General features: G+C 57.9%; 49 protein-coding genes (1 of these 49 running past the window's edge). 7 read left to right on the plus strand and 42 right to left on the minus strand.

The features are described 5' to 3' along the window. Positions 1 to 182: 182 nt before the first annotated feature. The 3 genes from LIO98_RS11620 to LIO98_RS11630 are packed head-to-tail and all read right to left on the minus strand — an operon-like array spanning position 183 to position 2,562. Positions 183 to 767, minus strand: coding sequence for an isoprenylcysteine carboxylmethyltransferase family protein (locus LIO98_RS11620; RefSeq protein WP_291957230.1), 585 nt, complete (start codon positions 765 to 767; stop codon positions 183 to 185). After that, on the minus strand, positions 754 to 1,827 hold the full coding sequence (locus LIO98_RS11625) for a lysylphosphatidylglycerol synthase transmembrane domain-containing protein (RefSeq protein ID WP_291957232.1): 1,074 nt from the start codon (positions 1,825 to 1,827) through the stop codon (positions 754 to 756). The genes LIO98_RS11620 and LIO98_RS11625 overlap by 14 nt, the downstream gene beginning before the upstream one ends. Positions 1,828 to 1,875: 48 nt before the next feature. After that, positions 1,876 to 2,562 carry a response regulator transcription factor gene (locus tag LIO98_RS11630; RefSeq protein ID WP_291957235.1) on the minus strand — a complete coding sequence of 229 codons (687 nt, stop codon included), beginning with the start codon at positions 2,560 to 2,562 and terminating at the stop codon, positions 1,876 to 1,878. A gap of 169 nt (positions 2,563 to 2,731) precedes the next feature. On the opposite strand from LIO98_RS11630, the gene LIO98_RS11635 reads away from it, so the two are divergent. The 3 genes from LIO98_RS11635 (at position 2,732) to LIO98_RS11645 (ending at position 4,634) form a co-directional block, all read left to right on the plus strand. Next, positions 2,732 to 3,409, plus strand: coding sequence for an ATP-binding protein (locus LIO98_RS11635; RefSeq protein ID WP_291957238.1), 678 nt, complete (start codon positions 2,732 to 2,734; stop codon positions 3,407 to 3,409). Positions 3,410 to 3,547: 138 nt separating this feature from the next. After that, positions 3,548 to 4,078: a DUF6036 family nucleotidyltransferase gene (locus tag LIO98_RS11640; protein ID WP_291957240.1), complete on the plus strand. Its 531-nt coding sequence runs from the start codon at positions 3,548 to 3,550 to the stop codon at positions 4,076 to 4,078. Positions 4,079 to 4,094: 16 nt separating this feature from the next. Beyond that, complete coding sequence (locus LIO98_RS11645; RefSeq protein WP_291957242.1) at positions 4,095 to 4,634, plus strand: hypothetical protein; 540 nt, start codon at positions 4,095 to 4,097, stop codon at positions 4,632 to 4,634. A gap of 88 nt (positions 4,635 to 4,722) precedes the next feature. On the opposite strand, the gene LIO98_RS11650 is transcribed toward LIO98_RS11645, so the two are convergent. From LIO98_RS11650 to thrC, 9 genes are all read right to left on the minus strand, one after another. Further along, positions 4,723 to 5,454, minus strand: coding sequence for a pseudouridine synthase (locus LIO98_RS11650; RefSeq protein ID WP_291957245.1), 732 nt, complete (start codon positions 5,452 to 5,454; stop codon positions 4,723 to 4,725). Beyond that, the gene (scpB, locus tag LIO98_RS11655) at positions 5,447 to 6,067 is read right to left on the minus strand and encodes an SMC-Scp complex subunit ScpB (RefSeq protein WP_291957247.1); all 621 of its coding nucleotides are present in this window, start codon (positions 6,065 to 6,067) and stop codon (positions 5,447 to 5,449) included. Before scpB ends, LIO98_RS11650 begins: the two co-directional genes overlap by 8 nt. Beyond that, a complete protein-coding gene (locus tag LIO98_RS11660) occupies positions 6,054 to 6,842 on the minus strand; it encodes a ScpA family protein (protein WP_291957250.1) in 789 nt (262 codons plus the stop codon). The genes scpB and LIO98_RS11660 overlap by 14 nt, the downstream gene beginning before the upstream one ends. Before the next feature lie 9 nt (positions 6,843 to 6,851). Continuing rightward, positions 6,852 to 7,847: a tryptophan--tRNA ligase gene (gene trpS / locus LIO98_RS11665; RefSeq protein ID WP_291957253.1), complete on the minus strand. Its 996-nt coding sequence runs from the start codon at positions 7,845 to 7,847 to the stop codon at positions 6,852 to 6,854. 68 nt (positions 7,848 to 7,915) lie between these two features. Then, on the minus strand, positions 7,916 to 8,701 hold the full coding sequence (locus LIO98_RS11670; RefSeq protein WP_291957256.1) for a Nif3-like dinuclear metal center hexameric protein: 786 nt from the start codon (positions 8,699 to 8,701) through the stop codon (positions 7,916 to 7,918). A 414-nt stretch (positions 8,702 to 9,115) separates the two neighbouring features. Beyond that, complete coding sequence (locus LIO98_RS11675) at positions 9,116 to 10,120, minus strand: aspartate-semialdehyde dehydrogenase (RefSeq protein WP_291957259.1); 1,005 nt, start codon at positions 10,118 to 10,120, stop codon at positions 9,116 to 9,118. Beyond that, on the minus strand, positions 10,120 to 11,352 hold the full coding sequence (locus LIO98_RS11680; RefSeq protein ID WP_291957261.1) for an aspartate kinase: 1,233 nt from the start codon (positions 11,350 to 11,352) through the stop codon (positions 10,120 to 10,122). The genes LIO98_RS11675 and LIO98_RS11680 overlap by 1 nt, the downstream gene beginning before the upstream one ends. Next, positions 11,352 to 12,380 carry a homoserine kinase gene (thrB, locus tag LIO98_RS11685; protein WP_168950657.1) on the minus strand — a complete coding sequence of 343 codons (1,029 nt, stop codon included), beginning with the start codon at positions 12,378 to 12,380 and terminating at the stop codon, positions 11,352 to 11,354. The genes LIO98_RS11680 and thrB overlap by 1 nt, the downstream gene beginning before the upstream one ends. Next, positions 12,377 to 13,417 carry a threonine synthase gene (gene thrC / locus LIO98_RS11690; protein ID WP_291957267.1) on the minus strand — a complete coding sequence of 347 codons (1,041 nt, stop codon included), beginning with the start codon at positions 13,415 to 13,417 and terminating at the stop codon, positions 12,377 to 12,379. Before thrC ends, thrB begins: the two co-directional genes overlap by 4 nt. Before the next feature lie 426 nt (positions 13,418 to 13,843). Here thrC and greA point away from each other — a divergent pair, with 426 nt between their 5' ends. After that, positions 13,844 to 14,332, plus strand: coding sequence for a transcription elongation factor GreA (gene greA / locus LIO98_RS11695; RefSeq protein ID WP_291957268.1), 489 nt, complete (start codon positions 13,844 to 13,846; stop codon positions 14,330 to 14,332). Positions 14,333 to 14,416: 84 nt separating this feature from the next. Here the strand turns inward: greA and LIO98_RS11700 are convergent, their stop codons facing one another. The 21 genes from LIO98_RS11700 to LIO98_RS11800 all read right to left on the minus strand — a co-directional run bounded on the left by LIO98_RS11700 (position 14,417) and on the right by LIO98_RS11800 (position 40,444). Then, positions 14,417 to 15,355, minus strand: a complete 939-nt coding sequence (locus tag LIO98_RS11700) for a D-alanine--D-alanine ligase (protein ID WP_291957271.1) — start codon at positions 15,353 to 15,355, stop codon at positions 14,417 to 14,419. 30 nt (positions 15,356 to 15,385) lie between these two features. Continuing rightward, a complete protein-coding gene (locus tag LIO98_RS11705; RefSeq protein ID WP_291957274.1) occupies positions 15,386 to 17,128 on the minus strand; it encodes a hypothetical protein in 1,743 nt (580 codons plus the stop codon). Continuing rightward, positions 17,113 to 17,658: an LPS export ABC transporter periplasmic protein LptC gene (gene lptC, locus LIO98_RS11710; protein ID WP_291957277.1), complete on the minus strand. Its 546-nt coding sequence runs from the start codon at positions 17,656 to 17,658 to the stop codon at positions 17,113 to 17,115. The genes LIO98_RS11705 and lptC overlap by 16 nt, the downstream gene beginning before the upstream one ends. A gap of 14 nt (positions 17,659 to 17,672) precedes the next feature. Continuing rightward, positions 17,673 to 18,830, minus strand: coding sequence for a hypothetical protein (locus LIO98_RS11715; protein WP_291957280.1), 1,158 nt, complete (start codon positions 18,828 to 18,830; stop codon positions 17,673 to 17,675). Then, a complete protein-coding gene (locus LIO98_RS11720) occupies positions 18,830 to 20,449 on the minus strand; it encodes a CTP synthase (RefSeq protein WP_291957282.1) in 1,620 nt (539 codons plus the stop codon). Before LIO98_RS11720 ends, LIO98_RS11715 begins: the two co-directional genes overlap by 1 nt. 54 nt (positions 20,450 to 20,503) lie before the next feature. Beyond that, positions 20,504 to 21,913 (minus strand): LysM peptidoglycan-binding domain-containing M23 family metallopeptidase, encoded by a 1,410-nt coding sequence (locus LIO98_RS11725; protein ID WP_291957285.1) that lies wholly within the window; start codon positions 21,911 to 21,913, stop codon positions 20,504 to 20,506. A gap of 43 nt (positions 21,914 to 21,956) precedes the next feature. Continuing rightward, positions 21,957 to 23,201 (minus strand): transcription termination factor Rho, encoded by a 1,245-nt coding sequence (rho, locus tag LIO98_RS11730; RefSeq protein ID WP_291957369.1) that lies wholly within the window; start codon positions 23,199 to 23,201, stop codon positions 21,957 to 21,959. A gap of 749 nt (positions 23,202 to 23,950) precedes the next feature. Next, complete coding sequence (locus LIO98_RS11735; protein ID WP_291957287.1) at positions 23,951 to 24,415, minus strand: hypothetical protein; 465 nt, start codon at positions 24,413 to 24,415, stop codon at positions 23,951 to 23,953. A 110-nt stretch (positions 24,416 to 24,525) separates the two neighbouring features. Beyond that, on the minus strand, positions 24,526 to 25,383 hold the full coding sequence (locus tag LIO98_RS11740) for a DUF4392 domain-containing protein (protein ID WP_291957288.1): 858 nt from the start codon (positions 25,381 to 25,383) through the stop codon (positions 24,526 to 24,528). Positions 25,384 to 25,483: 100 nt separating this feature from the next. Next, positions 25,484 to 26,446, minus strand: coding sequence for a 6-phosphofructokinase (gene pfkA, locus LIO98_RS11745; RefSeq protein WP_291957290.1), 963 nt, complete (start codon positions 26,444 to 26,446; stop codon positions 25,484 to 25,486). Between the two features lie 80 nt (positions 26,447 to 26,526). Continuing rightward, complete coding sequence (locus LIO98_RS11750; RefSeq protein WP_291957292.1) at positions 26,527 to 27,156, minus strand: phosphoribosyltransferase family protein; 630 nt, start codon at positions 27,154 to 27,156, stop codon at positions 26,527 to 26,529. A 129-nt stretch (positions 27,157 to 27,285) separates the two neighbouring features. Then, positions 27,286 to 28,488, minus strand: a complete 1,203-nt coding sequence (gene metK / locus LIO98_RS11755; RefSeq protein ID WP_291957295.1) for a methionine adenosyltransferase — start codon at positions 28,486 to 28,488, stop codon at positions 27,286 to 27,288. 21 nt (positions 28,489 to 28,509) lie between these two features. After that, positions 28,510 to 29,925, minus strand: coding sequence for an MATE family efflux transporter (locus tag LIO98_RS11760; protein WP_291957297.1), 1,416 nt, complete (start codon positions 29,923 to 29,925; stop codon positions 28,510 to 28,512). Between the two features lie 3 nt (positions 29,926 to 29,928). Beyond that, positions 29,929 to 30,996 (minus strand): trigger factor, encoded by a 1,068-nt coding sequence (locus tag LIO98_RS11765; RefSeq protein WP_291957300.1) that lies wholly within the window; start codon positions 30,994 to 30,996, stop codon positions 29,929 to 29,931. After that, the gene (locus tag LIO98_RS11770) at positions 30,983 to 31,465 is read right to left on the minus strand and encodes a hypothetical protein (protein WP_291957302.1); all 483 of its coding nucleotides are present in this window, start codon (positions 31,463 to 31,465) and stop codon (positions 30,983 to 30,985) included. Before LIO98_RS11770 ends, LIO98_RS11765 begins: the two co-directional genes overlap by 14 nt. 10 nt (positions 31,466 to 31,475) lie before the next feature. Beyond that, positions 31,476 to 32,993, minus strand: a complete 1,518-nt coding sequence (locus LIO98_RS11775) for an AAA family ATPase (protein WP_291957304.1) — start codon at positions 32,991 to 32,993, stop codon at positions 31,476 to 31,478. 25 nt (positions 32,994 to 33,018) lie between these two features. After that, complete coding sequence (locus LIO98_RS11780) at positions 33,019 to 34,959, minus strand: leucine-rich repeat domain-containing protein (RefSeq protein WP_291957307.1); 1,941 nt, start codon at positions 34,957 to 34,959, stop codon at positions 33,019 to 33,021. Beyond that, positions 34,956 to 36,587, minus strand: a complete 1,632-nt coding sequence (locus LIO98_RS11785) for a VWA-like domain-containing protein (RefSeq protein WP_291957310.1) — start codon at positions 36,585 to 36,587, stop codon at positions 34,956 to 34,958. Before LIO98_RS11785 ends, LIO98_RS11780 begins: the two co-directional genes overlap by 4 nt. Positions 36,588 to 36,623: 36 nt before the next feature. Then, entirely contained in the window at positions 36,624 to 39,056 is a 2,433-nt protein-coding gene (locus LIO98_RS11790; RefSeq protein WP_291957313.1) for a molybdopterin cofactor-binding domain-containing protein, read from the minus strand. Between the two features lie 5 nt (positions 39,057 to 39,061). Beyond that, positions 39,062 to 39,544, minus strand: a complete 483-nt coding sequence (locus LIO98_RS11795) for a (2Fe-2S)-binding protein (RefSeq protein ID WP_291957316.1) — start codon at positions 39,542 to 39,544, stop codon at positions 39,062 to 39,064. An 18-nt stretch (positions 39,545 to 39,562) separates the two neighbouring features. Then, positions 39,563 to 40,444: a xanthine dehydrogenase family protein subunit M gene (locus LIO98_RS11800; protein WP_291957319.1), complete on the minus strand. Its 882-nt coding sequence runs from the start codon at positions 40,442 to 40,444 to the stop codon at positions 39,563 to 39,565. 159 nt (positions 40,445 to 40,603) lie between these two features. Between LIO98_RS11800 and LIO98_RS11805 the strand changes: the two genes are divergently transcribed. Continuing rightward, a complete protein-coding gene (locus LIO98_RS11805; RefSeq protein WP_291957322.1) occupies positions 40,604 to 41,308 on the plus strand; it encodes a Crp/Fnr family transcriptional regulator in 705 nt (234 codons plus the stop codon). Positions 41,309 to 41,364: 56 nt separating this feature from the next. Here the strand turns inward: LIO98_RS11805 and rlmB are convergent, their stop codons facing one another. The 9 genes from rlmB to LIO98_RS11850 form a co-directional block, all read right to left on the minus strand. Beyond that, positions 41,365 to 42,183, minus strand: a complete 819-nt coding sequence (gene rlmB / locus LIO98_RS11810; RefSeq protein WP_291957325.1) for a 23S rRNA (guanosine(2251)-2'-O)-methyltransferase RlmB — start codon at positions 42,181 to 42,183, stop codon at positions 41,365 to 41,367. Continuing rightward, positions 42,170 to 45,001 (minus strand): excinuclease ABC subunit UvrA, encoded by a 2,832-nt coding sequence (uvrA, locus tag LIO98_RS11815; RefSeq protein WP_291957328.1) that lies wholly within the window; start codon positions 44,999 to 45,001, stop codon positions 42,170 to 42,172. The genes rlmB and uvrA overlap by 14 nt, the downstream gene beginning before the upstream one ends. Next, positions 44,925 to 46,982, minus strand: a complete 2,058-nt coding sequence (uvrB, locus tag LIO98_RS11820) for an excinuclease ABC subunit UvrB (protein ID WP_291957331.1) — start codon at positions 46,980 to 46,982, stop codon at positions 44,925 to 44,927. Before uvrB ends, uvrA begins: the two co-directional genes overlap by 77 nt. 231 nt (positions 46,983 to 47,213) lie before the next feature. Then, positions 47,214 to 49,205: an ATP-dependent zinc metalloprotease FtsH gene (gene ftsH, locus LIO98_RS11825; protein ID WP_291957334.1), complete on the minus strand. Its 1,992-nt coding sequence runs from the start codon at positions 49,203 to 49,205 to the stop codon at positions 47,214 to 47,216. Between the two features lie 72 nt (positions 49,206 to 49,277). Then, positions 49,278 to 49,814 carry a hypoxanthine phosphoribosyltransferase gene (gene hpt, locus LIO98_RS11830; protein ID WP_291957336.1) on the minus strand — a complete coding sequence of 179 codons (537 nt, stop codon included), beginning with the start codon at positions 49,812 to 49,814 and terminating at the stop codon, positions 49,278 to 49,280. A 69-nt stretch (positions 49,815 to 49,883) separates the two neighbouring features. Further along, a complete protein-coding gene (gene tilS / locus LIO98_RS11835) occupies positions 49,884 to 50,915 on the minus strand; it encodes a tRNA lysidine(34) synthetase TilS (protein WP_291957339.1) in 1,032 nt (343 codons plus the stop codon). After that, complete coding sequence (nth, locus tag LIO98_RS11840; RefSeq protein WP_291957341.1) at positions 50,905 to 51,600, minus strand: endonuclease III; 696 nt, start codon at positions 51,598 to 51,600, stop codon at positions 50,905 to 50,907. Before nth ends, tilS begins: the two co-directional genes overlap by 11 nt. After that, on the minus strand, positions 51,597 to 54,146 hold the full coding sequence (locus LIO98_RS11845; RefSeq protein WP_291957343.1) for an ATP-binding protein: 2,550 nt from the start codon (positions 54,144 to 54,146) through the stop codon (positions 51,597 to 51,599). The genes nth and LIO98_RS11845 overlap by 4 nt, the downstream gene beginning before the upstream one ends. A 282-nt stretch (positions 54,147 to 54,428) precedes the next feature. Next, the gene (locus tag LIO98_RS11850) at positions 54,429 to 54,632 is read right to left on the minus strand and encodes a cold-shock protein (protein WP_291957345.1); all 204 of its coding nucleotides are present in this window, start codon (positions 54,630 to 54,632) and stop codon (positions 54,429 to 54,431) included. Positions 54,633 to 54,979: 347 nt separating this feature from the next. Here LIO98_RS11850 and clpB point away from each other — a divergent pair, with 347 nt between their 5' ends. Further along, complete coding sequence (gene clpB / locus LIO98_RS11855) at positions 54,980 to 57,604, plus strand: ATP-dependent chaperone ClpB (protein ID WP_291957348.1); 2,625 nt, start codon at positions 54,980 to 54,982, stop codon at positions 57,602 to 57,604. A gap of 48 nt (positions 57,605 to 57,652) precedes the next feature. Further along, positions 57,653 to 57,671, plus strand: the beginning of a protein-coding gene (locus tag LIO98_RS11860) for a hypothetical protein (RefSeq protein ID WP_291957351.1). 323 nt of this gene lie beyond the right edge of the window; only the first 19 of its 342 coding nucleotides appear in the window; the start codon lies at positions 57,653 to 57,655; its stop codon lies off the right edge, out of view.

A 57,671-nucleotide genomic window follows, 5' to 3' on the forward strand; every position in this document is an offset into this window, starting at 1 on the left:
AGCTTTGGTGGTCTCGGTTACTTCTGCAAACTTGCGATTACTTTTGCTATTCACCTTTTTTGGCGGTATGGCGGAGCTCCCAAAAAACTGAATATGCCCGCCGGCCCGCCTCCGGCAAAGCGTCGGCGGTCTTCGGGCAATAAAAAATCCGCATGCGGTAATAACATGATACGGAAATTCTCTTAGAGGAAAAAGAGCCTCGCTACGATCACCAGCGTGATCACGATGTTCACACGGATGGAGTATATCTCCTCTTCGCGCGCCCTTTTGGCGTCAAAGGGCTTTTCATTGCGCGAGGCGGCGGGAAATCCCCTTCTCGGCCACGGAAGGAGCGCCGGGACGGTCTTTTTATAGGCGATATATTCGGAGCCGAATTTATCCTCAAGAAATTCCTCCTCCGCCGGTATCACTACCAGAGAATAAAGCAGCAGAAATGCGACGACAAAGGCTCCGACCCAGCCCCAGCTTACCATGAGAGACCATCCGAGCCCCATTACGGCGTTTCCTGCATAGAGGGGGTTTCTGACCCAGCTGTAAGGCCCCCAGGTGATCAAGACGGGAGCGCCTATCACCTCCGTACGGTATTTTGGGATAAAACCTGCCGCCCAGAAACGCAGCATCTGCCCAGCGATCACAAGCAGCAGTCCGACGGTGAACCGTACGGCGTTAAACTCTCCCGAAAATATCAGTATCCCGGCGGCGAAGAGTCCCCAGAAAAGTCCCCTTCCTTTAAATGCAAGCGAGCTTATCTTTTTATTTATCTTCATCTTCCGACTCCTCTGTATTTTCTATCGCCTCATGTTCCGCGATTAGGACTTTATTTGCCCCGCACCAGCCCAGCATCCGTACCACGATAAAGGTCCCAAGCGCGACGCCGGTATATTCAGAGAGCAGACGCCAGGTGACGACCATGACACCGGCCACGCTCCAGGGGACAAAGAGCCCGAATACCGCGACGGCTCCGCCCTCGGCCGCCCCGCTCGCGCCGGGCGTCGGCACAAAATAGAGCATGAAGAGCAGCAGGGATTCCGCGAGCAGGCATTGGATGTAATTTACATTGAAACCGGCCGCCTTGATGAGGCAGGGCATAATGGACATATATACGATCAAATGCACTACGGCGAGGATGATGGAGAGCATAAGCCACCACTTACCGGTGGAGGTAAAGAGCTTGATGTTCGTGTTATAGGCGTCGATCTCCCGGCTCACCCAGCGCACCGCGTGAAGCAGGTATTTGGATTTCAGGATACCGACACGCTTGATCCAGACAAGGATGGCGTTGACCCAATGCTTTATCCACTGGGGACGGATCACACTGACTACGAGCAGGAAAGCGCAGAAGGCGATGAAGATCACGACGTAGCAGACATACCAGCGCATGTATACATATTTCCGAAGCATTTCCGGGTCGGCCAGAAGGGAAAAGGGAACCACCAGGGCGAGCAGGAAGAGTATCTGCAGGGTGCGTACCAGCGTTATCGCCACTGATTTCCCGACGGAAACGCCGTCTTTATAGAGCAGGTATATCTGAAACGGGCCGCCGCCGCTCTGCATCGGCGTGATGGCGCAGCCGAAGTAGTTTATCCAGACCACGGAAATCGTGGACATAAAGGAAAGTTTTTCACCAGCGGCACGCGCGAGGGTCATAAATTTACAGGCGTCAAACGTCCAGCCAAGGACGACAAGCCCCGCGGCACAGAGCAAAAGCTTCGGGTCCGCGTTTTTAAGCATTGCGAATGTCGAGGCGTCTATACTCCAGAACAATACTCCCGTTATTGACAATATGACTATTATTACAAATATTGAGAAACTTTTTTGGACGGTCAAAATCTGCCCTCCCCGGTAAACAACAGCATCTATACTACCATATGCGAACTATTTTAACATAGGCTGCACCGCGGGAAGCGAGAAAAATTCTTCCGCTATCTGCGGCAGCCCCTCCCTCCAGGCAAGCGCGGCCGCCTTGGTACGGTCTGTCAGGTCAAGTTTTTTCAGCATGTGGCTGACGTGATTCTTCACGGTCTTCTCCGAAAGTATCATCCTCTGGGCGATCTCTCTGTTCGTCAGGCCGTGGGAGAGCCAGTAAAGCACCTCGCGCTCACGCGGCGTTATCTCGCCCAGCGGGTCGCCGTAAAATTCGTCATCATCCTGCGGCAGGGCCGCGGAGAGAATATCTTTGCTTATATAGCGTTCGCCGCGCGCCACGGCGCGAAGCGCCTCCATGAACTCCGCAAGATCGGTACCCTCCGGCATGATACCCACGCTGGAACTCTCGCTCGCAAGGGAGAATAGTTCGGCGGTGGTATCCTTCACGATAAAGAGGATGTGCATGTCCTTCAGACGGCGTTTCACCTCGCGCAGTATCTGTACGACTCCAGGATCAGGACGCAGCTGATGGATGACCATCACGTCCGGTTTGGCGGCGAGTATGCTGCGAATGGCGTCGGCATCGGTCTCGTCTCTCGTCTCTATCTCGAAATCGGCTTCCTGTCCAAGCACAAAGCGAAGCGCGTCGGTAAAGAGTGAGTTTGTATCAGCGAGAATTATCCTACTTTTTTTCATGCCGCCATCCTTTCCGCTCATTATGAGACAATCTGTGATAGGATTATAAATTATATATATTATACCAGCCTAAAAGGAGGCATTTTCCCTGAAACAGGATTTTGAGGAACTCTATCCCTTATCAAAGAAGTTGTCACGCTTCACAGGAGAAGCCATAAGGGATTATAACATGATACGCCCGGATGACAGCATCTTGATCGGACTTTCAGGGGGAAAAGACAGCCTTTTACTGGCGCTGGCGCTGGCAATATTGAAAAAACGCAGCCCCGTGCGCTTTTCGCTGCGCGCCTGCCTCATAGACCAGTCAAACGGAGCGATGAAGCCGGAGCGGCTAACCGAATATATGGCGGCCCTCGCCATACCGCTGATGATCGTAAAACATCCCACATATCAGATCATGAAAGAGCGCGAAGAGCGTTCTCCCTGCAGCCTCTGCGCGAATATGAGGCGCGGCATCCTCGCGAATCAGGCGAAGGAGCTCGCCTGCGGCGTCATCGCTCTCGGCCACCACAAGGACGACGCGGCGGAGACGGTGCTGATGAACCTCTTTTACGGCGGGCGCTTCAAATGTTTCCATCCGCACCTCTATATGAGCCGCACGCGTATACGCGTCATCCGCCCCCTAGTTTACATTGAAGAACGGCAGATAAGACTGGAGGCGGAACGTCTCTCGCTGCCGGTGATCAGCTCCTGCTGCCCCTACGGCGACAAATCCAAGCGCAAGAGCACGAAGGAGATCGTCGCCGCGCTCGAAAAAGAGGTGCCGGAACTTAAGAGCAATATCGTACACGCGCTGAGGCACCTCAAAGAAAACGAGAGCTGGCCAGCGGGGATGCTTAACGAATAAATCTTCCGCCGCGGCCTTACACCTATCGGTTAGCAGCGGCTCTGTTCCGTTCATACTGAAAGGTTATCCCATTGACACAGGATATATAAGAGTTAAAATAATATTATTATTTTAACTCTTATATGAGATAAAAGGTGTATGCCGATGCCGGAGATAAAAGATGATATCCTAAAGAGACTCGATGATTTGGATGAATTGCTCAGTTTAAACGATACACACAATGATGATCTGCTCATGGCTATTATCGTGGGCGGCGCGGCGATGTTGGTAATGGGATATATAGACAGGGCTACAAAAGACATAGATTTTATTGAAGTATCACGCGAGGCAGAAAAATTTTTGCCGGATTTTGACATCAACACAAACGCGGCAGCATATCTCTCCTCCTTTCCCGACGATTATGAAGAACGGCTTAAACCGCTGCCAGTCGGCGGAAGAAAAATAAGGTATTACGCGGCATCGCTGGAAGATATAGTTATCTCTAAAATCAATTCGTACCGAGATAAAGATATGGAGGATATAAGGAATCAAGGTGTTATAAAGGCTCTTAACTGGGATCTGCTTGATAAACTTGCCGGAGAAAAGATGGCGTATGCGCTTAATGATACTCAGAGAGCGATTTTCAAATCGATGTACGATGCCTATCTTACAGAAAAACACTCTAAATGAAGGGAGGCGGAGGATAATGAGGGAGCCGTCATTCAAATGGTTTCTGAAAAAATATGTAAAGGCGCTTTCGCGCTCCGGAAGTACGGGAGTAAAGACTCTTGTACGCGAAGCCATGTCGGATAACCAGCGGCTGCGCGAGCCGTTATATTTATATGCCCACCTCTCGGGCTGGGTGCCGGCGCTTCTCTCCGCCATCTCGAACGACGAGGCGCTGTATCGTGAGTATTCGCGGATATATGAGTTTTACGGAGACGAGGCAGAAAAACTTATCTCCGACTTGGAGTCGGGGCGCGGTCCCATGAGCAGAGAATATTTTAAGGTTTTTTCGTCATACGCCGCCGAACGCAGCACACGTGAGAGGGAAAATCACATGAAGTCCCTGATAAGGGAACGGGTCTTATCTCTTAAACAGGAAAAAGGCCTCTCCAACTACCGGATATTCAAAGCATTGGGACTCAACCCGGGAAATGTAAATTCGTACCTGAAAAACAACGACGTTAACAAGATCGGGCTGAATACGGCGAGAAAAATATACTCATTCGTCAGTGAATACTGAAAAAGAGCTCCGGCACTGAACGAAATCAGCAGGCTGAGACCGTTGCGCCGGCTTTGCCCTCCGATATCATCCCGTGCCGCTTCTTTTACTAAACTATCTTGCCCTCTTTGATATATTGCCACAGAGCGTCCCTCTCTACGGAGATGAATTCCCCCGCGGCAAGCTCCTTCAAAACGAGATTGCCGATCTTGCGGCGAAAGAGGCGGCGGACGTCGTTGTCGAGCGCCCTAGCCATCAGGCGTATCTCACGCTTGATCCCTTCGCCCAGCACCACCTCGAACCAGCATTGGAGCGGCGTGCGTGCCAGACGGCGCACAGATATCGGTTTAAGGAAATGTTCCTCGGCCTGCACTCCCCTGCTCCAGCGGATGAGACGTTCCTCATCCAACGGTTTGCGCAGCTCGACCTCGTAGGTCTTTGTAAAGCCGTTACGCGGGTGGATCAGCTCCTGTGAGAATATACCGTCGTTTGTAAGGATGATGAGTCCCTCGCTGTCACGGTCGAGCCGTCCTACGGGAAAGAGCCGGAAGCGGTCCAGCTCCGGCGGCAGGATGTCGATCACGGTGCGCTCACGCGAGTCTTCGACAGCGCAGAGCACTCCTTTGGGCTTATGAAAGATAAGATATCGCTGCTCCACAGGCGCGACAGCCGCGCCATCGAGCTCCACGCGGTCCCCGGGGGCTACCTGCCGCCCCGGCTCGTTTACGGTGACGCCGTTTATCTTTACCCGTCCCGCGGTTATATATTCTTCAACCTTACGGCGCGCCCCCGCGCCGCACATCGCCAGATATCTGTTTAAGCGTACGCTTTCGTCACTCATCACTCTGCTCCATCTCTCCCTCTTCCGCCGGAGTCTCCCCTATGGCGGGAAGTTCCTCGTCGTCTTCGTAGTCCTCGCGCAGCTCCTCAAGCGTCGGCAGAGTGCTGATGCTCGAAAGGCCGAATATTTCTAGGAATTTATTGGTTGTGCGGTATCGCCGCAGGGATTTTCTCTTGTTCTCGCGGCGCAGCCTGTCGATGAGGCCGTTTTTCAGCAGCGTCTCGACGACGCGGTCGCAGCGCACGGAACGTATCTCCTCAATCTCCGCCATCGTGATAGGCTGATTGTAGGCGATCACCGAAAGGGTCTCGAGCGCCGCGCGGGAGAGCCGGATACGCTGCATTGAGAGGTAGGCCGAGAAGCTCTCCACCGTGTCGGCGAGGTCGGGGGCGGTCGCCATCTGCCAGCCTCCAGCGAGGTTCAGCAGCGTCAGCCCCCGGCCCTTCGCGTAACTGTTCTTTATCGCGGCGACGGCGCGCTCCACACGCTCCAAAGAGACGCCCAGGTGATCGGCCATCGTCGCCGCCGAGACGGGCTGGGGCGAGACGAAGAGCAGCGCCTCTATCTGCCGTTCAAGAAACCCCATATTTTCGTTTTCTTCAGTCAGCGGCAATCTCAACACCTCCAAGTGTCTCAGTCTGGATTATATGCACCATACCGAGACGCGACATCTCCAGCAGCGCCAGCAGGGTGACGATCAGCGTTTTAGGGTTGCGGTCGGCGAGCAGCTCCCGCAGAGACAGCCTGCGCCCGCGCACGATCCGCAGCAGCTCGTCCATGCGCTCCTCTATCTGCCGCTCCTCGGGGACCGCGTCTGGTATCTCATCCCAAAGCATTGTATCTTCGTCGTACTCGGCGGCGCGTGTCCGCTCCTCGTAGAGGGCCAGTATCTCCCACCATTTCGAGGCGAGCGTCTCAAGGTCGCCGATATCGTAATAGTAGTTATCCTCTTCGTCCGTCACGCGCAGGAAACAGCGCTCGCGCCGCTCCTTCGCGGCGGCCAGCCAGCGCGCCGCGGCGCGGAATGGCCGGTATCTGCGGATGATCGCCTCCAGCTCCTCCTCCGTCTCGATATAATCACCGAGGAGGGAGTCGTCTGGCTCTTCCGGTTCCTGCCCGGGAAATAGCGAGTGTACCTTACGCAGCAGCAGGCGGCTCGCAAAGGAGAAAAATTCCGCCATTTCGTTGAGGGTGGCCCCTTTAGCCTGCACAAGAAAGTTTATATACTGTGTGACCAGCTCCGTTAGATTGAGCTTCAGCGCGTCCATCTCGCGCGACTCCACAAGATGGCAGAGCAGATCCAACGGACCGGAAAAGCTGCCCAGACGGACCTCAAATCCCGCCGCTTTGTTTTCTCCGTTATTTTCTAAAGTCTTTTCCTCTTCCACCGGATTTCCTTAATGTATGAGGTTCATCGCCGAGTAGACGTCTTCCATCGTACCCTCGGCAACCCTGCGCGCGCGCGCCGCCCCCGCCTCAAGTATCTGTTTGAGGTCGTCGGGGCGCTTCGCGAGCTCAGCGCGGCGCTTCTGGATGGGGTCCATCATCTCCGCGAGATGCACCATCAGCTTCTTTTTGCAGTCGACGCAGCCGATGCCGGCGCTCAGGCAGCCCTCGTGGAGCTCCGCGAGCTCCTGCGCGTCCCTGTTGAAGAACTTATGCACGTCCCAGATGGGGCATTTTTCCGGCGTCCCTTTGTCGGTCCGGCATTCGCGCGCCGGGTCGGTCGTCATCGTGCGCACCTTGCCCCAGATCGTCTCCATATCCTCGGCGATCTGCAGTGAATTACCATAGGACTTGCTCATCTTGCGGCCGTCGGTGCCGGGCATCTTCGCGGCGGGGGTCAGCAGCGTCTCCGGCTCGGGGAAGACCTCGCCGTAGAAGCTGTTGAAGCGGCGCGCGACCTCGCGCGTCAATTCAAGATGAGCGCTCTGATCCTCGCCCACCGGCACACCCCACGACTTGTAGAGCAGGATGTCCCCCGCCATCAGCACTGGATAGCCCAGGAAGGCGTAGGTCGAAAGATCTTTGTTCTGAAGGTTGAGGATCTGTTCCTTATATGTCGGGCAGCGCTGAAGCCATCCAAGCGGCGTGATCATCGAAAGCGCGAGGTGGATCTCCGCGTGCTGCTTGACGTGCGACTGGATGAAGATCGAAGACTTTTCAGGGTCGACGCCGACCGCGAGCCAATCGAGCAGGATCTCATAGCAATTTTCCTTTACCTTGCTGGGATCGGCATAATCGGACATCATCGCGTGCCAGTCGACAATGCCCCAGAAGCAGTTATATTCGTTCTGCAGCTTTACCCAGTTGATGAGCGCCCCCGCCATATGGCCGTAATGGAGCCGCCCGGTTGGCCTCATGCCGCTGAAGATCCTCTTTCTGTCATCCATCTCACAAAACATCCTTTCTATTTACATACGTTACATACAACTTCCGGCCGTTGCCGGATTATTTCCCGCTATACGCGCCCGTGGGTAAAGGGGGCGTTCTTCTCCTCTATCAACCGGACGGGAAGTCCCGTCTCGCATTCGATGACGGTCCGCAGCGCCGGCAAAGAGGCCCGTTCCATCTCGCCGTGGTCGGTACTCACGAGAGAGAGCCCAGCGTCGAGCGCCTCCTGGCGGTGGTGGTAGGCGATATCGGAGGTGATGAAGCAGTCCGCTCCCAGTGAGAGCGCCGCGGGCCAGAATTCCTGACAGGCGCCGCCGCCAAGCGCGATCCTTCTCAGCAGCCGTTCCCCGTCGCCGTAAACGGTAAAATTGGCGAGATGCCACCGTTCACTCAATATATCGGAAAGTTCGCCGAGCCTTATGGGAGAGGCAGGATCTCCAACTGCTCCCATTCCCCAAGCTCCCGACTCCGATGGTGACAGCGGCGCGATATTCTTGAGCCCCAGCAGCGAGGCGAGAGCAAAATTCACGCCCTCGGGTGACGAGTCCCAGTTGGTATGCGCCGCGTATATCGCGACACCGCCGCGAATCGCGGAGAATACCGTCCGTCCGACGTAGCTGTCGTTCACCACCGATTTCAGCGGGTGAAATATAAGCGGATGGTGCGTCACGAGCAGGCCGCAGCCCAGCGCGGAGGCGGCGGAGACCGTATCCGCGGTCGCGTCAAGCGAGAGGGCGATACCGGTCATCTCCGCGCCGGGGTCGCCCACGGCAAGGCCCGGATTATCCCACGGTTCCGCCCAGCTCTTCGGTATTCTTTTTTCTATTCTGGTTATTATCTCAGAAAGTTTCATTTCAGCACCCCGTTTCGTTACATCGAATAATTGTATAACAGCCGAGGGGTAACGTCAAAGCAAAATGCACCGGGCAGGGCCGACGTATCAAAGAGAGTTGGACGCGCGTATAAACGCCGATTTCCTGCTGGCGGGAAAGAGAGATAAATTGTGATTTAGCTTCCGTCCTTATAGCCTCCCTGGCCGCCTCTGAGAGGGAGCCAAAAACCTTTGATAAACTGCTATTTACATCCCACGAAGAAAACCGCTGTTTATCTTCTCTGTCCATTATTGTACGTTTGACCCCATGCCGGTATCCGCCAAACCTCTCACCGTTCTTTGTCAGCAATGTTCTTTTTTAAAGTAAAAGTTCGGAGAAAAAAACTCCTCTCCGAACTCTCTGTTTGCTATGACTGAATTCTGCGGCGTGTAATTTTAAGCCAACTTCTCCGCGATCTGCACCGCGTTGAGCGCCGCGCCCTTTCTCAGGTTGTCTCCGACGACCCACATCGCGAGCGCGTTGTCGAGGCCGGTGTCGCGTCTGATGCGGCCGACGCAGACGTCGTCTTTGCCCGCCGTATCGACTAGCAGCGGGTATTCAGCATTTTTCGGATCGTCGCGCACGACGACGCCGGGGGCTCTGCTCAGTATATCGCGCGCCTCGGCGGGGCTGAGAGGACGCTCAAACTGCGCCGTTACGCTTTCGCCGTGGCAGCGGAAGATGGGAACGCGCACAGTGATGCCGCTGACGCGCAGATCGGGGATGTGCATGATCTTGCGCGATTCGTTGACCATCTTCCACTCCTCCTCGGAGATGCCTTCGTCGTCGAACGCCCCGATATGCGGCAGGAGGTTGAAGGCGATGCTGTGCGGATAGACGTCGTCCTTATATTCCTCGCCTTTGATCGCCGCCTTCGCGCCGTCGCGCAGCGACTCGATCGCCGCTTTGCCGGTACCGGCGACCGACTGATAGGTGCTGATGTTGATGTATTTAAGCCCCGCCGCCTGGTGGAGCGGATAGAGGACGACGACCGCCTGTATCGTCGAACAGTTAGGGTTAGCGATGATCCCCTTGTTCTTCGCCATTGAGACGTCGGCGGCGTTTATCTCGGGAACGATGAGCGGCACTTCGGGGTCCATGCGCCAGGCGGAGCTGTTGTCAATGACGACCGCGCCGCTCGCCGCGGCGACGGGGGCCCACTGCTTGGAGGTCTTGCCTCCCGCCGAAAAGAGCGCGATGTCTACGCCCTTGAACGAATCTTCGCCGACCGCCTGCACCGTTATCTCCTCACCGTTGAAGACGACCTTTTTGCCAGCAGAGCGCGGCGAGGCGAGCGGGACAAGCTCGGAGACGGGGAATTTACGCTGTTCCAGCGTGTAGAGCATTTCGCGCCCGACGAGCCCCGTCGCGCCGAGCACCGCCACTCTCTTGCCGCTCATTAGAAGGCCACCTCGTCGATGAAGTGGTCGTGCAGTTCGCGTACCGCGTCGTCCGCGCGTGAACTGCCGACGACGCAGGTGATGGCCAACGCCGTGGAGGCGATCATCTCAATATTTATTCCCGCCTCGGCGAGGATGTTAAACATCTTCGAGGGAATCTCGGGGTGGTTCGCAATGCCCGCGCCGACGATGGAGACACGCGCGATCTCCGTATCAAAGGAGACGCCCTGCGCGTCTATCTCGCGGCAGAGTTCGCGGCAGACCTGGCTCGCAACCTCGAGGCTCGTCTTTTTGACGAGGAAGCCGATATCGTTGACGCCGCCGCGCATGTAGTTCTGGATGATCATCTCCGCGCCAACACCCTTTTCCGCGAGGTTCGCGAAGAGACGCGCCGCGATGCCGGGGATGTCGGGCACCCCGAGAAGCACCACCTTCGCTACCTTCATATCCTGTATGACTACCTTTATAATAAGTCCCTCTGTTACCGGATTGCTCATTACCCATGTACCCTCCTCTTCCACAAAGCTTGAACCGACATAAAGCGGTATTTCATAGCGCGCCGCCATCTCGACGCTGCGTGCCTGGAGCACCTTCGCACCCTGCACCGCCATCTCCATGCACTCGTCAAAGCCCAGCTGCGACAGCTTCTTGGGATTCTTCACGATGCGGGGATCGCCAGTCATGATCCCGGTGACGTCCTTGAGCAGCTGGCAGGAGTCCGCGCCGAGCGAAGCCGCGAGCGCGACCGCCGAAAGGTCGGAGCCTCCGCGCCCGAGCGTGATGACGTCGCCGTTGTCGGTGATCGCCTGAAAGCCGGTGATGACGGCGACGGAGCCCTCGTTGATCGTCTTTTCGATGGCGTCGGGCTCTATACGGTAGATACGCCCCTCCATCGGGAAGCCCTTAGCCCTGATGCCGGCCTGGAGGGCGGTAAACGACTGCGCGGGGATTCCGTACTGTTTCAGCGCGAGCGCCAGCAGCGCCACGCTCTGCTGTTCGCCGGTGGCGAGCAGCTGGTCCATCTCGCGGCCGTCTTTTTCCGTCGCGACGTCGCTCGCGAGCGCCAACAGCTCATCAGTCATGTTTCCCATCGCCGAGACGACGACGGCGACGCGGAAACCCTTATCGCGGATCTTTTTTACGATCTGCGCGACATGCCTCATCCTCTCGGAATCGGCGACCGACGAACCGCCGAATTTAAGCACTGTGAGCGGTAATTTTTCCCATTCCATTATCTGCACCCCCCGGCTTTGTCCGCGGTACCCGGTTCACATGAGCAAACGTCGGTATTTCCTTTAGGGGACAAACCTGCGGCGGCTGCCAGAGCCTCCGCAAGCTCCATGCTGACGTCGACGCGCGCGCCCTGGGCGCTTCCGTCAAGGACGAAGAACTGCGAACGCACGCCGTATTCGGTGAAGGTGCGGCACATCGCCTCCGCGACGCGCTGGGTCGTTCCCTTGACGAGCGCGATGACGCTGGGGCCGGAACCGCTGATCGCAACGCTGAGGCATTCGGGCAGCGCCTCGACGCGCGAGAAGATAACCTCGCCGCCCGAGAAAAGTTTACTGCGGTAGGGCTGATGGAGCTTGTCGTCCATCCCCCATTTAAGATAGTCCCACTTGCCGGTGGCCCAGGCCGCCGTGAGCAGCGCCGCGCGCCCGACGTTGAAGACCGCGTCTCCGAAGGGGACCTCTTTGGGCAGCGCCTTGCGCGCATCCGAGGTTTTGACGCGTTCGTCGGGAACTGCGACGACGCATAACACCTCCGGCGGCAGCGCCGGCAGGTTGACGTAGCGCAGATCCTGTCCGTCCCAGCAGCTCACGACCATGCCGCCAAGATAGCAGGGGGCGACGTTGTCGGGATGGCCCTCGACGACGGTCATCGCGCGCAGCAGCTCGTCCTCGTCGGCCTCGTAGCCGGTGAGGTATTTGGCGATGAGCACGCCCGCGACGACGGCGCCCGCCGAACTTCCTAAGCCGCGGCAGAGCGGGATGATGTTGTGACACCAGAGCGAGAAGCCCGGCCCCTTCACCTTCCAGCGTTCGCATGTATCCTCATAGGCTTTGACGACGAGGTTCGCCTTCGGCGAAGACAGCTCACGGCTGCCCTCGCCATGCGCCTCGACCTCGTATTCACCCGCGGGGCGCAGCTCTATGACCTTAAATATATTGTAGAGGGAGACCGCCATCCCGATCGCGTCGAAGCCGGAACCGAGGTTCGCGCTGGTGGCGGGCACCCGTAATGTTATGAGAGGGTTCACCTCTTCATCACCTCCAGAAGTTCTTCAAGGCTGTCGCCTATCTCTATCGGACGTCCAACCTGCGACATCGCGGTGTCTGGATCTTTGAGGCCGTTGCCGGTGAGAATCATCACCACGGTGATGCCCTGCGGCAGCCGCCCCTCCTTCTTGAGCTTCACAAGCCCCGCGAGCGGGGCGCAGGAGGCCGGCTCGGCGAATACGCCCCCCTTTGAAGAGAGCAGCAACTGGGCGGCAAGTATCTCTTCGTCGGTAACGGAGTTGAATTCGCCCGCCGACTGCGTGACAGCCTCCTTCGCGAGGTGGGCGCTGACGGGGTTGCCGATACGGATCGCCGTCGCCACCGTCTCGGGATTCGGGCAGGGTTCGCCCGTCACGAGCGGCGCCGCCCCCGCCGCCTGGAAGCCCATCATGCGCGGCAGTTTATCTATCTTTCCCAATTCCTGATACTGTCGGTAACCGGCCCAGTAGGCGCTGATATTTCCCGCGTTGCCGACGGGGATCGCGTGCCAGTCGGGGGCCCTGCCGAGCGATTCGCAGATCTCCCAGGCTCCGCTTCGCTGACCCCAGAGACGATAGGGGTTCACAGAGTTGACGATCGCGTAGCCCTCCTTTTCGGCGGCCTCGCGCGCCATCTCCAGCGCGTGGTCAAAGTTGCCGTTGACGGCGATAACCGTGGCCCCGTACATTAGGGCCTGCGCGAGCTTTCCGAGCGCGACCTTTCCCGCCGGAAGCAGGACGAAGCATGGCACGTTCGCGGCGGCGGCATAGGCCGCGGCGGAGGCGGAGGTGTTTCCCGTGGAGGCGCATACAAGGGCCTTCGCGCCGCCCTCAAGGGCCTTCGCAACGGCCATGACCATACCTCGGTCTTTGAATGAACCGGAGGGGTTGCAGCCCTCAAGTTTTGCCCAAAGCTCTATACCAAGCAGTTTGCTGATATTGTCAAGACGAACAAGCGGCGTCGAACCTTCGCCCAGCGTCAGCTTCGGCGTCTTTTCAGTCACCGGCAGCAGCTCCGAATATCTTTCAATTACTCCCATGATGTTTCCTCCTTTTATGCACTTCGCGCAAGTATAAAAATTGCCGCCTCCGTACCGGCAGTACAGGAGGCGGCATAATAAACGGCGTCGCGGTTCCACTCCATTCGGCCGCGCAAGGACGGCCCTCGTCTGCGCTGTACAGGGCGCACCCTGACGCCTTATCGGCACTGACACCACTTCGGCATCCGCTCAGGGGTGGTCTTCGAATCCATACCGGCAAAGATCTTTCAGCAATTCGATCTTCTCTCTGTGGAGGTGATGAACTTTACTATCCCCATCATCGCATCGTGATTATTAAGTTCGTTGGTGGAATTTATACTACTCATTAAGCAAATTGTCAAGCATATTTTTATGTTTGATATTTTTCCCGCTTTCTGTTAGAATTTACAAGAATTTAGAGACACTTCTTATTTAGGTGGGATATCAATGGCTAAAGCGGCAGACGATAAAGTGGTAATGACTCGGGACGGCTATGAAAAGCTGAAAGCGGAACTCGTTTCCCTCCGCGGTGACGGACGTGCGGAGATAGCCGCAAAACTCGAAGAGGCGCGCACTTTCGGCGATCTCAGCGAAAACGCGGAATACCACGCGGCAAAGGAAGAGCAGGAAAAGCTTGAGAACCGCGTGCTCCAGCTGGAGTACCAGCTCAGCAAGGCGCAGATAGTGGAGACCGCGGATATCGACACCAGCATCGTCAGCCTAGGCACTACGGTGACGCTCGCGGACCTCGATCTCAAAAAGACCTTCGTATATACGCTAGTGGGCACAGAAGAGGCGGACATTAAGGATAACCGCATCTCCGCGGCAAGCCCCGTCGGCAAGGCCGTGATGGGCAAACGCGCCGACGATGAGGTGATGGTTAGGACCCCCCGCGGCATCCGCCATCTCAAGGTCGTCAAGATTCAGCTGAAGTAGCGTTCCGAAAGAGAAAGACCAAGAGCCTGCGCGATAATTTCACGCAGGCTCTTTTCTCGTTTCAGGAATATTTTCTGATTCTCCTTATCCCCGGTCGATAGCGAATGAAAATCGGCTCACTTCGTCAAGAAACTCGCCGAAAGACAGGCCGTAGGCCTTCGCCGACTTCGGCACAAGGCTCGTCGCGGTCATTCCAGGCGCGGTATTGACCTCAAGAACGTAGAGGTCACCCTCCGGCGTGACGCGGAAATCAACACGGCTGTACGAACGGCAGCCAAGCGACCTGTGCGCTATCACGGCGAGGGCCGCCAACCTGTCGTTGGTCTCCGCCGAAAGGTCGGAGGGGCAGATATACTCCGTACAACCGGAAGTATATTTATTTTTGTAGTCATAGAAGCCGCTCCTCGGTTTGATGTGTATCGCAGGCAGCGCGAATATCCCTCCGCCGAGACTCTCCATCACCGGCACCGTAGCCTCTTCACCCTCGATGAACTCCTCGACGAGCGCCTTCGGCTCCGACTGCCAGGCAAGTTCCAGCGCCGCGCCGTATCCGGCGATATCGGAGAGGATGGTTACGCCGACGGTGCTTCCGCCGCCGTTCGGCTTCACGATTATCTTACCGTATCTGCGAAGATATTCCTCCGCCTGTCCGCGCCCCTCTTCCCCGCGCGTGGCGATGAAGCCGCTGGGTACCTGCAGGCCGGCGTTGGCAAAGATGAGCTTCGCGGCCGTCTTGTCCATCGAGAGCATACATGCCTCCGGACCGGAACCGGTATATGGGATGCCGAAGGCCTCCAGGACCGCCTGTATCCTTCCGTCCTCGCCCCAGCCGCCGTGGAGGGCGATAAAGACGCCGTCAGCCTTATAGCCGGGCCAGTTTTTGACAAATTCGCTTATGGAGGTGATATCGCAGAGTTCGGCCTCGTAACCGAAATCCGCAAGCGCTTTGGCGACAGCCGCCCCCGAGTTCAGCGAAACCTCGCGCTCCGGGCTCACGCCGCCGCACAATACGACTGCTTTCATGATCGTTGCTGCTTCCTCTCACTGTAAATTTTAAAAATCTTCCTTTACGCTCTCGTTGCTGTCCGAACCAAACTCAAGCTTATATTCCGGATAGGCGTTGATATAGAAGGTTAGGCCAAACTCTGTCTTATTTTTCTCATCTGATTTATTGTCGCGGTACCATATCTGCCACGTTATACAGTGCTTATCGTAGGTGAGGGTGTAACGAACAGACGATATCTTGTCGGCCTGCAGGTCATAGTTGCCGCTGACGGCAAAATTCCACTTTTCCCACGAGGCGCCCAGCGGCAGAGGAAAGGAAATGCTCTGGCTGAATGACTCGCTGTCAGAATAATTGTCCCACAGCATCGGGCTTCCTCCGTCCGCCCAGCGGCGGTAGTAGGTGCTCGCGAGGCTGAAGTCGCCGATCTTATAGCTGAAACCGAACCAGGCGTTGGTGACATCCTGCGTCCTGTCCTTATCATAATAGTCGTAGCGCGTATATCTCGCGCCGTAGAAAGGTTTGAATATCCACAGGGACCACTTCGGCTGCCCCTGGTATTCCGCTCCGTAGGCAAGGCGATCCGTCCACTCGCCGTCTTTGGAGAAGTTGTCGCTGTATTTTCCCAAAATGCCGAAGATACGGAACTGCCCGCCGGAGACCCCGTCTTTGAACCAGGGGGTATGCAGATAAAATTCAGGCTTGCGCCAGACGTCGTAGTCGACTGAGACGTCCGGTTCTATCTCGTTACCGACAAGGTCGCGCTCGGCCCACCAAAGTCTCGCTAGCCAGCCGTTTTTCTCATACAGCAGCCCCCACGCCGGACGCCAGAGGGTATCGTCCGTATCTTCATTGTAAAGATGCTTCGCTGAGGCAAAGAGGGACAACGAGTCCATTATCTCATAGTTGTAATTGAATCTTGCCTCCCAGATACCCTTGCTCCAGTAGAGGCCGGCGACGTCAAGCTCTCCTATGTCCCCCATATCGATGGGACCTTTTATACCGAAGCCCATACCCTTATTAGAACTGTAGCGGATTATCGGCATCAGGGCGTCGCGGTTTCTCTTGCTGTTTGCGATATAGTCGAAGGGATAGGCCATGATCAGCGTCTTGCCGATATAAAATTTCGGCTTTTTGATGACCGTGCGCTTACCAGGATAGACGACCACCTTTTTAGAGACAAGACGATAGTGCGGATTTGTGAAATCGCAGGTGGTCGATGTCACGCCGAGCCATTCGGCGACGTCCTCGGATTCGCTCTGCTTCTTCTTTTTTCTCGGCGCACGCACAATGCCAAGCTTGACGGCATCCTCTATCGGCATAAGCCGCACGGTACCGCCCTGCATGTACATCGCCTCGGACTTGCCCGAAACCTGAGTCAGCACGCCGCGGCGCGTCTCCATATTGTATTTTAGATGTTTGCCGGTAAACCTATCGCCGCCGGACATGATTACGACGTTCTCACGGTGGTCGGAGTAGGCGTCCACTATATTTGTATCGGCGTCGTATTCGGCGTAGGGGGCGAAGAGGCGCACCTCTTTGTTTCTTACCTTAACGTTGCCCTCCGCCGTCGCGAGGCCGGTCTTTTCACTGTAGCTGATCTCATCCGCGTCAAGGAATACCTCGTTGGGCGGCTGTTTCGGCGTATCGTCCGCGCCCTCGGACGGTATGTACATCGGGGCCGGTTCGCCCTTGTCGTCGGCAAATGAGGGCGCCGCCTGCGTAAAAAAAATTGCCGCGCAGAAAAGGGCGACAAATAATCCCCTTCCGCCCCTCGTCAGCGATCGCTCCATGTTATAGTCCCTCCGTCTGTAAGCCGGCACTCGCCGCTTTTTGTATCATAGTATCCCTTTTTGCCGTCTATCACCATGCGTCCGTCTGTGAGCCTCACTCCGTCGTCGAAGTGCCACTTTTCGGCCGACGCCTCATATTTGACATTGCCCGACTTGAGGTTATATTCCTTGGCTGCCTCTTTCATCACGCCGTCGGCGCTGGTAAGCGATAGATCGTTGTTTTCGCGGGTAAAGGTCCCGTTGTCGGCGTAAATGTGCGTCACCTTGCCGGTTGGGTCCGTGATCGTCACGTCCATGGAGCTTCCGTAGACGATACCGTCTTTGTGTTCAACGCGCGGCGAGACCAGTTTCCATTTTTTTCCGCTGATCATCCGCTCAATTTCTATATTCTCCACCACCAGATCGGGGATCGGTATCTTGTTCATGGCGCTGAGATGGAGGTCGCGCCAAAGATAAAATGCCCCGACGGCGATCATGAGGATCACCGTCAGGACGGTAAATTTCTTGCGGGATATTTTTCCTTTTAGCACAATCTAACCCTTCTCTAGTTAAGAGGCGCGGACTGAGTCCCCTGCGGTGCGGAATCCTCCGTCTGCGTGATCGGCGTTATCTGCTGCGGTATCTTATATCCGGAAACCATAACGTTATCTACGGTCTGAACGTAGAAGAGGGTACCCTCTTTCAGCTGCTTGTCGTTGCCGCGGATGAGAAATCCTCCGGCAAGGCCGACCGGTCCCAGCAGCAGCGCGCCGCCGAAGCTCGCGCCCGCGGCTCCGATGATGCCGCTGTCTACATCCATCGCCTTTTTAGCGGCTTCGCCGAGATTGACCGGAACCACGGAGGGACCTAGCACCTCTACGCTGTCTATCCGCATCTCTATCTCGGAGGAACGGCCGAAGCTGCGCGGCGGTTTGACCTTTGTAATATGGCCGAATACGCGGCTGCCCTTTGGCGCGACAAGTACGTCTCCAACGACGATCTGCTCGTTGAGACCGAGGATGATGATGTCATTGACCTTGACGTTCCGTACAGTAAGTGTGTCAAGCAGCGTGCCCTTGACGATGGTCTCCTTCGGCAGTTCAAACTGCACGGCGGCAATACCGTCTGGAAGCAGTCTGGTCAGAAGACGTTCCACGCGTGAAACGAGCGGACCGGCCTGGATCGCCCCCTCAAGTACGCCCTCCATCGAGTCGACGCGCTTGGACAGCGACCAGGTGGGATGTATCTGCTGTTCTATGCCCCATTCGGCGACGGAGAGCTTAAACAGCAGCGAGGGCTGGGTACCGGTCCCCTTCTCGAGGAAATCTATCAGCGCCGTCTGGCGTTCGGTCAGGCTTCCGGGAAGCTCCCTGCCAAAGACAGTTTTCTCTACGTCGTTGAGCCTGTTCAGGAGACCTCCGTCGCGGGGCCGTCCGTAGACGATCGTCTCTATTCTTTCAAGCATCTGAAAAGCGGGGGCGGTGTTAAGCGGTTGAACGATCGTATTCTGCGTACCGGTAGATACGGTGGCCGGAGCCTGCGCAGTGGACGCGGGTGCAGCCGCCGGGACCGCGGACGGCTCGGTGGCCGCCGCCGTATTGGCCGGTGCCGTGGCGGCGGCCGGCGCCGTCACCGGGGTCGTATCAGTTGCCGCGAATGCCGCCGCGGCGGATAGGATGATGCTCACAGCCATAGATATGGCCAGCATACTTTTTTTCTTCATTATTTTGCCTCCTTTTTTAGCTTTTTCTGCCTGTCAAGCGCCGCCGCGATAAAATCCTTAAAGAGCGGGTGCGGCTTGACGGGACGAGAAAGGAACTCGGGGTGGAACTGAACTCCGATCATCCATGGATGATTGACGTTCTCCATAATCTCTACCTGTCCGCCGGTCGGGCAGATTCCTGCCACTTTCATTCCGGCGTCGTCAAACTCTTTGATATATTTGTTGTTGAATTCAAAGCGGTGGCGGTGACGCTCCTCTATTTCGTTGGTGCCGTATATCCGCTCAGCCTTGGAGCCGGCGCTGATATTACAGGGATAGGCTCCGAGTCTTGAGGTGCCGCCGATGTCTTTGACATTTTTCTGCTCTTCCATCAGGTAAATGACGGGATCGGGCGTATCCTCGTCCATCTCCAGGCTGTTCGCCATTTTGAGTCCCAGCACGTCGCGCGCGAATTCGATGACGGCGACCTGCATGCCAAGGCAGAGGCCGAAATAGGGTATTCCATTTTCGCGGGCGTACTTAGCCGCGGCGATCATGCCCTCGACTCCGCGCTGGCCAAAGCCTCCGGGGACCAGTATCGCGTCGGCGCCGCCAAGTATCTCTTCGACATTGCCGTTTTCAAGGTCGCCCGACTCAACGGGAAACATCTTTACCTTAACGCCGTTGGCGATGCCGGCGTGTGAGACCGCCTCATTAACGCTGAGATAGGCGTCCTTCATCTCCGTATACTTTCCAACCAGCGCGACGACGATCTCTCCCTTAAGGGTGTCGTGCTTGTGGAGGAATTCTTTCCAGTCCTTCATATCAGGGGCCTTCTGCGTCGGCATGCCGAGCTTTCTCAGCACGAGGTTGTCAAACTTCTGCAAATGAAGCACTATGGGGATTCTGTAGATCGAATCGGAATCTATCGCCTCAAAGACCGCATCGGCGGGGACGCTGCAAAAGAGGCCGATCTTCTCTCTGAGATCCGGCCCCACTGGATACTGCGAACGGCAGACGATGACGTCTGGCTGTATACCGATACGGCGCAGCTCGTTGACGCTGTGCTGGGTAGGTTTGGTCTTGAGCTCGCCTGAGGCCGCGATATAGGGAACGAGGGTGACATGGCAGTAAAGGATGTTTTCCCGACCGACGCGTCCGGCGAACTGGCGTATCGCCTCAAGATATGGAAGGCCCTCAATGTCGCCGACCGTACCGCCGATTTCGGCAATGACGACGTCATTACCGGCGCCGACATGTTCGATCCGGTCCTGTATTTCGTTCGTGATATGCGGTATGACCTGCACTGTGGCGCCGTTATAGCCTCCCGCGCGCTCGCGCTGGATCACGGAGGAGTAAACTTTGCCCGTGGTACAGCTGTTCTCGCCCAGGATCGCCTCATCTATAAAGCGCTCATAATGCCCGAGATCAAGATCCGTCTCCGCGCCGTCACAGGTCACAAAGACCTCGCCATGCTGGAAGGGACTCATAGCCCCCGCGTCGACGTTGATATAGGGGTCCATCTTTATGATGCTCACCCTGTAACCGCGGCGCTTCAGCAATACGCCGAGCGACGCGGCGGTGATCCCTTTTCCAAGAGAAGAAACTACCCCGCCGGTGACAAAAATATACTTAGTCATAGAATTCAAAACGCCCCTTTACGCATATCTGAAATTTATCAATATCTGTCCAGTCTATCTGAGATGTCTAAGCGGATTCTGCGGCGTACCGTTGACCCGGACCTCAAAGTGCACGTGGTTTCCCGTAGAACGTCCGGTGCTGCCCACGAGGGCGATCGTCTGTCCCTGGGACACCCTCATGCCCTTCTGCGCGATAAGCTTGCTGCAGTGGCCGTAGAGCGTAGTCAGCCCCTTTGAATGGGATATGACGACCGCCTTGCCGTATCCGCCCATCCAGCCGGAATGAACGACCACGCCGGAGGCACCGGCTTTGATCTCCGTGCCGCGAGGGGCGCGTATGTCAAGCCCCGAATGGAATACACGGCGTCTGCCGAACGGACTCTTGCGCCATCCAAACGGACTTGATATCTGTCCAAGTACAGGCCAGCGAAAACCTCTGACGCTGCCGCTCGAAATTTTTACCGTAGCGGTGCGGACACGGCCATTTTTATTCGTCGCGATATGCACTTCAGTGACAGCGACCAGCTTTCCGCCGGGCAGGAATATCTCGCTGCCGGCGACCAGCGATTCGCTCTTCATCGCGTTGGCAATCAGGACCGACTCCTTTGTCGAACCGTACTTATCTGCAAGCTTGGCGAGGGTGTCCCTCTTCGCCACCTTGACAAAGATACCGTCCTGATTCGGTATGCGCAGAGCCATTCCCAGTTTAAGGCGGTTTATATTTCCGCCTAGAACCTTCTGGTTCGACCCTACGAGCGTATCAACGTCCAGGTTGAATTTATCCGATATTCCCCAAAGCGTGTCTCCCTCTTTGACAATATACTCGGATGTCTCAAGCAGCTTTCCCTTCTTCGCGATGGCCAGCTCCTCTTTCTGTAGCTTCCTGACAAAGAGCAGCGTCGCGGTTACGTCGTTATGGCTGTCCGGAACATAGAGCACCTCGGCGGGATTCGGCTTTTCATTTTTCCGCAGACCGTTAGCCTGACGCAGGTCCTCTTCACTGATGCCGAACTCATCGGCGATAGACTTCAAAGTATCGCCGGGCTCAAGAACGACCTCGGTCCAGTGGATATCCTCGTCTAGGACGCTCTGGTCGGAGCTGGAGATGCGCCCGTCATTCTTCGAGAGTATGCCGTAAAGCTTAAGCTCCTCATCGGTGAGCGTCGGGATACTTGGAAGCGGCCCGATCGCCAGCGGCACTATCTCAGTCTCCTCCTCGGCGGCAGCCGCCGGAGCGGCTCCTGTATTGTTGAGGAAGTCAGAGACGTCCACAGTAAAGAAGCCCCGGTTGTCTTCGGGGCGTTCCATCACAAATTCGCTGTCAAGGCCGATCCAGTACATGCCTGTATGCTCCGCCGCTTTGGCGGCGAAGACGACGGCGCTTCCAACCGCAGCCATCAAAAAGATGATGAGGCAAAGAGTCTTCCGTCGTTTTGTTTTACGTATATCATCTCCGGCTTTCATCGATTCACCTCTTACGATTGTCGTCGCTCGAAAAAGTCAGTTTCTAGCCAGCCTTTATTGTAGCAAGAAAATCACGATTCGTGGGCGTGTTTCTTAATTTATCAAGGATAAGATTTAGAACTTCCGCCTCGTCCATATTTGCGATCTTCCTGCGGAGGCCCCAGATGCGCTGCAGATCGCCCTCGGGCACCATAAGCTCCTCTTTGCGCGTTCCTGAACGTGTGATATCGAGGGCCGGGAAGATGCGCTGCTCGGATATCTTCCGCGAGAGGTGGACCTCCATGTTGCCAGTTCCTTTGAATTCTTCATAAATCACGTCGTCCATACGGCTGCCGGTCTCAACCAGCGAGGTACCGATGATCGTCAGACTGCCGCCGTTTTCTATGTTGCGTGCGGTGCCGAAGAACTTCTTCGGGAAGTAGAGCGCAGCGGGGTCCATACCGCCGGAGAGCGTGCGTCCCGACGGAGGAACGATAAGGTTTGAGGCGCGGGCAAGTCTTGTGATCGAATCAAGCAGCAGCACGACGTCCTTCGAGACCTCCACGAGACGCTTCGCCTTTTCAAGGGCCAGCCCTGCGACGCGGAGATGCTCCTCCGCGGGGCGGTCAAAGGTGGAGGCGATGATCTCGCCGTCCACAGAACGCGCCATATCGGTGACCTCTTCGGGGCGTTCGTCGATGAGCAGCACCATAAGTATCACTTCGGGATGGTTTGTCGTTATCGAATGTGCGAGGTTTTTGAGGAGGGTCGTCTTTCCGGCCTTCGGCGGAGAAACGATCAGAGCGCGCTGTCCTTTACCGATCGGCGCAAATATATCGACGATACGCGTGGCTATCTGTTTGCGGTCCGTCTCCAGCTCAAGTTTTTCGGTGGGGAATATCGGCGTCAGCGCCTCAAAGTGCGGGCGGCGGCGCGCCTCCTCAGGGTCGGTGAAGTTCACGTTCTCCACGCGGAGCAGCGCCTCATAATGCTCCTGGTCCTTCGGGGGACGGATGATGCCCCAGACCACATCGCCGTTGCGCAGACCGAAACGTCTTATCTGCGATGCAGACACATATATATCGTTGCTGCTCGGGAGGAGTCCGGAGGGACGCAGGAATCCGTATCCCTCGCTCATGCACTCAAGGGTGCCGCCGTTGAAGCGGTAACCGAGGGCCTCCGCCTGCGTCTTCAGGATGTCGTTGATTAGATCGTCCTTGCGGCGTGTAGTTATCAAGGTCACGCCGATCTCTTTTGCGATCTTGCGCAGCTCGGCGAGAGTCTGTCCGGCAAGCTGGTTGAATCCCAATTTGGGATGCTGGTGGCGTATCTGTCCTCTGTCGTTCTTCTGCGGGTCTACTACGGGGAGGTTTCTGTTTTCCGTGGCGTTTTCGTCGCATACTTCGGCCCCGTCCTCTGTTTCCGAGGCGGCCTCTATCTCTTTTTCAAGTGCAATCTCTTCATTTTTCTCTTCCGGAGTTTCATCGGCGCAGGGTTCGCTGTCAGCAGCCTGCGCAAGCTGAACGGCGTCAGGGGTGATCTCATCATCCGCGACGGCCTTGGCCGGCTCCGCAGCTTCTCCGGAGGACGCTTCCGCCTGCGGCGGCTCCGCCACTTCGACTGTCTCTTTTACAGGGGCCTCCGACTCTTTTTTCGGAGCGCGCCTGGTTCTTTTGACCGCCTTTTTATCTTCCTGTTCGGTGGAGGCATCTTTCTCCTCCTCTGGGAAGAGCGTGCCTGTCGCCTCGGCGACGGCCTTCTTTCTGCCGCGGCGGCTCTTTTTTTCCTCCGCTGCAGGTTGTTCCTGGACTTCCGGCACTTCAGTCACGGTTTCCTCTTCGTTCTTTTTCCTGACGTAAGTCCTCTTTTTACGAACAGGCGTCTCTTCCGGCGCTTCGGGGGCCGACCCTTTTATCTCTGCGGTGCTTTCAGCATTTTCAGCGGTTTCACCCCTCTTCGAGGCGGCGCGCCGTCTTACGGCAGCCTTCGGTTCATCTGTGGGTTCTATCTTTTTCCTTGGCAATTCATTAGCCTCCGTTTAATATGAAGAATAAAATATTAATTCTTTCGTATGATTTCAAATTCCAGTTCGCTCAGCCGTTTTGTGGGTGATGATATCGTTACGCGGTACTTTCCGACTGGAAGGGGCGTGCCCTCTTCACGCAGCAGATAGAACGCTCTGACTCCGTCCTTAGTCATCAATTTCAGAGGTTCGGACAAGACCAAGTCTTTTCCGTAATACCATGAAACTTCCAAATGATTCCCTTCCGATGCGAAGGAATATTGAAACCACAGGCAGACCTGACGTGTTCCGTATTGAATGGTGTTCATCACTTTATGGGGAAGCCTGTTGCGGTCGAGTTCCACACAGACAACGGCTTTATCTATGCGGAAGGTACTTCCCAAGAGACCTGACTTGAGACTAACTACAATTAACGCTACCAGTATTATGACCGCCACACCGAGCAGTATCAACTGCCTTTTACCGGAACTCTTTGGGTAATTTTGATCCATCTGTTCCACCAGTCTCTGATTTATTATTTTATCATGAGTTTGTAGGAAAATATATATATTTTCTTCCGTAAAACACAAAAATCTCTACAAAAATAGGATATCTTACTAAATACGCGGCCTCAATCGGGAGAATAAAGCGCCCAGAGCTCTTTAAGCGAAGATATGATCTTATCCTGCGTCGTTATATCGAACCCATCGACTGTGAGTTCGGGGAGGCGGCTGATACCGTCCACAGCTCCCAGCCCATTCACAGCCTTCAGCATCGCCAGCTCATCTCCCGCCTCCGGTCCGCGCCAGCTTCCCCACATAAAAGAGAGCGCCGCGGCCAGCGCATAGGCCCCCCAGTTGCTGACGTCCACGGCGAGCGCGTAATCCGTCCGCACCGTGCAGAGACATGAGGCGTAGGCGGGCAGCAGCCTTTTAAGCTCCTCATGGAAGTTTCCCATGCCGACCTCGTTGCCCCCGTCGCCGATGCCAAGCGTCGGGATGCCGCGTTTCTTCGCCTCCGCGGCCAATTCGTCAAGCGGCGGCGTCCACTCCGAGATATCTATCTTACGGAAGTTGTAATAGCCGCCGTCCTCCGCGCGCCCCAGCCGTTCTGTGAAAATCAGTCCGTCCGGAGACCCGTCCGCAAGCCGCGGCGGCGCGACCCTCACCAGCCGCTCGGGATACTCCGCGGCGGTGGCGGCGGCGCGCATCACCGAAAGACAGAGATCGTCGGTCCATATCTCAGACTCACGTCCCTCACGTAAAAAGGCGCGCGCGAGCATCACCGCGCCGCCGGGACCGTCCGTCTCCGGAGCGTCGGCCCCCGGAATATAAAACCCCGAGACGACCGCCACCATTTTCAGGGGAGCGAAGGCCGCTGCCGCCCTCTGCCATTCGTCCGGGCGGCAAAGTTTGGAGACGCCGCGCCCTCCTCGGTCACGTGAAACAAGCGATATGAGCTTTTTAGCATAGGCTTCCGGTAGAACCATATCTGCGGTCACGGTATCTCCTCCATTTGATAACGGTCAAATGCGGTGCGGTGAACTGCCGCCACGTTATTTCCGGCGGCAGACGGGCGTCGTCAAATATCTAAATACTCAGTGTCTCCACCAGACGCAGCATATCCGAGTCAAGCGGGTGGTGCTGCGTCCACGCCGTTTCCAGCGGCACGGTCACAATCTCGTCCTTAGTCCTCCCCACCATCATGCCGCGTTTGCCGTCGATCAGCGCCTCCACGGCCGCCGCTCCCAGGCGTGAGGCGAGAACGGTGTCAAAGCAGGAGGGCGCGCCGCCGCGCTGCAGATGTCCGAGGACGACTATCCGCGGGTCATAATCGCAGTGCCCCTTCAATTTCTCCGCCAGCTCCGAGGCAGACATGACCCCCTCGGCAAGGACGATCAGCGAATGCGTTTTGCCGCGCTGCTTGGCGTAATGTATCTTATTCGCGATCGCCTCCAGGTCCACCGGCAGCTCGGGAATCAGCACGAACTCCGCGCCGCAGGCCACTCCCGTCTCCAGCGCGAGAAAACCGGCGTGCCGTCCCATCACCTCGACGATAAACATCCGGTCGTGACTTGAGGCGGTGTCGCGCAGCTTGCTGATACATTCCAGAGCGGTGTTGCAGGCCGTATCGAATCCGATGGTGCAGTCGGTGCCGGCCATATCGTTGTCTATCGTGCCGGGGACTCCCACCACATGGACGCCGCGGTCGTGAAGTTCCTTCGCTCCGCGGAAAGAGCCGTCGCCGCCGATCACCACCAGCGCGTCTATGTCATTCTCCCGCAGCTTGGAAATGCCTGCGTTAATCCCCTCCGGCCTCATAAAGGCCGGACAGCGCGCGGTACGAAGCATCGTCCCGCCGTGCAGCAAGATCCCGCCGACGGAGCTGCGCGTCAAGGGGACAAAGTCCCCTTCAAGCAGTCCCTCATAACCGCGGCGTATGCCTACGACCTGCAGTCCATGAAATAAAGCCGTGCGCGTGACGGCGCGTATTGAGGCGTTCATCCCCGGCGCGTCGCCACCGCTTGTCAAAACCCCGATTCTGCGAAGCATATTTTGTCCCCCTTGTCCTGCTCTCTCAGCCTATTTTTCATCCTCTATTATTATGCACGCCCTATTATAACAAACTTTGCTCATAACCAATATTCCCCATCTTCCGGCCACGCTCCAGGATGTTCAGGGGAGGAAACCCGCTGCGTCCAGACGAGGACCGCCTTTACCTCGGCTCCCGCCCTTTGCAGCGCGAACTTCGCCGCGCACACGGTGCCGCCGGTCGTATATACGTCGTCCACAAGAACGGCGCTTTTTCCCGTGAGCTCCGGCGAAGCCACGAAAGAATCGAAGCTCAGCGCCCGGCGCGCTCTGCCCCGCTTCTCCGTCTGCGCTCCGCTGCCGGCGCGCCATTTGAGCAGCCTCGTGCCGACCGGCGTCCCCCACCGCGAGGATATTCCGCGCGCGATCAGCTCCGTCTGGTTGAAGGCGCGGCGGCTGTCCGCGTGAAGCGGCAGCGGGATCAGCAAGTCAGCCTCCTGCCGTGGAAACAGCCTCCCCATCTCTCGCCCGATCGCCTCTCCGAGCGGCCTCATATTCTTATACTTCAAGGCTAAAATAAAGCTGCGCGCGTCTCCGTCATGGATGGCGGCAGCGTAACATGGCACGCTGTCATAACAGCATTCGACGCCGTAGGCACCGCCGCAGTCGGCGCAGAAGGGCGGCAGCGCCTCTTTCGCCGCGCCACTCAGACAGTCTGGGCAGTACGGCACGGCAAGCCGTCCACAGGCCGGACAGTGCTGAGGAAATATTATGTGCGAGAGATAGGAAAAGACAGGCCGCATAAAGGCTGAAAATCAAAAAGGGGCGGCATCGCGCCGCCCAAACATTCTCTTAAATACTTACGCGAAACGCTCCGCCGCCCGTTTGAGCGTCTCAGCCTTGTCCGTGCGCTCCCAGGCCGGCATCGGATCAAGGTCGATACGCCCCATATGTCCGTAGGCGGCCAGACGCTTGTACTGCGGTTTGCGCAGATCCAGGTCGCGGATGACTGCCGCGGGACGGAAGTCAAAGTTCTCGCGCAGCAGCTGTGTGATCTCCTCGTCCTTTATCTTTCCCGTGCCAAAAGTCTCTACCATTATCGAAACGGGCTTCGCAACGCCGATCGCGTAGGCCACCTGTATCTGGCAGGCGTCGGCAAGCCCCGCAGCGACGACGTTCTTCGCCGCGTAGCGCGCCATATAGGCCCCTGAACGGTCCACCTTCGTCGGGTCCTTGCCGGAGAAGGCGCCACCGCCGTGAGGCACAGCGCCGCCGTAAGTATCGACGATTATCTTGCGCCCCGTCAGGCCGCTGTCGGCCTGCGGGCCGCCCATCACAAAGCGCCCCGTCGGATTGACGAGAATGCGCGGCTTTGTCGTGATGAGCTGTGCGGGAATGACAGGCTTAATGACATGCTCTATAATATCCGCCTCGATCTGCTTCTGGTCGATCGCGGGGTGATGCTGGGTACTGATGACCACTGTATCGACACGCAGCGGCTTGCCGTTCACGTACTCCACCGTCACCTGGCTCTTGCCGTCCGGACGCAGGTATGGCAGCGTCTTATTTTTGCGTACCTCGGAGAGGCGGCGCGTCAGCTTCTGCGCGAGCGAGATTGGCAGCGGCATCAGCTCCTCCGTCTCGTTGCAGGCATAACCTACCATGAGCCCCTGGTCGCCCGCGCCGATGGCGTCTATTTCGTCATCCGAAAGCTCCTTCGCCTCTTTCGCCTTGTCGACGCCGAGCGCGATATCGGGAGATTGTTCGTCTATCGTCGTGATGACGGAGCAGGTGTCCCCGTCGAAGCCATACTTCGCGCGCGTGTAGCCGACATCCTTTACCGTCTTGCGCGCGATCTTCGGAATATCTACATAGCAGACCGTGCTTATCTCTCCCGCGACCACTATCAGTCCGGTCGATACCAGCGTCTCGCAGGCCACGCGCCCCATCGGGTCGGCTTCGAGAATGGCGTCAAGCACCGCATCGGATATTTGATCTGCGAGTTTGTCTGGGTGTCCCTCCGTCACCGATTCCGACGAAATAAGAAACCTTTCTTTGCTCATGTTCAAACACCTCCATAATAATCATGTAGCTTGCGTTATTGTAGCATCAATTTCTTCTTTTGCATAATCAGCGGCACGCTGCATATCCTCCAGCCGGCGGCAGCGGCGGGCCATCAGGTAGGCTGCCGCGGCAGCCATCGCTATATCGGCGGCAGGACCGGCCCAGAGGACGCCGGAGAGGCCGAAATGGCGCGGCAGAAGCACCAGAAGAGGCGGCAGGAAGATCAGCTGGCGCGTAACGGAGATGAATATGCTGTAAAGCGGCATTCCCTGCGCGGAGAAAAATCCCCCGACGGAGCTCTGCAGCCCGCTGAGAAAAATCAACATCATAAAGATACGGAAAAAACGGGAGGCAAAGTCGAAATATGCCTCAGTTCCCACGCCGAAGAGCGCGGTTATCTGCCGCGGAAGCAGCTGGTAGCAGAGGAAGATGCAGAATGATACCGCCAGTACCTGCTTCACAACGATGATGCCGGCCTCCCGTACACGCGCGTAGCTTCCGCGTCCGAAGTTATAGCTGACGATAGGCTGCATCCCGTTAGTGAGCCCGGTGACGACGGCGGCGGCCAGTGTGTTCACCTTATTGGCCACACCCGCCGCGGCGAGCGCGGCGTCGCTGCCGCAGGCCGCGGAGGCGCCATATTTTTTCAGCGCGGCGTTTAGGAATACCTGAACGACAGCCTGCGTGAAAAAGTTGCACATCGGACCCGCGCCAAGTGCGGCAATGCGAACGTAAAGCCTGAAATCAGGAAGAAAGTCAGCCGCTCTCAGGCGCAGGGTCCTGAAACGCGGCAGATAGAGGATAACCATGGCGGCGCTCACCGTCTGCGCCAGCGCCGTGGCCCACGCCGCGCCGGCAATTCCCCACGCAAAGACGTTGATGAAGAGCGCGTCGAGCGCAAGGTTCAGCAGCGTCCCCACCGCAGTGCAGCAGAGAGCGTAATTAGGGCTGCCGTCGGCGCGCACGAGGAAGGGGCCCGCAGCGCCGATCATCGCGCAGACAAAGGCGAACGCCGTTATCTGCGCGTATGGCGCGGCGTATGGCATTACCGTATCGGTACAGCCGAAGAGACGAAGCAGCGGCACCGTCCGGCAGAGCATCGCCAGCGACACGGCCATGCCGCAGACTGCCATCATCACAAAACCGCCGGCAACGCCCCGGCGCGCCTGTTCATTATCTCCGCGCCCAAGGGCAAGGTTCATGACGGCGGACGAACCGACGCCGCACATCAGCGACAGCGCAGTAATGACGGTAACGGCGGGAAAAACCACATTGGCGGCAGCGTTGCCCGCGACGCCGAGCGCGCGGCCGATGAATATCTGGTCTACGATGTTGTAGAGCGCGGTGACGAGGCTGGCGGCAAGCGACGGAAGGCAAAAAGCGCGCATCAGCCCGCGCAGCTCTTCGCGCTCCAGCGCCTCAGCCCCATGTCTCATTTCTCAGCCATCCTTCCGCACGGCGGCCGAGACCAACAATCCGCAGGCCTTATCCCGCATTATCTGACGGCGCAGCGGTTCCGCGTCGATCCGCGCCGCGGCCTCCTCCGGCGCCATCCCGCAGCCGGCGGCGATCTTCGCAATCATTGCCAGCAGATCATCCTCGGAGGCTGTCAGCCCCTCAGCCTCGGCCACCGCCTCCAGCATAAGGTCACAGCGCGCAAGCTCCTCCGCCTCGGCGCGGCGCTGGGCGCGCCATCTCTTTTCATCAAGCCCGACAGATCCCAGCCAGGCGTTGAAAGCCTCAGCCGCAAGCTCTTCCGCCGTCATTTTGCCTTTTGCGGCGGCGCGGCGTTTTAATATTTCATCAAATTTATCATCAAAATTGTCCGGCAGTTCTCGATAGCGCTCCGCAAGAGCTCGCATCTGCCCGCCAAGAACCTCGGCTGACGGCGCGCCGTCTGATATCGTCTCCAGCATCACCTCCAGCGCCTCGGAAGCTATCTGTGCCGGCTGCCGGGAAATCCCCGCCGCAAGATATGTCTCCCGCAGAAGCCAGACGACGTCGGCGAGCAGATGATAGACGGCATCCTGTGAAACGTTGAGACGTTCCTGCGCCACCATCGCCTCAAGCCGCCCGTCCGTCATCTCCGGCGTAGGGGCGCCGGTGATCCCTTTACAGGCCTCTTTAAGCACCGCCATCCGAAATTCATCTTCCCCCGCCTCGGGAGGAAGCGTTATCTGAAGCCCCCTGTAGGCTCCGAGGCGCACCTTTGGATAGAGGCCGACTTTCACACTGAAACGCAGGCCTCCGTCCGCCTGAGAAGATATCTCCGTTACCTCAGGCCTGCCCACGGTGCGCAGCCCCTCCGCCGCAATAAATTTTCCGTAGGCCGCGGAAATGGCGGCGGCTAAAGCCTCGTCAAACACAGCCTCCGCCTCGCCAGAGGCAGAATTTTGGCCGCGTCCGCCCTCGCCGGTCATGCCCATCGTGGCGCAAAACTCCTCCGGTTCTATCAGCAGCGCGACGCTCAGCGTGCCGCTCTCCGCCGTTTTCTCAAGAATCCGCACGACTCTCCGCCCTCCACGTCTCCGGCATGATCACCTCTACCGGACTGCCAAGCTTCCATTCCAGATAATCCGCATGCCCTCCGTCAAGCTCCTCAAGCTCCTCTTCTGCACAGGGAAGCCCCTCCGCCAGCCGGCTCCGGAGTTTGGCAAGCAAAGACAGACGTTCCGAATCGCGAGGATACATTTGGAAGAAGGCCAGATAACTGTATGTACGCAGACGCTCCACACGCATCTCAAAATGAGGCAGCGCCGCCAGCTCGTCAAGGCTGAGCTCGTAGGGATCGGCTGGCAGGATATCCCCCTCCGCGCCGCAATGAAAATAATATGTTTTTTCTTCCCGAGGTTCCCAATATTCGGCACCGATTATCCGCTGCAGCCGCCCGTGTTCCGCCCGGATAAAGGCGCGGCGCTCCTCGTCTATCATCGTCAAATATTTTTCCGCCGTTTTCTCATGGATGTCGCCCATCATCTATCCCCTCCTATATCGTCCAGTCAAGTTTATTGACACGGTCAAGCAGCGCCTGATCCCTTTCCTGGAAACACAGCGCCTTGTTGTGCAGATAATATTTATCACAGCCGTAGTGACCGATAAAGCGCGCGCTGTAATAACCCGCCGTCAGTTCCGTAACGAAGAGCAGCATCTCGTCGCCCTCCGCGAAGGCGCGTCCGCAAAAGTCGAATACATTGTCCAACGCCGTGCGGACCGCAGCCGCCTCCTCCCTGAGCTTCGCCACTGACGACGCGTATCTTTCCTTGATCAGCGCAAAGGCCGCGCCGCCCTCCGCCGCTCCGCTTTTGACGATAAGGGCGCGGTATTCCTCAAGAGCGGCGATAACGCGCATCAGCGCCTGTCGCTTTGCCGCCGAAAGCGAAGATGCCCGCCTTCCCCTTTCAAGCTCCTCGCGCAGCCCGGAGATCCGCCGCTCCATTATCTCCTCGGCGCCGCCCTCCTCCTGCGCCAATCGGCCGCGCAGCCTCTTCAGCTCGGAGGTCAGCAGCTCAAGCATATCCTCGCTTCCGCAGACGCCGCGCATCTCCACCGTCACCGCGTCGCAGAGCAGCCCCAGCAGGGAAATTCTCTCGTCAAACTTCGCCTGCCTCGCACGGAAGAGCACCGATTCTTCCGCCGTGCCGGCCAAGATCGCCTCGATCTGATAGTCGCTGCGATATTTGTTGAACAGGTCGTAGTAGATGGCGAAGTCTTTCGCGATCCGCGGTTCCTGCAAATACTGGCCGATGAGCTTTTCATCGACGGCCAGCCCGTTTTCCTCACAAAGGCGCATCATCTCCGAGAGGTCGTCCCAGCCGCGCGCAGTGACAAAACGCTTGCCCTCGGCGGTGCTCTCGACTTTGTAGAAATCTTTTCTGCGCGCCGCGATATAGGTCGTGACGGCGGGATGGACGCCCTTTTTCTCCGCGTAGGCCTTCCATACCTCGTAATCCGGCTCAACGTCGATGCGCTTGAGCCGGTCCCAGGTCACGATGTCGAAATCGCGCACCGATTTGTTGTACTCGGGCGGATTGCCGGCGGTGACGACGATCCAGCCGGCGGGAATGCGGTGCTGCCCAAATACCTTGTATTGCAGAAACTGGAGCATACAGGGGGCGAGCGTCTCCGAGACACAGTTGATCTCGTCGAGAAATAGGATGCCCTCCCTCACCCCCGTCTCCTCCATCAGACGGTAGACCGATCCGATTATCTCGCTCATCGTGTATTCCGATACCTGGTATTTCTCTCCGCCGAATTCCCGCGTCGTGATATATGGCAGCCCCAGCGCGCTCTGCCGTGTATGGTGGGTCATCGAATAGGAGACAAGCCCGACGCCAAGCTCGGCGGCGATCTGCTCCATAACGGCAGTCTTGCCGACGCCCGGCGGCCCGATCATGAATATGGGGCGTTGCTTTTCCGCCGGTATGCGGTAGGCTCCGAATTCATCCCTGGTAAAATAGGCGGTCATCGCGTTCTTTATCTGTTCTTTAGCCTCTGCTATGTTCAAAAAAATACCTCCCTGCGATACGTGGTCAGCCGTCTAAAGAGTAACCGGCAAAGATATCCTCGCCGGATAATTTGTCGTTTCCGTAGGCCAGCAGCAGCGCGACGATCTCCATCGCATTTTTTCGCTGCGCACGCTCAAGCGCCGCCCTGTATTCCGCCGCCCGCAGCAACGCGTGGCGCGTGAAATAGGCGGCAGCCTCCGCCAGGCCGTCGTCAATGGCGGCGGTGATAAGGGGCGCTCTCTCTTCCGCGGCCCAGAGTGCCCAAAGACGCCAGTTCTCGCCGTAATAACGCTCCTCCGCACCGCAGAAGCCGAGCGCCGCCGCCAGCCGAAGCCGTTCTTCATCAAAAGAAAGCGGCGCAAGTCCGGGAGCCTCCAAAACAAGGAGCGAATCACAGCCTGAAAACGCCTCGGAACCGACTTGTTTCACCCTCTGCGGGAGGACTGCGCGCCGCAGCTTCGCGCAGCCGGCGAAGGCGCGGCTCCCCACGCGCTCGACGCTCTCAGGCAGAATAACGGCGCGGCATTCCGCGCAGCCGCAAAAGGCGCCGCCCGCCACGACGCGGACCCCCGTGGGCGGAGATATCTCAAAGGGACTTTCCTGACAGCCGTAGCATATGCCGTCCACGATCACGAACCCCTCTTTGTCCGCAAGCATACCGCAGCCCTCAAAGATACCGCCGCCAATCTCCGCGATATCCTCGGGCATCTCCGCCTCCCGCAAGTTGGGACAGCCGGCAAAGGCCCGCTCGCCTATACTTCTCAGCGAACGGGGCAATTTGATCTTTTCCAAAGTTTGACAATTTGCGAAGGCCCGCTCGCCTATCTCACTCACGCCCTCAGGGATAACAGCCGCGCGCAGGCTGCGGCAGCCGTAAAAGGCGCAGGCTCCCAGCCGCCGCGGCCCAGCCTCCAGTGTTAGCTCCGTCAGCAGTTCACAGTCGCGGAAGGCATAGTCGGGAACCTCTTCCACCTTTGCGGGGAGCGCCGCACTCACGACGCTCCGGCAGCCGTTAAAGGCCCCCTCGCCAATATATTCCAGCGACGGCGGCAGCTTCAGCTCAGAAAGACTGCGTGCGCCGGAAAATGCGCGGCGTTCCAGCCGCCTCAGACGACCCGGTAGCCGCAGCTGTACGTTTGTGCAGTCACAGAAGGAGTCCACGCCGATCACCTCGACACAGTCGGGCAGCTCAACGCGGCACAAATTGCCGCACCCGGAAAAGGTGCGCTCGCCAATCGCCGCCAGTTCCCCTCTGAAACTAACCTCCTCAAGATTTCCGCAGCCAAAAAAGGCCCAGCCACCAAGCATCTTCAGGCTCGCGGGAAATTCAACGCGGCGCAGGCTGCGGCAGCCGGCGAAGATGCCGTTCTCAATATCTTTCGTGCCTTCCTCAAAGGAGACCTCACACAGCCGCGAACAACCTTTAAAACAGTGCCAGCCGATCGTCCTCACACCGGCTGGTATGTGCGCGCGGGAGAGCCCAGTGCAGTCGGCGAAGGCGCGCCAGTCTATGAGTGAGACGCTCCGCGGAATCGAGAGTTCATCCAGCAGCACGCGCTCCGCGAAGGCGTCCGCCGCGATCATCACCGTTCCCTCCGGGATTTCCGCGCGGCGCAGATTCCGCCGGGCTTTGACGAGACATCTGCCGATGAAGAGAAAATCTTCGCGCCAGTCCGTCTCATTTTCGCTGTAATATTTATAGTAGGGAGTGCCGGCAAAGGCATCCCTCCCTATCAGGGAGACACTTTCGGGAGCCGTAACACGCCGCAGATTCACACACCACTGAAAGGCCTCTTTTCTTATCTCCGTTACGCCGTCCGGAATATAGACCTCATGGAGCGAACGGCAGTCGCGGAAAGCCCCTTCGCCAACGGCGGCCAGCCCCGGCGGCAGCTCGGCGGCATATCCGTCGCCGAGATACCTGACCAACACGCCCTCTTTTATCTCAAAATCGTCGTTTTTCATCGCCGATGATTTTCCACTCGCAATTCCTCTATCTCATCCTCGCCGAGCAGCAGACGCATAGCCCATACGGGAACCTCGGGCGGCCTGCGCCCCTGGTCGATAAAGACGAAGGCCGTCTCATAATCCGGCGGCATCGCGGGAAAATCGCCGTAACCGTCGGTAAAATAGATCAGTCCTTTAAAAGCGGTAAATTCATGCCTCTTTATGAGCCCGTCCACATATTCAAATAGCGGCCTGAAATCAGTGCCTCCAAAACCCTTGAGGGTCATGCCGCCGATATAGGCCTCAAACTCATCCTGGCTTGTAATCTTTGCGTCCTCTTCCACGCGCGCGCCGCACTGGATGATGTGCACGTTTACCTTCGTAAAAAAATTTTCCGTCTGCCTGAGGATGTTCCACGTCTTCTCCACAAACTTCTGCACCAGCTCTCCCGCGACGGATTCCGAGGTGTCGAGCGCGATGACGAATTCACGCACCCGCCGCACCTCTTTGTATTCGAGCGCCTCGATGAGCGGCATCCGCTTATATAAAGAGAGTCCGTAGGTATAAAAAATGTAGTCAAACTCTTCGTCGTTGACCTCCATATTCTCTCCGGTCACCGCGAAGCGGCGCAGAAAAGCCGCGTAATCACATTTCTCGCGGTTTATCGCGGCGAGCGTCTGGGTGAGGCCGCCGGCATTTTCACCCCAGCTGTTGGAGACGGTATCCAGGTCCACCTCGATACGGCGCGCTATCTCCCGCCACATCTCCTCCGTTTCCTTGGAAGCCATCGCCGGCTCGTGGCTTTTTTCCTCTTCACCGGAGCGGGCGGCGCTGTCGCCGCGCTCGCCGCCGGGCTTTTTTTCAGCGGCCGTTCCGCCTCCCTGCGCTGATTCCTCCTCCTCCCCGGAGACCGGCGGAGGGAGCTCCTCCCCCTGATCCTCAAGGCTGCCGGAGTTACTCTTTTCATCATCCTGCGGCACGGCGTTATCCCGCACCTCGCCCCTGCCGGAGCCGGAGGCCAGCTCAGGCAGTTTGTACCATATCTTATGGTCGTCCGCGTAAAAATCGGCGCGCAGCCGCTCACATTCGATAATGGGAAAGCTCTGCTCACGCAGCCAGCGATAGACGCGCTCTGCCGAGAGATGCGGCAGCTCGCCGCGCAGTTTGCGTATCAGCCACGCCTGGCGCTCCTCACGCTCACAGTAAAGCGATTTAATGCCAAGGCCGGTGATGACGTTTTCCACCGTGATATCGCAGGCGAGATCCCAGAGATCGGGATTTACCTTCGCCCCGACGAAAAGATGACGGAAGAGGCAGTGCAGCGTTATATGAAGATAATCCCGCGCCGGTATCCGCCGCCCCTGTTGAAAGCGGCGGCAGACATGCACGGAATTGTAATAGAGAAGGCGTCCGTCGGTGGCCATCTCGGCCGTGACGGTGTCATTCTCCGGTATGAACTTTATAAGGGCCGATTCCAGAAAACGCAGATTGATGAGCAGAGCGTCGCGTGAGAGGCGCAGTATTTCCCGCGCCAGCGCCGCGGCCTCGCGCGCCGTTTCGCCGAGCCGCCGGCTGCCGTCCGGCGTTGAATAGCCGTGCGCCTTTTTGATCTGAGCGGCGCTGACCTCCCACTCTTTGTTGTCCATCGCTCTCTCCATCTCCTGAAAACCGGCCCCTCCGGTCTATTTTCTCTCGGGCAGCGGCGGCATTGCCGCAAACTTGCCGCGCAGATCCTCCGCGCCGAAAGCCGTCTCTCCCGTACGCTCACGTTCCTTCAGCGCGCGCCAGATACGCTCCGGCGTTATCGGCAGTTCGCGCAGCGTCAGGCCGGTCGCATAGTTTACGGCGTTGCCGATCGCCGAACCTACCGGCGCGGTACTGCCCTCGCCCGCCTCTTTCGCACCCATCGGCCCTTCGGGATCGGCCTCGCTGCAAATGATCGTCTTGACCGGCGGCATGTCGAGCGCCGTCGGGAAGCGGTAATCGCGGAAGCTGGGGTTCATATGCCTGCCGTCCTTGCTGTATACGCATTCTTCAAAACAGCTGAATCCAAGGCCGAGAAGGACCGAACCCTCGATCTGCCCCTCGACGGCGCGGATATTCAGCGCGCGGCCACAGTCGTGAGCGAAGACGAAATCCTTCAGATCTACGCAGCCCGTCTCCATATCGACCTTCATCCTGGCCGCCGAAGCTGAGAAAGAATAGGCCGGAGCGTAGTTGCCTACGTTCTTCACATAGATGTCCTTGTCGCCCTCGTGCGCAAAAGAGCCGACACCGGCAACGCAGCGGCCAAAGTTCCTCTCCTCGTAGCCAAAGCAGGCCTCGTTATAGGAGATGTTCTTCTCCGCGTCTCCCTCAATAAATACGCGGTGGTCTTTCATCTTGATATCAGAGGGCTTGCAGCCCCACTCCTCCGCCCAGTGCGACAGCAGTTTAAGCTTCGCGTCGCCGACGGCGCGGCGGCAGGCGTTGCCGCCGAGGAAGGTGACGCGCGAGCCAAAGGAGCCGGCGTCCCACGGCGTCGTCGTAGTATCTGACTGCACAAGCTTCACCTCGTCCATACGCAGCCCCAGCTCCTCGGCGACGATCATCGTCATCACCGTATCGCAGCCCTGTCCGATATCGTTTGCGCCGCAGAAGACTACGGCGTAGCCCTCGCGGTTGAGGCGGACGATTGTGGAGGCAGAGCAGTAGTGCGGCGTAACAAGTACGGGGAATCCCGTTCCCGACATGAAGCCAGAACCGGAGAGGCCGACCGCCTCGCCGCTTCTGGGGAAAAACTTGTCCCTCTCCGCCCAGCCGATGGCGTCGGCGCAGGCGACAAGGCACTCGTCAAACTTGCATGAGGTAAACTCAAGGCCTGTGGGCCCTGTGTAATAGGGAGTGATCTCGTTCCTGCGGCGCAGTTCAAGCGGGTCTATCCCAAGCGCGTTCGCCACCTCGTCCATGTGGATTTCGTGGGCAAAGTGTACCTGACAGGCGGAATAGCCGCGCATTGCGCCCGAGGCCGGATGGTTTGTGTAGGGGCGTCTGGCCGTCATGTCGATATTTTCCACCTTATAGGGGAAGGTGGCGCAAATCAACGAAAGGGTGTTCGCCGCGATGCCCGAGCCGCCGTAAGCGCCGCCGTCGAGGATGTGCTTGCAGCGCTTGGCGAGCATCTTTCCCTCTTTGGTAAAGGCGGTCTCGATCTCAAAGGATATCGGATGGCGCGTGCGCGTGCAGGTGAAAACCTCGTCGCGTTTTAGCACGCACTTCACGGGATGTCCCGTCATCTGCGCAAATTTACAGGGGCAGAGTTCATGGGCGAAGACGTCGAGCTTGCCGCCGAAACCGCCGCCGACCATCGGCTTGATGACGCGTACCCTGCTTTCTGGAACGCCGAGCCCCCAGGCGATCCAGAAACGGCTCACATAAGCGCCCTGTGTCGTCGTCCAGACGGTCCATTCGCCGTTTTCATATTTCGCCACGGCTCCGTGCGGTTCGATGGCGGCGTGGACCATCTCCTGCGTCTTGTAGTAATGTCTGTCGGTGTAATAGGCCTCCGCAAAGGCCTTGTCCGGGTCTCCCGCCTTCATCGTCGTAAAGATCGAGAGGTTGCCGGTGTTCGGATAGTGTATCGGCTCGGCCTCCGGCTGCATCGACTCAAAGGGGTCGAGGATGACCGGCAGCGGCTCATATTCCACCTTGACGAGCGCCGCCGCCTCCGCGGCGATATTCTCCGTGACGGCGCAGACCGCCGCGACCTCGTCGCCGATCATCCTTACTTTTTTACGGCAGAGCGGCTCCTTGTCCGCCAGTTCCTTGAAGGCCTCGGGGTTGCCGAGATTATGCCCCTCGGGGAAATCGCTCCCCGTGAGCACCCCCTTCACGCCTGGCAGCTTGAGCGCCTCGGTAAAGTCTATGCTTTTGATGACGGCGTGCACATACGGGCTGTGAACGAGCTTGCAGTAATACATCCCGGGCAGGTCTACGTCGTCGGTATAGACGGCGCGCCCCGTCACCTTAGCCTCGGCGTCTACGCGCACATAGGCGTTCCCTTTTCCGGCAAGCTCATAGTCTTCGGGTTTTTTATAAACGCTCTCGATTTCGGAGTAATATTCCTTTGATTTCATCGCCATTACATATTCGCCTGCCTTTCCAGTATCTTTGCCGCAGAATCGATCGCCTCGACGATCTTCGTGTAGCCGGTGCAGCGGCAGAGGTTGCCGGCGATTGCATCGCGGATCTCATGTTCCGTCGGGCGGGGATTCTCATGCAGCAGCGAAAGAGCCGACATTATCATGCCGGGCGTGCAAAAGCCGCACTGCAGGGCCCATTTATCCATAAATTCCCTCTGCAGGGGATGCAGGACGCCATCCTTCATGACGCCTTCGATGGTGACGACCTCACGCCCGTCGGCCTCGACGGCCAGCATCAGGCAGGAGTCGACTGCCGCGCCGTCAAGCAGGATGGTGCAGGCGCCGCACTCGCCCTCCTCACAGCCGCGTTTTGTCCCCGTCATGTGCATCTGCTGGCGCAGAAAATCGACCATCGTGATGTTGTCCGCCACCAGCTCTTCGACGTTCTCGCCGTTAAGTTTAAAATTTATGATCCTCTTCATCTTCGCAAACCTCCGTTCCTAAGCCCTCAGCGTCTCAAGCGCTCTCTTAACGGCGCGCTTCGTGTAGACGCGCACCATGTCCCGCCGATACTCCTCGGAGGCGCGCACGTCGGAGATCGGGCTGCACTCCCGCGAGGCGGCTAGACCAGCCCTCTCCAACAGATCATCGTCGGCGGCGCTGCCTTTCAGCAGCCTCTCCGCCTCCGGCGCGCGCAGCAGCGTCACACCGACGCCGCCCATCGCGATGCGGCAGTCTGTTATCCGGCATCCGTCCATCTTTACCCAGGCCGCGACGCCGATGATCGCCAGGTCCATCGCCTTGCGCACCGAATGCTTAAAATACGCGGAGCCCTCCTGCGGCTTTAGCTCGGGGATATTTATCCTCGTGACGATCTCTCCCGCCGCTTTGTCGATACAGTTCCTTTTTACACCGGTGAAAAATTCTCCGACAGGTATCACCCGTTCGCCGTTTTTACCGTAAACCGACACGGAGGCGTCCATCGCCACCAGTATCGGAGCGGTGTCGGCCGAGGGCGAGGCGTTGCAGATATTGCCGGCCATCGTCCCCTTTCGGCGGATCTGCGTTGAGGCAACATAGTGCGCGGCGTCGGCTACGGCAGGCATTTTTTCGCACACCAGCGGCGAGTTATGGATCGCGTAGAGCTTCGTAAGGGCGCCGATACGCAGCCCCTCGCCCTCGACAAATTCCAGCCCGTCCATACCGGGGATATTTTTCAGGTCGATGACGCTCTCCACGCCCCTCAAAACATTTTCCTTCAGTAACAGGATCACATCAGTCCCGCCCGCCATCAGCACGCATCTGCCGGCCTGCGCGGCCGCGAGCTCCGAGGCCTCCTCAAGACTTTTGGCGGCTATATAATTAAAATTCGGCAAAGTCATTTCTGTTCCTCCCTTTTTGATCGTATATCTTTTTCCCAGGCTCTCCCGTGAGCGCTGCATTTTTATCTTAGAAGCAAAAAAATATTGGGATAAGCAGCCTTGGCTACTTGTGTAGTCAGAAATACAATGCTATCTTCGTTGTACGGGGGGTGGATGGCGGTGGGAGAAAATAATGATGCCATTGACGGGATACGTGACGACCAGATACGCCACCTTTACTATCTGCCGCAGGGTATCGCGCGGCTTGAGGCGCTGGGAGAGGTCATTCATGTGGGCAAGGGGTACGAGCTTAACAAAGTAGACGAGGTGCCGGAATATTGCTATCTTGTGAAGGAGGGGCGCGTCATCTGTTACGAACTTACCTTCGGCGGCGAACAGCGCGTGTACAGCTTCATGGAGCCAAACTCCGTCTTTCTTGAGGAATGTATGCTGGTAGACAAGCCCAGCCCCGTCCTCTTCAAGACGGCCGCGCCCTCTACGCTCGTGCGCATCCATAAATGCGCGCTGAAACACGCCTTCAAGCACGACATCGACATCGTAATGGACATCTGCAAATCAATGGCGGAAAAATTTCTCTCCGCGATGGGGCAGATACGCTACGGGCAGCAGAAATCAGCTGAATGGAAGATATGCCGGCTGCTGCAGATTTTTATGGGACATTACGGCGCGGATTACGACGGAAAGATTCTCATCGCCGAGAAGATCAGCCAGCAGATGATCGCAGACATGCTCGGCATGAACCGCGTGACGGTCTCAAAGAAATTCAAGGAGCTGCGGGATATATCGCTGCTGGAACAGATCAACGGCTACATCTGCATTCGCAGCGCCGAGGCGCTGCAAAAACACATGGAACTGATGAAATAAAAATAGCCGGCGGAGGCAGCTCCGCCGGCAGCGTTACGGCTTTTTAAAGGAATTTTTTATTTAAGCTCCGCGCCCCGCGACCGCGTCCACTCGAACATCGCGATGCTCGCGGCGACGGAGGCGTTGAGCGAGCCGGTCGTTCCCTGCATCGGGATGAAGCGGATATCGTCGCAGGCCTTAGCCACGGCGTTACCCAGGCCTTCGCCCTCCGCGCCGACGACGATGGCGCTGCGCGGCGGCAAATCCCCGCGGAAAAGCGTCTCGCGCCCCTCCATCGCCAGCCCCGTAACCCAAAAGTCCGCCTCCTGCAGCATCTTTATCGTCTGCGAAACGTTGCCCACCTTCACGACCGGCAGCCGCAGCGCCGCGCCGGCGCTCGTCTTCACCACCGTCCCGGTGGGCAGGCAGCCGCCGCGTTTCGGGATCATCACCGCCGCGGCGCCCGCGGCCTCCGCGCTTCTGATGACGGCGCCGAGGTTATGCGGGTCCTGCAGGTGGTCGCAGAGAAGGATAAGCACCGGAGACGGCGCGGCCGGCAGCGAGGCGAGCAGCTCCTCCGGCTCCCACAGCTTCATCTGCGCGGTGTAGGCCGCGACTCCCTGATGGTTCTCACCGTCAGTCAGCCTGTCGAGCGCCGCGCTCTCAACGTTCTGGAATATTATCCCGTTCGCGCGGCAGAGCTCCGTGATCTTCGCCTTTATGTGCGGCTGGGCGCTCTTCGCGAGAAGCACCTTCATGCAGCGTTCGGGGTCTCCCTCCAGCAGCGCGATCACCGGGTTGCGTCCCCAGCAGATATCGCCCGCCGGCGCGCCCTCCGACCTCTTGTCAGCCCTCTCCTCGCGGCCGTGTCCTCTTCTTCTGTTATCGTTCGTCATGACCCCTCTTCATCTCCTCAAAAAACTGCGCCAGATACTTGGAGGTCGGCCCCTTCGCGCGCGCCACCTCTTCCGGCGTGCCCTTGGCGATCAGCCTTCCGCCGCCGCGGCCTCCCTCCGGCCCCAGGTCCATTATATAGTCCGAGGAGGCCAGCACGTCAAGGTTATGCTCGATCATAAGCACGGAATTTCCCTGCTCGACAAGTTTATGGAGCAATTTCAGCAATTTCTTGACGTCGGTGTAGTGCAGCCCGGTCGTCGGTTCGTCAAGCAGATACAGAGTGTTGCCGCGGAACTTCTTGCCGAGCTCCGTCGCAAGCTTCACGCGCTGCGCCTCACCGCCGGAGAGCGTCGGCGCGGGCTGTCCCAGCCTGATATAGCCAAGTCCCGCCTCCTGTATCACCTTCAATTTATTCGCGATGCGCGGTATACCCGAGAAGTGCTCGATCGCCTCGTCTACGGTCAGATCGAGGACGTCGGCGATCGAAAGCCCCTTGTAACGGACCTCGAGCGTCTCGCGGTTATACCGCTGTCCCTTGCAGACGTCGCACTTTACATAGACGTCCGGGAGAAAGAGCATCGAGACCTTGATCACGCCGTCGCCGTTGCAGGCCTCGCAGCGTCCGCCCTTCACGTTGAAGCTGAAGCGTCCCGGCTGATAGCCGCGCAGCTTGGACTCCTGCAGTTCGGCGTAAAATTCCCGTATCGGTGTGAATACCCCCGTATAGGTCGCGGGGTTGGAGCGCGGGGTACGCCCGATCGGGCTCTGGTCGACAAGCACGATATTGCGCAGCGATTCGTAGCCGCTCACCGATTCAAACTTGCCGGGACGTTCGCGGTAGTCCTTGTCAAACTTTCCGCGCAGCCCCTTATAAAGGACCTCGTAGAGGAAGGTGCTCTTGCCGGACCCTGATACCCCCGAAAGCGCGGCGAATACATTAAGCGGGATATCGATATTGAGCTTCTTGAGATTGTTCTCCCTGGCGCCGCGCACCTTGATCATGCCGGAGGGCTTCCTGCGCTCCGGATGAGGACGCCAGGTGCCGTCGGCCTCGCCGCGCAGGTAGAGCGCCGTACTGGAATCGCCGCGCATCACCTCTTCGGCGCTGCCGTTGGCGATCAGCTCGCCGCCGTGCTCTCCCGCGCCGGGGCCAAGCTCGAGAATGTGGTCGGCGGCGGCCATCGTGTCGCGGTCGTGCTCGACGACGAGCACGGTGTTGCCGATGTCGCGTATCGCCCTCAGAGTGTCGAGCAGGCGGTTCGTATCGCGCGGATGAAGTCCGATCGTCGGCTCGTCGAGCACGTAGAGCACGCCCGTCAGCTGCGAGCCGATCTGGGAGGCGAGCCTGATCCGCTGGCTCTCCCCGCCGGAGAGGGTGTCGGCGCGGCGCGAGAGGCTGAGATAACCGGCCCCCACGTCGTTGAGGAATGAGAGCCTCTTGCGCACCTCGACCAGCGCGATGCCGACGATCTTCTGCTCCCGTTCGCCGAGCTTGAGCTCGTCTAGCACCGTTATTAGCTCGTCGATCGGCATCTCCGTTATTTCGCCGATGTTATAACCGCCGAGAGTTACGGCGAGCGCCTCGGGCTTGAGCCTCATGCCCTTACAGGTAGAGCAGACGTCCTCCACGAGATAGCGCCCCAGCTCTTCTTTGTAATTCTCCGATTCGGTCTCGTTATAGCGTTTCTCGATCCAGGGAATAAGGCCGATATATTTACCGTTGTACTCCCAGTCGCCATTTTTTTTATCGCTGAATGTGAGCTCAAGGACCTCGTCGGAGCCGTAAAGCAGCTCCTGACGCACCGCCTCCGGGAGTTCTTTGAAGGGTTTGCCGATATCCCAGCCCTTCTTCTCCGCGAGCTTCTCCGCCTTATGCACCATATATTTCATGCTCTTCCAGGGGATAAAGCCGCCATCGCCGAGCGGCAGCTCGGGGTTCACCGCAAGCTCCGCCGAAAAGTGCGAGTGAAAGCCGAGACCGCCGCAGTCGGGACAGGCTCCGAAGGGCGCGTTGAACGAAAAGAGGCGCGGTTCGATATCGGGAAGGCTGATCTGGCACTCGGGACAGATATACTTCTCCGTAAGCTCCCGGTCGGCGCTTCCCTCGGAGACGAGCAGGATAAAGCCGTCCGAGAGCTTGAGCGCCATCTCTATCGCCTCGCTTAGGCGCGAGCGGTTCTCCTCCTTGACGCGCATGCGGTCGATGAGGCACTCAATGGTATGCCGCCGCTTCTTGTCCAGCTCCACCGCCTCTTCAAGCCAGTAGAGCGTGCCGTCGATGCGCGCGCGCATATACCCCTGCTGGTGCAGCTTGAGCAGCAGGTTCCGGTATTCTCCCTTCTTGGCCTTGACCACCGGGGAAAATATCTCCAGCGGTCTGCCGTCGTATTCCTGATAGATAAGGTCGATTATCTCGTCGACGCTGTAACGGTGCACCTCGCGGCCGCACTTCGGGCAGTGCGGCGTACCGGCGCGCCCGTAGAGCAGACGCAGATAGTCGTATATCTCGGTGACCGTTCCCACCGTCGAACGGGGGTTGTGGTTGGAACCCTTCTGTTCGATCGATATCGCGGGGGAGAGCCCTGAGATATCGTCCACATCAGGCTTATCAGACATTCCGAGAAACTGCCGCGCGTACGAGGAGAGCGACTCCACATAGCGCCGCTGCCCCTCGGCGTAGACCGTGTCAAAGGCCAGCGAAGACTTGCCCGATCCGGAGGGGCCCGTTACGACGACAAGCTTATTTTTTGGGATATCTGCGTTTATGTTTTTGAGGTTGTGCTGTCTTGCCCCGGTGATTCTTATTTCCTGTTCCAATCGGATTGCCGCCTTTCAGTCTCTGTATATCGTCTCTTAATTGGGCCGCCATTTCGAAGTCAAGCTTCTCCACGGCCTCCCACATCTTTCTTTCAAGCTCCTGGATATCCTGCTCCCGCACCTCTTCGTTGGGGGTGGCGGCGCGCATGCCCGCGTAGCTGTCCTCATTGTCGCTGAGCAGTTCGTCGGGCAGCAGGTTTTTCACGGATTTGATGATCGTCTTCGGTTCGATGTGATGCTCCTCGTTGAAGGCGGACTGCACCTCACGGCGGCGCGCTGTTTCTTTCATCGCCAAATCCATACTGTCCGTTATCCTATCGGCATATAATATCACTTTTCCCGCACTGTTGCGAGCGGCGCGGCCGATCATCTGTATCAGAGAGCGATGCGCGCGCAGATAGCCCTCGCGGTCGGCGTCAAGGATCGCCACCAGCGAGACCTCCGGCAGGTCGATGCCCTCGCGGAGCAGATTGACCCCCACAAGCACGGCAAAGACGCCGAGACGCAGATCGCGAAGCAGCTCCGCACGCTCGAAGGTATCAAGCTCCGAGTGTATATAACGGACCTTGATGCCGAGCTCCGCCATATATTCGGCGAGATCCTCGGCGGAGCGCTTCGTCAGCGTCGATACCAGCACGCGCTCGCCGCGGTCGACGATCGGACGGATCTCCGCGAGCAGGTCGTCGACCTGCCCCGTCGCCTTATGCACCTCGACCGCCGGGTCCGGGATGCCGGTCGGCCGTATCAGCTGCTCCACCACGTGGTCAGAATGTTCAAACTCATAATCGCCGGGAGTGGCGGAGATAAACAGCGCGTTTTTCAGCGCCGGCTCATATTCATCCCAGCGCAGCGGCCGGTTGTCGAGACAGGATGGCAGGCGGAAGCCGTGCTGCACCAGGACCTCCTTGCGGGCGCGGTCGCCGTTGTACATGCCTCGTACCTGCGGCAGGGTCATATGCGATTCGTCGATGAAAAAGAGCGCGTCCTGCGGGAAGAAGTCCAGCAGCGTACCGGGGGGATCTCCCTCCTCGCGCCCGTCAAGATATCTTGAATAGTTTTCTATGCCGGAGCAGTAACCGACCTCGAGCAGCATCTCAAGGTCGTACTTGGTGCGCATCTTCAGCCGCTCGGCCTCTAAATACTTGCCCTCGCTCGTAAAGCGTGCGCAGCACTCCTCCATCTCCTGCTCGATAACGCCCGCCGCCTTCTGGATCGCGTCGGTGCTCGTCACGTAATGCTGCGAGGGGAAGATACCGACCTTCTCTTTCCGGAGCAGGCTCTTTCCGGAGACAGGGTCGATCTCGTCAATCCGCTCTATTTCGTCGTCAAAGAAGGATATCCGCAGGGCAGTGTCGCTGTAGGCGGGGAATATCTCCATCGTCTCACCCCTGCTACGGAAGGTCCCCGGCACAAGCGATACGTCGTTGCGTTCATAATAATTCTCGATGAGGCGCAGCATAAAGGCGCGGCGCTCCCACCGCTCGCCCTGCGCGAAACGGAAGATCGCGTCTTCGTAGTTCTTCCTCTTTCCCAGTCCGTAAATGCAGGAGACGCTTGCGACGACAATAACGTCGCGCCGCTCAAGCAGCGACTTGGTGGTCGCGAGCCGCAGCTTTTCGATACGCTCGTTGACCGAAGAATCCTTTTCTATATAGACGTCGGAGGCGGGTATATAGGCCTCCGGCTGATAATAATCATAGTAACTGACGAAATAATTTACGGAATTCTCGGGAAAGAACTCCTTGAACTCGCTGTAAAGCTGCGCCGCGAGAGTCTTATTGTGAGCCATCACGAGCGTGGGGCGGTTGAGCTCGGCGATGACGTTCGCCATCGTGAAGGTCTTGCCACTGCCCGTGACGCCGAGAAGCGTCTGACGCATCCCGTCACGTTCGCGAAAACCGCGCACGAGCTTCTCCACCGCCTGCGGCTGATCCCCAGACAACCCGAAGGGCGCGACCAGTTTAAATTTATCCTCTGCCATCTTTTTCCTCTCTTAATTTGCACATTAGATATTTTTATCTAAAACCGTTCTATTTTAACACAAATAAACGCTTGAGACCATTTAAGATAATCTATTATAACAGGACAAACGCGTAGATGTCAGCAGTCCATAATTGTTTCCATAAAGACATATCGTCCGTGCGGCTGCGCGATGTGCGCCCCTGCGCATATAGAAAACGAGCCGCCCGTACGGGCGGCTCGACAGGTGATGTTATCTTTCTTCGTCTATCGGGGCGTTGAAGTTCCCCGAATCGGCCTCCTCGATGTCGGGCACCTGATGGATGACCGCTTCGGCGTCCGGAGCGTCGCCGCTCTCATTTTCCTTATCCTTATCTTCCGGCTTATCCCCGCCGTCCTCCGGCTTATCCTCCGCGGCGCTCTCGCCGGGATGCTCCTTCTTCGGATATCCGAGAAGCTCGTCAAGCTCGTCGCCCTTGAGTATCTCCTTCTCAAGCAGCAGACGCGTGATCTCTTCCAGCCGTTCGCGGTTCTCCGTGAGTATCTCCTTCGCCTTGTTCATGCTGCCGTCTACTATCGCGCGAATCTCGAGGTCTATCGTATGGGCGACCTCTTCGCTGTAGTTGCGGTCGTCGACGATATCGTGGCCGAGGAATACCTCGTGCTGTTTGCGGCCAAGCGTCACCAGGCCGAGCTTGTCGCTCATGCCGAACTGCGTCACCATCTGGCGCGCGATCTGGGTAGCGCGCTCAAGGTCGTTGGAGGCGCCCGTCGTCACATCGCCGAAGCAGATGGATTCGGCGACGCGCCCGCCGAGCAGGACGCAGATCTTATCCGCGAGCTCCTGACGCGAGATGAGGAACCTGTCCTCTTCTGGAAGCTGGAGCGTATAGCCGAGCGCCATATGCCCGCGCGGGATGATCGAAATCTTGTGCACCGGGTCGGAGCCCTTTATCTTCGCCGCGACGAGGGCGTGCCCCGACTCGTGGTAGGCGATTATTTCGCGCTCTTTCTTGCTGATTATACGGCTCTTGCGTTCCGGCCCCGCCATGACGCGGTCGATAGCCTCTTCAAATTCCGGCATGCCGAGCATTTCCTTATCGCGCCGCGCCGCGAGTAGCGCCGCCTCGTTGACGAGGTTCGCCAGGTCGGCGCCGACAAAGCCCGGCGTACGGCGCGCGATGACGTCGAGATCGACGTCGTGCTCTATCTTCATATCACGGAGATGGACCTTGAGGATATCGCGGCGTCCGTTGACGTCGGGACGGTCCACCACCACCTGGCGGTCAAAACGTCCCGGGCGCAGCAGCGCGGGGTCGAGAATGTCGGGCCTATTGGTAGCGGCGATGAGGATTATCCCCGAACCTGCCTCAAAACCGTCCATCTCGACAAGCAGCTGGTTCAGCGTCTGTTCCCGCTCGTCATGGCCGCCGCCGAGTCCGGCGCCGCGGTGGCGTCCGACGGCGTCTATCTCGTCGATGAATATTATGCAGGGCTGATACTTACGGGCCTGTTCAAAGAGGTCACGGACGCGCGCCGCGCCGACGCCGACGAACATTTCCACAAAGTCCGAACCGCTGATGCTGAAAAAGGGGACGTCGGCCTCACCGGCCACCGCGCGGGAGAGAAGGGTCTTTCCCGTTCCCGGAGCGCCGAGCAGAAGCACGCCGCGCGGCACCTTAGCGCCAAGCTTCGTGAACCTAGCGGGGTCCTTAAGGAACTGCACGACCTCTTCAAGTTCCTCCTTCGACTCGTCGCAGCCCGCGACGTCGGCGAAGGTCACCTTTGGACGGTTGTCAAGGAACAGCTTGGCCTTGCTCTTCGCAAACCCCATAACCTTGCTGCCGCCGCCCTGCATGTTGTAGATGAAGTAGATCCAGACGCCGATCAAAAGAAGCGTCGGCAGGAGCGACGTCAGAAGCGCCGTGAGCCACGAATTCTTCGGCGGCGGCACGACTTCGACCTCGACGCCCTTCTCCGCCACTATCGAGGGAAGCGTCGCCGCGTCAAGAATATAGGTCGTGAACTGCTTGCCGGACTTCAGCGTGCCGGTAAGCTGCTCGTGGTCGATCTTGACCTTCGTCACGTTTCCGCTGTTTACCTCGCTCAGGAAGGTGCTGTAGGGCATCACTTCGCTCTGTGTGGTTTTTTTAGCGCTGTCAGGGCCCAGGAACACATTGACCAGGCTGACTACCAATACAATGAGGACGATATACATCCCCACGTTTTTAGAAATTTTCTTCAATATCCATTATCCTCGCTTTCTATTTCTATGCTTTCCTCTTCTTTTCAAAAATAAAACCGCCCGCGCCCTCCGTCAGTCCAGAGGCTCGGCGATATGCACGGCCGGAAGGTGGCGGAACTGTCCCGCGTAATCCAGGCCGTAACCGATGACAAATTCATCGGGAATGGTAAAACCGGTATATTTGACATCCACATGCTGTGTGCGGCGCTCGGCCTTGTCAAGCAGCACGCAGATCTCCAGCGACTCGGGTCCGCGCTCACGCAGAAGCTTGCCGATATATGAAAGCGAAAGTCCCGTGTCAAGTATATCTTCAACTATTATCACATGCCTGCCGTGGATATCCGTGCTCAGATCCTTCTGGATCTTGACCACGCCGCTGCTCTTGGTAGAGACGCCGTAGGACGATATGGCAAGGAAATCAAGCTGGGCGTCGACATCCGGCCCTATCTCGCGGACAAGGTCGGAGAAAAATATCACGGCCCCTTTGAGTACGCAGACGAAGACTACCTTCTTTCCCCTGTAGTCCTCACGAATCCTTGACCCGAGCTCCTTTACCTTCCTGCGAAGCTCCTCTTCCGAAAGCAATACTCTGCCTATTCTATACTCCAAAATTGAGCACTCCCTTTAGGGCAATAAATTGCAGCTTACAAACAATTAAGAATAATATCATATTTCGTATTATCTCGCCCACCATGGAAGCCTATTTTCGCAGGTATTTTTGCTAAAAATTTTCCCCGCCTTTATATCGGCCCGATGAAGCCAGCCGATACCGCGTTCCGAATAGCAGACTTCGATGTCGCGCGCCCACTGGAAACGCCAGCATCCGCCGCGCCGCACAAGTCCGGCGAGCTCGTTCGTGCGCGCGCGTGAAAGCGCGGGCAGCGAAAGCTCCGCTCCCTGAAGGCGGAGCATCTCGGCGAGGGTAAGCTCCGGCAGCTCCTTAAGCCCGCAAGTCCGCCAGGCGGCAAGCGCCGGCGGCTGATTAAAGGCGATCTTCGATATTTCCCCGCGCGCCGCGCTCTCCTTGGCCTCCACCTCGGCGCTCACCTGCTTCGCGAGGCCGAGCATCACGCCCTCAAAACCGGAGTTGAGATTCTCCTTTATCCAGGGGATGAGTATGTTTCGCACCTTGTTGCGGGTGTAATCCGATTCGTCGTTGGTGAAATCATCGCGCCAGGGAACGCCGTTTTCCCGCAGTATCCGACGCAGCTCTTCGCGGCTGAAGTCGATCACCGGACGCACGATATTGCCGCGCACCTCCGGTATGCCACGCAGCCCGGCGAGCCCGCTGCCGCGCGCAAGGTTCATCAGCTGGGTCTCCACCACGTCGTCTGAGTTGTGGCCGACGGCAATATAGGGCAGTTCAAGCCGCGCCGCCGTCTCATAAAAATGTTCGTAGCGCGCGCGCCGCCCCGCCATTTCAAAGGACTCTCCGCTCTCGCGGCAGTGGTGGACGTCGGTGACCTTGACGGCACACTCTATCCCCCAGCTCTCGCAGAGCTCCCGCACAAATATGGCGTCCTCATGCGAGCCGCCATCCCGGGTACAATGATCGAGATGCGCCGCCGCCAGACGCCCTTTAAAAAAATTTTTCAGCAGCCAAAGCATCGCCACGGAATCGCCGCCGCCCGAAAGGGCGCAGACGATGCCGGAGGCCTCCGCCCACCCCTGACGCGAGGCGGCGGCGAGAAACTTTCGCCTATAATCCATCGGCGGCCTCCGCCGCCCTCTTTCCGTAATCGCACCACGCCGCGAGTGTACAGTGGGCGCAGTCGGGCTTTCGCGCGCTGCATATGCCGCGGCCGTGTTCGAGGAAATTCAGGTGGCCGCCGCGAAAACGCTCCTGTGGCAGCGTCGCCTCCAGCAGCGCCTGTATCTTATCCGGCGGATTCTTCTCGTCGGCCCAGCCAAAGCGCTTGCTGAGGCGCGTGATATGCGTGTCGACGGGAAACCCCGGCAGTCCGAGATCGAAGCATTCGACGATCGCCGAGGTCTTCGGCCCCACGCCCGGCAGCGAAGTCAGGTACTCGCGCACCTCCGGCTGCCGCCAGCCGCGGAGCTCCTTCAGCGTATAGCCGCCGAACCGCTCCTTCACCGCCGCCAATATCTGCTGGATGCGGGCGGGCTTCGTGCTGCTCATCCCCGCGATGCGCAGCACCTCCTTAAGCTCCTCAAGGTCGGCCTGCGCCACCTCGTCCCAGGAAGAATAGGTGGCCTTCATCTTCGCGAAAGCCTTGTCGCGCAGCTTGTCGTTGGTATTCTGCGAGAGTATCGTCAATATCAGGTCGTCAAGCGGCTCCTCATACCAGAAGTCGGACGCGGGACGCGCCTCGTTTCCGTAGAGTGCCTCCAAGCCGTCAAGTATCTCCTGTACATGGTGGATGACGGCCATCATTCCGCCTCTTTCGCCACAGGAGCCTCTTTGTCTTTGCTCTCCGCCGGCTCCGTCTTTTTCTTTCCCCGCTTTTTAGGCGGGTCCACACGGTCCGTCATGACCTTCTTGTAGCGGAAAGAGCGCTCGAGCCACCCCTCAAGAGCCGCCTGCACGCGCCCATGGACGCTCTTCTTTGGATACTGCCCCTTCTCGTCCATGCTTCCCGCGGGGATGCCCGTAAGTATCTCTATCCCCTCGTCTATGCTCGAAATGCTCCAGATATGGAACCTGTTTTTCCTCACCGCCTCCGTCACCTCATGGTTCAGCATGAGATGCTGCTCGTTCTGAACGGGAATGATGACCCCCTGCTTTCCCGTGAGGCCGCGCGCCTTGCAGTAGCGGAAGAAGCCCTCTATCTTCTCGTTGACGCCGCCGATCGGCTGAATGAATCCCATCTGGTCGACGGAGCCGGTGACCGCGATCCCCTGATTGAGCGGGATACCGGCGATCGCCGATATCAGGCAGTAAAGCTCCGTGGACGAGGCGCTGTCGCCCTCGATCCCGCCGTAAGTCTGCTCAAAGGCGATACGGGCGCTGACGGAGAGCGGGAATTCCCGCGCGTACATCCGCCCGAGATAGCTCGTGAGTATCATCAGCCCTTTGTTGTGTATCGGGCCGGTCATGCTCACCTCTCGTTCGATGTTGACGACGCCCTCCGCCCCCATAAATACGTTGGCGGTTATGCGTACCGGCGAGCCGAAAGAATGGTCTATCAGCTGCGAAACTGTGAGGCCGTTTATCTGACCTACGACCTCGCCCTCGGTATCGATGCGGATGACGCCCTTGCGGTACTCATCAAGGACCTTGTCCTCCCACATATCGGCGCGGAATACCTTCTCCTCAAGGGCCTTGCGCACATGGTCGACGCCGACGAGCTTCTTGCCGCCGGCCTTCGCGCAGGCCGTCGACTCGACCAGGATCTCGGCGATCTTATTAAGCTGTGTCGAAAGCTTGTTCCGGTCCTCCGCGAGACGCGAGGCCCATTCGATGACCTCGCCGACGGCGGCCGCGGTAAAGTTGAGCCGGCCCTCGCGCGCGACGAAGCCCGCGACGAACTGCGCGATCTGATACTCGCTCTCGGCGGTGCGCGGCATCTCCGAGTCAAACTCGGCCTTTATCTTAAAGACCTTCTGGAACTCGGGGTCATATATATTGAGCAGATAGTAAAGGTAGGGGGTGCCTACGATCACCACCTTCATATCAATCGGTATAGGCTCCGGACGCAGCGAGGATACCGGTATATAACCGAGCTGCTCGCCGAGATTCTCTATCGAGAGTTCACGGTAGCGCAGGACTCGCTTCAGCACATCCCAGGACATAAACTGGCGCAGCAGCTCGTCGGCGTCCAGCAGCAGGAAGCCGCCGTTCGCGCGGTGCATCGCGCCGGGGGTGATGCGGCGGAAATCCGTATAAAGATTCCCCTGCCGGTTTTCATAATCCACCTTGCCTACGAGGTTATAGTAAATCGGGTTCGTCTCACAGATCACGGGTGCGCCGTCGTGCGGATTGTTAGAGATGAAGGCGTTCACCTCGTAGCGGGAAAAGTCGACCTCGGCGGCGTCGTCGCGCACGGCGGCGAGGAATACGTTGAAATTGGCGATAAGATCCTCCGTGAGGTCGTCGAGCCACTTCGCGAGCTTTTCGTTAGGCATGTGCTTGCCGCGCAGCTCCGTAAGAATGGGCGCGATCGCCACCCGGCAGATCTGACTCTCCAGCTCCTTGATCTTCTCCTTGAGCTCCTTTTCCCACTCGCGGATGAGACGCAGCTTCTCCAGCGTCTTCTGCGAGATTTCCTCGGAGACCTTCTGCAGCGCCTCCTGTTCCGTTTCCGAAAGCTTTTCAAACTCCTCCTGCTGCATCTCGCGGCGGACGAGCTGTTTTTCTCCCTCTTCTTCCTTTTTCTCGGCTTCGCCCTGTCCATCCTCATTTGAGGGCAGCGGCGGCGCCATTATCAGCGGCAGGTTGACAAAACCCTGCGGCGTGCGCTTGATCGCGAAATCCTTCGATTCGGCCCACTTCCGCAGCTCTTCCATGATCGCGTTGACCTCGTCCTGGAAGGACTTCACCAACTGCGCCTTGTTATCCTCGAATTCGTTGTTGTCGAAGGCCTTCGCGAGCGCCGTCTTGAGATCCTCGATCGCGTCCTCGGCGTCCTTCGCAAGCTCGCGCCCCTTGCCGGCGGGCAGGTTGATCGCCAGCGGCAGGCTCGGGTCGTCGAAATTATAGACATATACCCAGTCGTCCGGCGCTGGCATATCGGCGGCGGAGCGTTTCAGCTCCTCCAGCGCGTAGGTGGTGCGGCCGCATCCCGGCTCGCCTACCATAAAAATGTTATAACCCTTGCTCTGCACCGAGAGGCCAAAGCCGACGGAACGCACTGCGCGCTCCTGTCCGATCAGCCCCGTGAGCTTGTCCAGCCCCTTTGTCGTCTTAAAGCCAAGGGCCTCCAGGTCGGCCGCGCGGCGAAGTTTGTCGGCGGAAAGTTGTTTATCCTTTATGAGAGACATTAAGCTCCTCCTGATCATTTTCGGTTTTAAGTTCAAAGAAATGCCCGCCCGCGGCCCGCCAAGGGCAGGCTCCTGCGGCGCGGACACCGCAACATGCCTAATCTATAACAAATGTTAATATTAGTCAAAGGGAAATTTTCTCATTGAGCCTTAGCGGTAAAAAAATATTGTTATATTTATAAAAAGTACGGACAAAAATAAGGAGAACAACCAAAGCTGTCCTCCTTTTCGATCTCGATTTCTTTTATAAAATATTGATAATATAAAGAAATACTGCTGAAGTTAGATTTTCTCTACGTCGGAAGCATGGGGACCCTTGCTGCCCTGGGTAATCTCGAAGCTTACTTTCTGACCCTCATCAAGTGTTTTGAAACCGTCGCCCTGGATAGCGCTGAAGTGGACAAATACATCGTTGCCTTCGTCAGTTGTGATGAATCCATAACCCTTCGTTGCGTTAAACCATTTTACTGTGCCGTTGCTTTTCAAGGTGTTGCCTCCCAACAGGAAATATTTATAGCATCGGCTTGCGCCGACTTTTATACTTTATACTTTAATGCACAGCTTGTCAAGGTCATTTACTTAATTTTCAGCTTATTTAGCTATTTTTCATGAAGCTAAGTAATATTTCTGAACCAACGAATCATAAAGCCCGTAATATTTAGAAATTATAATTATAGTTTAAAAACAGGCGATTTATTCTTCTGTGGAAAATGCTTAGAAAAATTTCTCATAAAAGTACCGTTAAAACTATTGTTTGATGTTAATTGATGTATTATAATATCTCCGTAACATCAGTATTGGTTAAATGTAGTTCCCAGGAGGGATATATAGATATGGATATGAATAAACTGACACAGAAATCACAGGAGGCCTTCTACGAGGCGCAGAATATCGCCGTCCGCCACGGACATCAGGAGGTGGACGCCGAAAATCTTGCGCTCGCGCTGCTGCGGCAGGAGAACGGGCTCATCCCGCGCCTCTTCGACAAAATGAACATCCCGGTGGAGAGCCTCGCCGGCGCCATTGAAAACGAGCTCAACAAGAAACCGCGGGTATCGGGGGCGGGACAGGAGACGGGCAAGATATATGTCTCTCAGCGCCTCTCCAAGATCCTCGTCAGGGCGGAGGACGAGGCCAACGGACTAAAGGACGAATACATCTCCGTCGAGCACCTCTTCCTCGCGATACTCTACGAGACAAAGGGCGCCCCACTCGGCAGGATCTTTGAGACCTTCGGCATCACCCCCGAAAAATTCCTCAAGACCCTCTCCGAGGTGCGCGGCAATCAGCGCGTCACCAGCGACAACCCCGAGGACACCTACGACGCGCTGGAAAAATACGGGCGCGACCTCGTGAAGGCGGCGCGTGAAAACAAGCTCGACCCCGTCATCGGACGTGACGAGGAGATACGCCGCACCATCCGCATACTGAGCCGCAAGACGAAGAACAACCCCGTGCTCATCGGCGAGCCGGGCGTCGGCAAGACGGCCATCGCCGAGGGGCTCGCGATCCGCATCATGCGCGGGGACGTGCCGGAAAACCTCAAGGACCGCATCATCTTCGCGCTCGACATGGGCTCCCTCATCGCGGGCGCCAAGTTCCGCGGCGAATTTGAGGAACGCCTGAAGGCCGTCCTCGACGAGGTGAAAAAGAGCGAGGGACGCATCATCCTCTTCATCGACGAGCTGCATACCATCGTGGGGGCGGGCAAGACCGACGGCGCGCTCGACGCGGGCAACATGCTCAAGCCGCTGCTGGCGCGCGGAGAACTGCACTGCATCGGCGCGACGACGCTTGAGGAATACCGCCAGTACATCGAGAAGGACGCCGCCCTTGAACGGCGCTTCCAGCCGGTCATGGTGGAGCCGCCGAGCGTCGAGGACACGGTATCCATCCTGCGCGGCCTCAAAGAGCGCTTCCAGGTGCACCACGGCGTAAGGATTCAGGACAGCGCGCTCGTCGCGGCGGCGACGCTTTCAAACCGCTACATCACGGACCGCTTCCTGCCCGACAAGGCCATCGACCTTATCGACGAAGCCTGCGCGATGATACGCACGGACATCGATTCCCTGCCGACGGACCTCGACTCTGTCAACCGCCGCGTAATGCAGCTGGAGATCGAAGAGGCGGCGCTGAAACTCGAAAAGGACAAGGCGAGCAAGGAACGGCTCGACGCCCTCCAGAAAGAGCTTGCCGACGCCAAGGAGCACGCCAACACCCTGCGGGCGCAGTATGAGGTAGAAAAAGAGAACATCGTTAAAATACGCTCGATGCGCGAAGAGATCGAAAAGGTGCGCCACCAGATAGACGAGGCGGAGCGCAATTACGACCTCAATCTCGCCGCCCAGCTCCGTTACGGCACGCTCAGCAAACTTGAGGGAGACCTCAAGATAGAGGAGGAAAACCTCAGCGGCATCGAAGGCGGCGGTCCGAAACTGCTGCGCGAAGAGGTTACGGAAGAGGAGATTGCCGAGATCGTCGCGAAATGGACGGGCATCCCCGTCACGCGCCTTGTAGAGGGAGAGCGCGAGAAGCTGCTCCATCTCGACACGGTGCTCCACGAGCGCGTCGTCGGACAGGACGAGGCCGTCAACCTGGTGGCCGACGCCGTCCTGCGTGCGCGTTCCGGCATCAAGGACCCGAAGCGCCCGATAGGCTCCTTCATCTTCCTCGGCCCCACCGGAGTCGGAAAAACAGAGCTGGCGAGGGCTCTCGCGGAATCGCTCTTTGACTCCGAGGACAACATCGTGCGCATCGACATGTCGGAATACATGGAAAAGCACTCCGTCTCCCGCCTTGTGGGAGCGCCTCCGGGATACGTCGGCTACGAGGAGGGCGGACAGCTCACAGAGGCGGTGCGCCGCCATCCCTACTCCGTAGTGCTCTTTGACGAAATAGAGAAGGCACACCCAGACGTATTCAACATCATGCTGCAGATCCTTGACGACGGACGTGTGACAGACAGCCACGGGCGCACGGTGAACTTCAAAAACTGCGTCATCATCATGACCAGCAACATCGGCGCGCAGATACTGATCGACGGCATGGACGACGACGGCAAACTCGCCGAGGGCGCGGTGGAAGAGGTCATGGGGCTTATGCGCACGAAATTCCGCCCCGAATTCCTCAACCGCGTGGACGAGATGATATGCTTCAAACCGCTGACGCTGAAGGACATCCGCCAGATAGTGCGCCTCATCCTCAGGCAGCTCGAACTGAGGCTGCATGACCGCAATATCAACCTCGAACTTACCGACGGAGCCCTCGACGTCTGCGCGAAAAATGGCTATGACCCCATCTACGGGGCGCGCCCGCTCAAACGCTACGTCCAGAAGGCCCTCGAGACGTCTATCGCGCGCGCCATCATCGCTGGAGACATCCGCGACGGCGGCACGATCCACGTCGTCGAAAAAGACGGGGCGATCGACATGCGGTTCGAGAACCACAAAACCGACTGATAAAGGCCGGTATCCGGCAGGAAAATCAGGGTAAGCGCATCAAGTCTTTTGAAGAATATTGCGCAGC

The organism is Cloacibacillus sp. (assembly GCF_020860125.1).
Classification (GTDB): domain Bacteria; phylum Synergistota; class Synergistia; order Synergistales; family Synergistaceae; genus Cloacibacillus.

What these genes read in the sequence shown, in the direction of transcription:
- LIO98_RS11620 (WP_291957230.1), bottom strand. Translation starts at nt 767, where the DNA reads ATGAAGATAAATAAAAAGATAAGCTCGCTTGCATTTAAAGGAAGGGGA.
- LIO98_RS11630 (WP_291957235.1), bottom strand. Translation starts at nt 2,562, where the DNA reads ATGAAAAAAAGTAGGATAATTCTCGCTGATACAAACTCACTCTTTACC.
- LIO98_RS11635 (WP_291957238.1), top strand. Translation starts at nt 2,732, where the DNA reads ATGATACGCCCGGATGACAGCATCTTGATCGGACTTTCAGGGGGAAAA.
- LIO98_RS11640 (WP_291957240.1), top strand. Translation starts at nt 3,548, where the DNA reads ATGCCGATGCCGGAGATAAAAGATGATATCCTAAAGAGACTCGATGAT.
- LIO98_RS11645 (WP_291957242.1), top strand. Translation starts at nt 4,095, where the DNA reads ATGAGGGAGCCGTCATTCAAATGGTTTCTGAAAAAATATGTAAAGGCG.
- LIO98_RS11650 (WP_291957245.1), bottom strand. Translation starts at nt 5,454, where the DNA reads ATGAGTGACGAAAGCGTACGCTTAAACAGATATCTGGCGATGTGCGGC.
- trpS (WP_291957253.1), bottom strand. Translation starts at nt 7,847, where the DNA reads ATGGATGACAGAAAGAGGATCTTCAGCGGCATGAGGCCAACCGGGCGG.
- LIO98_RS11670 (WP_291957256.1), bottom strand. Translation starts at nt 8,701, where the DNA reads ATGAAACTTTCTGAGATAATAACCAGAATAGAAAAAAGAATACCGAAG.
- LIO98_RS11675 (WP_291957259.1), bottom strand. Translation starts at nt 10,120, where the DNA reads ATGAGCGGCAAGAGAGTGGCGGTGCTCGGCGCGACGGGGCTCGTCGGG.
- LIO98_RS11680 (WP_291957261.1), bottom strand. Translation starts at nt 11,352, where the DNA reads ATGGAATGGGAAAAATTACCGCTCACAGTGCTTAAATTCGGCGGTTCG.
- thrC (WP_291957267.1), bottom strand. Translation starts at nt 13,417, where the DNA reads ATGGGAGTAATTGAAAGATATTCGGAGCTGCTGCCGGTGACTGAAAAG.
- greA (WP_291957268.1), top strand. Translation starts at nt 13,844, where the DNA reads ATGGCTAAAGCGGCAGACGATAAAGTGGTAATGACTCGGGACGGCTAT.
- LIO98_RS11700 (WP_291957271.1), bottom strand. Translation starts at nt 15,355, where the DNA reads ATGAAAGCAGTCGTATTGTGCGGCGGCGTGAGCCCGGAGCGCGAGGTT.
- LIO98_RS11705 (WP_291957274.1), bottom strand. Translation starts at nt 17,128, where the DNA reads ATGGAGCGATCGCTGACGAGGGGCGGAAGGGGATTATTTGTCGCCCTT.
- LIO98_RS11715 (WP_291957280.1), bottom strand. Translation starts at nt 18,830, where the DNA reads ATGAAGAAAAAAAGTATGCTGGCCATATCTATGGCTGTGAGCATCATC.
- LIO98_RS11720 (WP_291957282.1), bottom strand. Translation starts at nt 20,449, where the DNA reads ATGACTAAGTATATTTTTGTCACCGGCGGGGTAGTTTCTTCTCTTGGA.
- LIO98_RS11725 (WP_291957285.1), bottom strand. Translation starts at nt 21,913, where the DNA reads ATGAAAGCCGGAGATGATATACGTAAAACAAAACGACGGAAGACTCTT.
- LIO98_RS11740 (WP_291957288.1), bottom strand. Translation starts at nt 25,383, where the DNA reads ATGGTTCTACCGGAAGCCTATGCTAAAAAGCTCATATCGCTTGTTTCA.
- pfkA (WP_291957290.1), bottom strand. Translation starts at nt 26,446, where the DNA reads ATGCTTCGCAGAATCGGGGTTTTGACAAGCGGTGGCGACGCGCCGGGG.
- metK (WP_291957295.1), bottom strand. Translation starts at nt 28,488, where the DNA reads ATGAGCAAAGAAAGGTTTCTTATTTCGTCGGAATCGGTGACGGAGGGA.
- LIO98_RS11760 (WP_291957297.1), bottom strand. Translation starts at nt 29,925, where the DNA reads ATGAGACATGGGGCTGAGGCGCTGGAGCGCGAAGAGCTGCGCGGGCTG.
- LIO98_RS11770 (WP_291957302.1), bottom strand. Translation starts at nt 31,465, where the DNA reads ATGATGGGCGACATCCATGAGAAAACGGCGGAAAAATATTTGACGATG.
- LIO98_RS11780 (WP_291957307.1), bottom strand. Translation starts at nt 34,959, where the DNA reads ATGAAAAACGACGATTTTGAGATAAAAGAGGGCGTGTTGGTCAGGTAT.
- LIO98_RS11785 (WP_291957310.1), bottom strand. Translation starts at nt 36,587, where the DNA reads ATGGACAACAAAGAGTGGGAGGTCAGCGCCGCTCAGATCAAAAAGGCG.
- LIO98_RS11790 (WP_291957313.1), bottom strand. Translation starts at nt 39,056, where the DNA reads ATGAAATCAAAGGAATATTACTCCGAAATCGAGAGCGTTTATAAAAAA.
- LIO98_RS11795 (WP_291957316.1), bottom strand. Translation starts at nt 39,544, where the DNA reads ATGAAGAGGATCATAAATTTTAAACTTAACGGCGAGAACGTCGAAGAG.
- LIO98_RS11800 (WP_291957319.1), bottom strand. Translation starts at nt 40,444, where the DNA reads ATGACTTTGCCGAATTTTAATTATATAGCCGCCAAAAGTCTTGAGGAG.
- rlmB (WP_291957325.1), bottom strand. Translation starts at nt 42,183, where the DNA reads ATGACGAACGATAACAGAAGAAGAGGACACGGCCGCGAGGAGAGGGCT.
- uvrB (WP_291957331.1), bottom strand. Translation starts at nt 46,982, where the DNA reads ATGGCAGAGGATAAATTTAAACTGGTCGCGCCCTTCGGGTTGTCTGGG.
- tilS (WP_291957339.1), bottom strand. Translation starts at nt 50,915, where the DNA reads ATGGATTATAGGCGAAAGTTTCTCGCCGCCGCCTCGCGTCAGGGGTGG.
- nth (WP_291957341.1), bottom strand. Translation starts at nt 51,600, where the DNA reads ATGATGGCCGTCATCCACCATGTACAGGAGATACTTGACGGCTTGGAG.
- LIO98_RS11845 (WP_291957343.1), bottom strand. Translation starts at nt 54,146, where the DNA reads ATGTCTCTCATAAAGGATAAACAACTTTCCGCCGACAAACTTCGCCGC.
- clpB (WP_291957348.1), top strand. Translation starts at nt 54,980, where the DNA reads ATGGATATGAATAAACTGACACAGAAATCACAGGAGGCCTTCTACGAG.